This window comes from Microtetraspora fusca, from assembly GCF_001570365.1.
Taxonomy (GTDB): domain Bacteria; phylum Actinomycetota; class Actinomycetes; order Streptosporangiales; family Streptosporangiaceae; genus Microtetraspora; species Microtetraspora fusca.
The window spans coordinates 55,897-111,097 of the sequence record NZ_BBYK01000054.1; the positions used below are offsets into that span (position 1 = coordinate 55,897).

The 55,201-nt window shown below is 72.2% G+C and carries 54 protein-coding genes (2 of these 54 running past the window's edge); 27 read left to right on the forward strand and 27 right to left on the reverse strand.

Features of this window, described 5'->3' with window-relative positions; translation table 11 throughout:
- The 4 genes from AWQ68_RS23670 to AWQ68_RS23685 all read left to right on the forward strand — a co-directional run.
- On the forward strand, positions 1-348 hold the 3' portion of the coding sequence (locus tag AWQ68_RS23670) for a cytochrome c maturation protein CcmE (protein WP_066943757.1). The gene continues 51 nt to the left of window position 1, outside the view; only the last 348 of its 399 coding nucleotides appear in the window; its start codon lies beyond the left edge, outside the window; its stop codon occupies positions 346-348.
- Entirely contained in the window at positions 345-2,309 is a 1,965-nt protein-coding gene (locus tag AWQ68_RS23675; RefSeq protein ID WP_066943759.1) for a heme lyase CcmF/NrfE family subunit, read from the forward strand. Before AWQ68_RS23670 ends, AWQ68_RS23675 begins: the two co-directional genes overlap by 4 nt.
- Before the next feature lie 143 nt (positions 2,310-2,452).
- Positions 2,453-2,992, forward strand: coding sequence for a TlpA family protein disulfide reductase (locus AWQ68_RS23680; RefSeq protein WP_084464329.1), 540 nt, complete (start codon positions 2,453-2,455; stop codon positions 2,990-2,992).
- Between the two features lie 143 nt (positions 2,993-3,135).
- Positions 3,136-4,092 carry a cytochrome c-type biogenesis protein CcmH gene (locus AWQ68_RS23685; RefSeq protein WP_066943761.1) on the forward strand — a complete coding sequence of 319 codons (957 nt, stop codon included), beginning with the start codon at positions 3,136-3,138 and terminating at the stop codon, positions 4,090-4,092.
- A gap of 258 nt (positions 4,093-4,350) precedes the next feature.
- Here AWQ68_RS23685 and qcrB read toward each other — a convergent pair whose 3' ends face one another.
- From qcrB to AWQ68_RS23745, 12 genes are all read right to left on the reverse strand, one after another.
- A complete protein-coding gene (gene qcrB / locus AWQ68_RS23690) occupies positions 4,351-5,796 on the reverse strand; it encodes a cytochrome bc1 complex cytochrome b subunit (RefSeq protein WP_066943763.1) in 1,446 nt (481 codons plus the stop codon).
- The gene (locus AWQ68_RS23695; protein ID WP_066943764.1) at positions 5,793-6,650 is read right to left on the reverse strand and encodes a ubiquinol-cytochrome c reductase iron-sulfur subunit; all 858 of its coding nucleotides are present in this window, start codon (positions 6,648-6,650) and stop codon (positions 5,793-5,795) included. Before AWQ68_RS23695 ends, qcrB begins: the two co-directional genes overlap by 4 nt.
- Positions 6,647-7,411: a cytochrome bc1 complex diheme cytochrome c subunit gene (qcrC, locus tag AWQ68_RS23700; protein ID WP_084464331.1), complete on the reverse strand. Its 765-nt coding sequence runs from the start codon at positions 7,409-7,411 to the stop codon at positions 6,647-6,649. The genes AWQ68_RS23695 and qcrC overlap by 4 nt, the downstream gene beginning before the upstream one ends.
- Positions 7,412-7,413: 2 nt before the next feature.
- Positions 7,414-7,812, reverse strand: a complete 399-nt coding sequence (locus AWQ68_RS23705) for a c-type cytochrome (RefSeq protein WP_066943766.1) — start codon at positions 7,810-7,812, stop codon at positions 7,414-7,416.
- Positions 7,809-8,732 carry a cytochrome c oxidase assembly protein gene (locus tag AWQ68_RS23710; protein WP_066943768.1) on the reverse strand — a complete coding sequence of 308 codons (924 nt, stop codon included), beginning with the start codon at positions 8,730-8,732 and terminating at the stop codon, positions 7,809-7,811. Before AWQ68_RS23710 ends, AWQ68_RS23705 begins: the two co-directional genes overlap by 4 nt.
- A complete protein-coding gene (locus tag AWQ68_RS43650; protein WP_169808978.1) occupies positions 8,729-9,136 on the reverse strand; it encodes a hypothetical protein in 408 nt (135 codons plus the stop codon). Before AWQ68_RS43650 ends, AWQ68_RS23710 begins: the two co-directional genes overlap by 4 nt.
- Positions 9,137-9,155: 19 nt before the next feature.
- Positions 9,156-9,788, reverse strand: coding sequence for a cytochrome c oxidase subunit 3 (locus tag AWQ68_RS23720; RefSeq protein ID WP_084464333.1), 633 nt, complete (start codon positions 9,786-9,788; stop codon positions 9,156-9,158).
- A complete protein-coding gene (gene ctaD, locus AWQ68_RS23725; RefSeq protein ID WP_066943771.1) occupies positions 9,785-11,779 on the reverse strand; it encodes a cytochrome c oxidase subunit I in 1,995 nt (664 codons plus the stop codon). The genes AWQ68_RS23720 and ctaD overlap by 4 nt, the downstream gene beginning before the upstream one ends.
- Before the next feature lie 8 nt (positions 11,780-11,787).
- Positions 11,788-12,801 carry a cytochrome c oxidase subunit II gene (gene coxB / locus AWQ68_RS23730; protein ID WP_066943948.1) on the reverse strand — a complete coding sequence of 338 codons (1,014 nt, stop codon included), beginning with the start codon at positions 12,799-12,801 and terminating at the stop codon, positions 11,788-11,790.
- A gap of 319 nt (positions 12,802-13,120) precedes the next feature.
- Positions 13,121-13,981, reverse strand: a complete 861-nt coding sequence (locus tag AWQ68_RS23735) for an ABC transporter permease (RefSeq protein ID WP_066943773.1) — start codon at positions 13,979-13,981, stop codon at positions 13,121-13,123.
- The gene (locus AWQ68_RS23740; RefSeq protein ID WP_066943950.1) at positions 13,941-14,795 is read right to left on the reverse strand and encodes an ABC transporter ATP-binding protein; all 855 of its coding nucleotides are present in this window, start codon (positions 14,793-14,795) and stop codon (positions 13,941-13,943) included. The genes AWQ68_RS23735 and AWQ68_RS23740 overlap by 41 nt, the downstream gene beginning before the upstream one ends.
- A gap of 101 nt (positions 14,796-14,896) precedes the next feature.
- Positions 14,897-15,361, reverse strand: coding sequence for a MarR family winged helix-turn-helix transcriptional regulator (locus AWQ68_RS23745; RefSeq protein WP_066943775.1), 465 nt, complete (start codon positions 15,359-15,361; stop codon positions 14,897-14,899).
- Between the two features lie 321 nt (positions 15,362-15,682).
- Between AWQ68_RS23745 and aceE the strand changes: the two genes are divergently transcribed.
- On the forward strand, positions 15,683-18,217 hold the full coding sequence (gene aceE, locus AWQ68_RS23750) for a pyruvate dehydrogenase (acetyl-transferring), homodimeric type (protein ID WP_066943952.1): 2,535 nt from the start codon (positions 15,683-15,685) through the stop codon (positions 18,215-18,217).
- 37 nt (positions 18,218-18,254) lie between these two features.
- On the opposite strand, the gene AWQ68_RS23755 is transcribed toward aceE, so the two are convergent.
- Positions 18,255-18,941, reverse strand: a complete 687-nt coding sequence (locus tag AWQ68_RS23755; protein ID WP_066943777.1) for a TetR family transcriptional regulator — start codon at positions 18,939-18,941, stop codon at positions 18,255-18,257.
- Positions 18,942-19,033: 92 nt separating this feature from the next.
- On the opposite strand from AWQ68_RS23755, the gene AWQ68_RS23760 reads away from it, so the two are divergent.
- The 3 genes from AWQ68_RS23760 to AWQ68_RS23770 are packed head-to-tail and all read left to right on the forward strand — an operon-like array spanning position 19,034 to position 22,589.
- Positions 19,034-20,602, forward strand: coding sequence for an acyl-CoA carboxylase subunit beta (locus AWQ68_RS23760; RefSeq protein ID WP_066943779.1), 1,569 nt, complete (start codon positions 19,034-19,036; stop codon positions 20,600-20,602).
- Positions 20,599-20,811: an acyl-CoA carboxylase epsilon subunit gene (locus tag AWQ68_RS23765; RefSeq protein ID WP_066943781.1), complete on the forward strand. Its 213-nt coding sequence runs from the start codon at positions 20,599-20,601 to the stop codon at positions 20,809-20,811. Before AWQ68_RS23760 ends, AWQ68_RS23765 begins: the two co-directional genes overlap by 4 nt.
- A gap of 14 nt (positions 20,812-20,825) precedes the next feature.
- Positions 20,826-22,589, forward strand: coding sequence for an acetyl/propionyl/methylcrotonyl-CoA carboxylase subunit alpha (locus AWQ68_RS23770; RefSeq protein ID WP_066943954.1), 1,764 nt, complete (start codon positions 20,826-20,828; stop codon positions 22,587-22,589).
- 126 nt (positions 22,590-22,715) lie between these two features.
- On the opposite strand, the gene AWQ68_RS23775 is transcribed toward AWQ68_RS23770, so the two are convergent.
- Positions 22,716-23,093, reverse strand: coding sequence for a hypothetical protein (locus tag AWQ68_RS23775; RefSeq protein ID WP_066943783.1), 378 nt, complete (start codon positions 23,091-23,093; stop codon positions 22,716-22,718).
- Positions 23,094-23,488: 395 nt separating this feature from the next.
- Here AWQ68_RS23775 and AWQ68_RS23780 point away from each other — a divergent pair, with 395 nt between their 5' ends.
- The 5 genes from AWQ68_RS23780 to AWQ68_RS23795 all read left to right on the forward strand — a co-directional run bounded on the left by AWQ68_RS23780 (position 23,489) and on the right by AWQ68_RS23795 (position 27,399).
- Entirely contained in the window at positions 23,489-23,833 is a 345-nt protein-coding gene (locus AWQ68_RS23780) for an ArsR/SmtB family transcription factor (RefSeq protein WP_066943785.1), read from the forward strand.
- 237 nt (positions 23,834-24,070) lie between these two features.
- Complete coding sequence (locus AWQ68_RS41225; protein WP_084464334.1) at positions 24,071-24,238, forward strand: DUF3073 domain-containing protein; 168 nt, start codon at positions 24,071-24,073, stop codon at positions 24,236-24,238.
- Positions 24,239-24,296: 58 nt separating this feature from the next.
- Entirely contained in the window at positions 24,297-24,812 is a 516-nt protein-coding gene (locus AWQ68_RS23785) for a hypothetical protein (RefSeq protein ID WP_066943787.1), read from the forward strand.
- A 95-nt stretch (positions 24,813-24,907) separates the two neighbouring features.
- Positions 24,908-26,539 carry an MFS transporter gene (locus tag AWQ68_RS23790; RefSeq protein WP_066943789.1) on the forward strand — a complete coding sequence of 544 codons (1,632 nt, stop codon included), beginning with the start codon at positions 24,908-24,910 and terminating at the stop codon, positions 26,537-26,539.
- A 239-nt stretch (positions 26,540-26,778) separates the two neighbouring features.
- Positions 26,779-27,399, forward strand: coding sequence for a TetR/AcrR family transcriptional regulator (locus AWQ68_RS23795; protein WP_066943791.1), 621 nt, complete (start codon positions 26,779-26,781; stop codon positions 27,397-27,399).
- Between the two features lie 180 nt (positions 27,400-27,579).
- On the opposite strand, the gene AWQ68_RS23800 is transcribed toward AWQ68_RS23795, so the two are convergent.
- The gene (locus tag AWQ68_RS23800) at positions 27,580-28,473 is read right to left on the reverse strand and encodes a GlxA family transcriptional regulator (protein ID WP_066943793.1); all 894 of its coding nucleotides are present in this window, start codon (positions 28,471-28,473) and stop codon (positions 27,580-27,582) included.
- 11 nt (positions 28,474-28,484) lie between these two features.
- Positions 28,485-29,069 carry a cysteine hydrolase family protein gene (locus tag AWQ68_RS23805; RefSeq protein ID WP_066943795.1) on the reverse strand — a complete coding sequence of 195 codons (585 nt, stop codon included), beginning with the start codon at positions 29,067-29,069 and terminating at the stop codon, positions 28,485-28,487.
- A gap of 384 nt (positions 29,070-29,453) precedes the next feature.
- On the opposite strand from AWQ68_RS23805, the gene AWQ68_RS23810 reads away from it, so the two are divergent.
- The gene (locus AWQ68_RS23810) at positions 29,454-30,650 is read left to right on the forward strand and encodes a hypothetical protein (RefSeq protein WP_245656060.1); all 1,197 of its coding nucleotides are present in this window, start codon (positions 29,454-29,456) and stop codon (positions 30,648-30,650) included.
- Between the two features lie 37 nt (positions 30,651-30,687).
- Here the strand turns inward: AWQ68_RS23810 and AWQ68_RS23815 are convergent, their stop codons facing one another.
- A complete protein-coding gene (locus AWQ68_RS23815) occupies positions 30,688-31,269 on the reverse strand; it encodes an Rv1733c family protein (protein WP_444543174.1) in 582 nt (193 codons plus the stop codon).
- Positions 31,270-31,568: 299 nt separating this feature from the next.
- Here AWQ68_RS23815 and AWQ68_RS23820 point away from each other — a divergent pair, with 299 nt between their 5' ends.
- Positions 31,569-32,021: an Hsp20/alpha crystallin family protein gene (locus tag AWQ68_RS23820; protein WP_066943801.1), complete on the forward strand. Its 453-nt coding sequence runs from the start codon at positions 31,569-31,571 to the stop codon at positions 32,019-32,021.
- A gap of 182 nt (positions 32,022-32,203) precedes the next feature.
- On the opposite strand, the gene AWQ68_RS23825 is transcribed toward AWQ68_RS23820, so the two are convergent.
- From AWQ68_RS23825 to AWQ68_RS23835, 3 genes are all read right to left on the reverse strand, one after another.
- Positions 32,204-32,905 carry a CBS domain-containing protein gene (locus tag AWQ68_RS23825; protein WP_066943803.1) on the reverse strand — a complete coding sequence of 234 codons (702 nt, stop codon included), beginning with the start codon at positions 32,903-32,905 and terminating at the stop codon, positions 32,204-32,206.
- Positions 32,906-33,104: 199 nt separating this feature from the next.
- Positions 33,105-34,115 (reverse strand): zinc-dependent alcohol dehydrogenase family protein, encoded by a 1,011-nt coding sequence (locus AWQ68_RS23830; RefSeq protein ID WP_245656067.1) that lies wholly within the window; start codon positions 34,113-34,115, stop codon positions 33,105-33,107.
- Positions 34,116-34,230: 115 nt separating this feature from the next.
- On the reverse strand, positions 34,231-34,578 hold the full coding sequence (locus AWQ68_RS23835) for a spore germination protein GerW family protein (RefSeq protein WP_066943805.1): 348 nt from the start codon (positions 34,576-34,578) through the stop codon (positions 34,231-34,233).
- A gap of 133 nt (positions 34,579-34,711) precedes the next feature.
- Between AWQ68_RS23835 and AWQ68_RS23840 the strand changes: the two genes are divergently transcribed.
- The gene (locus tag AWQ68_RS23840) at positions 34,712-35,566 is read left to right on the forward strand and encodes a universal stress protein (protein ID WP_066943807.1); all 855 of its coding nucleotides are present in this window, start codon (positions 34,712-34,714) and stop codon (positions 35,564-35,566) included.
- A gap of 148 nt (positions 35,567-35,714) precedes the next feature.
- On the opposite strand, the gene AWQ68_RS23845 is transcribed toward AWQ68_RS23840, so the two are convergent.
- A complete protein-coding gene (locus AWQ68_RS23845; RefSeq protein WP_066943809.1) occupies positions 35,715-35,981 on the reverse strand; it encodes a DUF1876 domain-containing protein in 267 nt (88 codons plus the stop codon).
- A gap of 104 nt (positions 35,982-36,085) precedes the next feature.
- Complete coding sequence (locus AWQ68_RS23850; protein WP_066943811.1) at positions 36,086-36,754, reverse strand: helix-turn-helix domain-containing protein; 669 nt, start codon at positions 36,752-36,754, stop codon at positions 36,086-36,088.
- A gap of 223 nt (positions 36,755-36,977) precedes the next feature.
- Between AWQ68_RS23850 and AWQ68_RS23855 the strand changes: the two genes are divergently transcribed.
- Positions 36,978-37,640, forward strand: a complete 663-nt coding sequence (locus AWQ68_RS23855) for a CBS domain-containing protein (RefSeq protein ID WP_066943812.1) — start codon at positions 36,978-36,980, stop codon at positions 37,638-37,640.
- Positions 37,641-37,749: 109 nt separating this feature from the next.
- On the opposite strand, the gene AWQ68_RS23860 is transcribed toward AWQ68_RS23855, so the two are convergent.
- On the reverse strand, positions 37,750-38,391 hold the full coding sequence (locus AWQ68_RS23860) for a response regulator (protein ID WP_066943814.1): 642 nt from the start codon (positions 38,389-38,391) through the stop codon (positions 37,750-37,752).
- 171 nt (positions 38,392-38,562) lie between these two features.
- Here AWQ68_RS23860 and AWQ68_RS23865 point away from each other — a divergent pair, with 171 nt between their 5' ends.
- The 5 genes from AWQ68_RS23865 to AWQ68_RS45785 all read left to right on the forward strand — a co-directional run bounded on the left by AWQ68_RS23865 (position 38,563) and on the right by AWQ68_RS45785 (position 44,138).
- Positions 38,563-39,453 carry a universal stress protein gene (locus AWQ68_RS23865; protein WP_066943816.1) on the forward strand — a complete coding sequence of 297 codons (891 nt, stop codon included), beginning with the start codon at positions 38,563-38,565 and terminating at the stop codon, positions 39,451-39,453.
- On the forward strand, positions 39,450-39,950 hold the full coding sequence (locus AWQ68_RS23870) for a CBS domain-containing protein (RefSeq protein ID WP_066943818.1): 501 nt from the start codon (positions 39,450-39,452) through the stop codon (positions 39,948-39,950). The genes AWQ68_RS23865 and AWQ68_RS23870 overlap by 4 nt, the downstream gene beginning before the upstream one ends.
- A 107-nt stretch (positions 39,951-40,057) precedes the next feature.
- Positions 40,058-40,543 (forward strand): flavodoxin domain-containing protein, encoded by a 486-nt coding sequence (locus tag AWQ68_RS23875; protein ID WP_066943958.1) that lies wholly within the window; start codon positions 40,058-40,060, stop codon positions 40,541-40,543.
- A 34-nt stretch (positions 40,544-40,577) separates the two neighbouring features.
- The gene (gene ligD / locus AWQ68_RS23880; protein ID WP_066943820.1) at positions 40,578-41,552 is read left to right on the forward strand and encodes a non-homologous end-joining DNA ligase; all 975 of its coding nucleotides are present in this window, start codon (positions 40,578-40,580) and stop codon (positions 41,550-41,552) included.
- 219 nt (positions 41,553-41,771) lie between these two features.
- Positions 41,772-44,138, forward strand: coding sequence for an ATP-binding protein (locus tag AWQ68_RS45785; protein ID WP_281217722.1), 2,367 nt, complete (start codon positions 41,772-41,774; stop codon positions 44,136-44,138).
- Between the two features lie 125 nt (positions 44,139-44,263).
- On the opposite strand, the gene AWQ68_RS23890 is transcribed toward AWQ68_RS45785, so the two are convergent.
- Entirely contained in the window at positions 44,264-44,809 is a 546-nt protein-coding gene (locus AWQ68_RS23890; RefSeq protein ID WP_157545639.1) for a hypothetical protein, read from the reverse strand.
- A gap of 534 nt (positions 44,810-45,343) precedes the next feature.
- Between AWQ68_RS23890 and thrS the strand changes: the two genes are divergently transcribed.
- Positions 45,344-47,320, forward strand: coding sequence for a threonine--tRNA ligase (gene thrS / locus AWQ68_RS23895; RefSeq protein WP_066943826.1), 1,977 nt, complete (start codon positions 45,344-45,346; stop codon positions 47,318-47,320).
- 105 nt (positions 47,321-47,425) lie between these two features.
- Here thrS and AWQ68_RS23900 read toward each other — a convergent pair whose 3' ends face one another.
- The gene (locus tag AWQ68_RS23900; RefSeq protein ID WP_066943828.1) at positions 47,426-47,959 is read right to left on the reverse strand and encodes an Asp23/Gls24 family envelope stress response protein; all 534 of its coding nucleotides are present in this window, start codon (positions 47,957-47,959) and stop codon (positions 47,426-47,428) included.
- A 143-nt stretch (positions 47,960-48,102) separates the two neighbouring features.
- Here AWQ68_RS23900 and AWQ68_RS23905 point away from each other — a divergent pair, with 143 nt between their 5' ends.
- Positions 48,103-48,651 carry an HIT family protein gene (locus tag AWQ68_RS23905; RefSeq protein WP_218007000.1) on the forward strand — a complete coding sequence of 183 codons (549 nt, stop codon included), beginning with the start codon at positions 48,103-48,105 and terminating at the stop codon, positions 48,649-48,651.
- Positions 48,652-48,733: 82 nt separating this feature from the next.
- On the opposite strand, the gene AWQ68_RS23910 is transcribed toward AWQ68_RS23905, so the two are convergent.
- Positions 48,734-50,359 (reverse strand): family 10 glycosylhydrolase, encoded by a 1,626-nt coding sequence (locus AWQ68_RS23910; RefSeq protein ID WP_245656061.1) that lies wholly within the window; start codon positions 50,357-50,359, stop codon positions 48,734-48,736.
- A 130-nt stretch (positions 50,360-50,489) separates the two neighbouring features.
- Complete coding sequence (locus AWQ68_RS23915) at positions 50,490-52,622, reverse strand: elongation factor G-like protein EF-G2 (RefSeq protein WP_066943832.1); 2,133 nt, start codon at positions 52,620-52,622, stop codon at positions 50,490-50,492.
- 243 nt (positions 52,623-52,865) lie between these two features.
- Between AWQ68_RS23915 and pgsA the strand changes: the two genes are divergently transcribed.
- The 3 genes in view from pgsA to AWQ68_RS23930 are tightly spaced (each overlapping or abutting the next) and all read left to right on the forward strand, a layout consistent with a single transcriptional unit that may run on beyond the window.
- On the forward strand, positions 52,866-53,474 hold the full coding sequence (gene pgsA / locus AWQ68_RS23920) for a phosphatidylinositol phosphate synthase (RefSeq protein ID WP_066943834.1): 609 nt from the start codon (positions 52,866-52,868) through the stop codon (positions 53,472-53,474).
- Entirely contained in the window at positions 53,471-54,415 is a 945-nt protein-coding gene (locus AWQ68_RS23925) for a phosphatidylinositol mannoside acyltransferase (RefSeq protein WP_066943836.1), read from the forward strand. The genes pgsA and AWQ68_RS23925 overlap by 4 nt, the downstream gene beginning before the upstream one ends.
- A protein-coding gene (locus AWQ68_RS23930; RefSeq protein WP_066943838.1) for a glycosyltransferase family 4 protein crosses the window boundary here: on the forward strand, positions 54,412-55,201 show its 5' portion. It continues 344 nt past the right edge of the window; only the first 790 of its 1,134 coding nucleotides appear in the window; it begins with the start codon at positions 54,412-54,414; its stop codon lies off the right edge, out of view. Before AWQ68_RS23925 ends, AWQ68_RS23930 begins: the two co-directional genes overlap by 4 nt.

Below are 55,201 nucleotides of genomic sequence, written 5' to 3' on the forward strand. Positions count from 1 at the left end.
GGGATCGCGCTCACGTGCCTGGCGGTCTCCGGGCTCGGGGACGGGCTCGTCTACTACCGGACGCCCAGCGAGATCGCGCAGAGCCACGCCGCCCTGGCCCGGCGCACCCGGGTCGGGGGAGTCGTCGTGCCGGGCTCGGTCCACCGCGAGGGGAGCGTGCTGCTCTTCCTGCTCTCCGACGGCACGGCCGTCCTGCGGGTCGCCTATCAGGGCGAGCGGCCACCGGTCTTCCGTGAGGGCCAGGGAGCGGTGGTCGAGGGCATCACCGGCCCGGACGGCCTCTTCCGCTCTGACCGCCTCATGGTGAAGCACTCCAACGAGTACCGAGCCGAGGCCGCCACCCCGTGAACTGCCTGCTCGGAACCCTCGCGCTCGCCCTGGGCGCGGCGGCGTCCGCGGTGGCCGCCCTCGCCTGGCCCCGCCCGGCGAGGCGCCGTACGGCCGTCGCGGCCACGGCGGCGGCGCTCGGCTGCGCGGCGGCCGCGTTCGCCGTGCTGGAGAACGCGCTGCTCACCCGCGACTTCGGGGTCGCCTTCGTGGCCGGGCACGGGGGCCGGGACGTCTCGCCGTACTACACGGTCACCAGCCTGTGGTCCGGGCTCGAAGGCTCGATGGTGCTGTGGCTGCTCGCGCTCGCCGGCTTCGCCTGGGCGGCCGGCCGCCAGCGGGGGGAGGACCCGCGGCGGCCGGTCGCGATGACGGTGATCACGCTGGTGTGCGGGTGCTTCTTCGCGCTCACCCTGCTGGCCGCGAACCCGTTCGAGCCGGCCGCCGCCGTACCCACTGACGGGCCCGGCCCGAACCCGCTGCTGCGCGGCCACCCGCTCATGGGGATCCACCCGCCGCTGCTCTACCTCGGGTACACCGGCCTCGTCGTGCCGTTCGCGTACGGCGTCGCCGGCCTGCTCACCGGGGACGGCGGGCGCGACGGAGTGCGGACCATACGGCGGTGGACCCTGCTCGCCTGGATCCCCCTGACCGCGGGCATCGTGCTCGGCGCCTGGTGGTCGTACGGCGTGCTCGGCTGGGGTGGTTACTGGGAGTGGGACCCGGTGGAGAACGCCTCGATCGTCCCGTGGTTCGTGACCACGGCGCTGCTGCACTCGCTGATGGTGCAGGAACGGCGCGGCGCGCTGCGGCGCTGGAACGTCTCGCTCGCGGTCGCCGCGTTCCTCCTCGTGCTGACCGGCACCTTCCTCACCCGCAGCGGGGCGGTGAGCAGCGTCCACTCCTTCACCGCCTCGGCCGTCGGCCCGGCGCTGCTCGGCCTGCTCACCGCGGCGCTGGTCGCCACCGGCGGGCTGCTCGCCCGGCACGCCGACCGGTCCGGCGCCGGGCCGGGGCTCAGGCCGGGTTTCTCCCGCGACCTGCTGTTCCTCGTCAACAACGTGCTGCTGACGACCCTCGCCTTCACGGTGCTCCTCGGCACGCTGGCCCCGCTCGTCGTGGAGGCCGTGCGGGGGACGCCGGTCACCGTCGGCCCGCCGTACTTCGACCGGATGGCGATCCCGCCCGCGCTGGCGCTGCTCGCGGCCATGGCCGCGGCCCCGCTGGTGCCCTGGGCGCGGGCGGACCGGCGCATCCTCGCCCGGCGGCTGCGCGTCCCCGTCGCGCTCGGCGCGCTGACCGTCACCCTGCTCGGCCTGACCGGCCGCCACCGGCCCCTGCCGCTGCTCGCCTTCGGCCTCGGGGCGTTCGCCCTGGCGGCGGTCGCGACCCGCGCGGCGGAGACGATCAAAAGCCGGGGCGGGACGACGCTCGCGCGCGGCGCGGTCCGCCGCCGTCTCGGCGGCCTGCTCGTCCACGCCGGGATCGCGCTGGCCGCCGTGGCCGTGACCGGCTCGTCCGCGTACGCGCAGGAGGGCCGGGCGCGGCTCGCGACGGGGCAGGTCCTCGACGTCGGCGGCTACCGGGTGCGCATGGAGGGCACCGAGGAGGTGCGGACCGGGGACAGCCTGACCGGTACGGCCCGGGTGAGCCTGTCGCATGACGGGTGGCCGCTGGGCGTGTTCCGGCCGTCGCTGGTGCTCTATCCGGCGAGCGGCGCCCCTCCCGTGGCGAACCCCGCCATCCGCACCGGCCCGTTCGACGACGTGTACCTCACGGTGACGGAGATCGACCCCGCCACGCGGTCGGCGGAGATCGGCGTCGCGGTGAACCCGCTGATGGTCCTCCTCTGGACGGCGGGCGGCCTGATCGTGGCGGGCGGCGTGGCCGCCGTACCGCAGGGCCGGAGGCGGCGGGCGGCCATTCCGCGTCCGCCGGACGGGGCGGCGACGACGGCGCGGGAGGAGGCCGGAACGCGATGAGCCGCACGCCGAGGGGCACGCGTACGGAGGATCGGGCCGGGGACGCGCGGGCGAAGGCCCGCACATCGCGAGCGGGGGCTCCGGCAGAGAACGCGCCGGCCGGATCCCGCGTTCGGGAGGGGGACGCGCCGAGGGGATCCCGCGTGGTGGGGGCCCTGCCCCGCGTGCGGCGGCTGCGCCCGGCCCTCGCCGTGGTACTGGCGACGATCCTCGCGGCCGTCCTCGCGTACGGCCTGGCCAGGAAGGGGAGCACGGACCCGGCCGTGATCCGGCGGACGCCGGACCTCGCGGGAAGCACCCTGGACGGGCGGGACTTCCGGCTCGCCGGGCTGCGCGGGCACGTCGTGCTGGTCAACGTCTGGGCCTCCTGGTGCGGCCCCTGCCGGGAGGAACTGCCGCTGCTGCTGGACACCGTGCGGCGATACGCCCCCCGGGGGCTGCGCGCGGTGGGCGTGGACACGCGCGACGGGCGGCCGGCGGCGCGGGCCTTCCTCGAGGAGTCCGGCGACGGCGGGTTCCCGCACCTGTTCGATCCGGACGGGCGGCTGGCGGTCGAGCTCGGCGCGTTCGGGGTGCCGGAGACCTTCCTGCTCGACCGGAACGGCGTGATCGTCCGCCGCCGCGTCGGCCCCCTCACCGAGGAGTGGATCGAGGCGAACGTCCTGCCGGAGCTGGCCGCGTGATCGCCGTCCGCCGCCGTGACCGCCCCGCCTCCGGACGCCGGCCAGCGTGCCCCACCCTGGGCCGTCCCGCACGCGGCCGTCGTCATCCTGGCCGCTCCGTTCTCGGCCGCCTCGCTCTCAGCCGTCCCAGGTTCGGGCGTCCCTTGACCGGCCGGAGCCTGGCCGCCCGTGTGGCGACCGGCGGCCTGGCCGTCCTGCTCGCGCTCGCGGCGCTGGCGGTGTGGCGGTCGGCGCAGCGGGAGCCGGCGGACCGCGCCACCGAGGTGGCCGAGATCGCCTCGGGGCTGCGCTGTCCCGACTGTGAGGGGCTGTCCGCCGCCGAGTCGTCCTCGACCATGGCCCGGGCCGTGCGCGAGGAGATCGGACGGCAGCTCGCCCAGGGGCACGATCCCGACCAGATCCGGCAGTTCTTCGCGAGCCGGTACGGCCCGGCGTTCCTGCTTTCGCCCCCGGTGTCGGGCGCGTCGGCGATCCTGTGGGCGCTGCCCGTGGTCGTGTTCGCCGTCGGCTGCGCGGCCGTCCTCGCGCTTCTCCTGCGCGGACGACGCCGCACCTGTTCCTTGCGCCGGGACCGGGAACGCGGTTCGCCCGCTCCTCGCCCGCGTCGCGCCGGGATCGCGCTGCCGGCCGCCGCCGTGGCCGCGGGCGTCCTCGCGCTGCTGCTGGCCCGGCCGGACGCGCGGGCGGCGCCACCGCCCGCACCGCGCGCGGACGGCCCCGCCGACCTCGTCTCCCTCGGCCGGACCCTCGACTCCATGGGTGACGCCGAGGGCGCCGTACGGGCCTACCGCGAGGCCGCCGCGCTGCTCCCGGAGGACCCGCGGATCCCGCGCCTCCTCGGGCTCGCCCTGCTGAAGGCGGGCCGTCCCGCCGAGGCCGTCGCGCTGCTGCGGCCCCTGCTCGCGCGCTCCCCGGACGACGACGAGCTGCTGCTCGTCCTCGGGGCCGCCGAACTCACCGCCGATCCGCCCGCCGGGCGGCGCACGCTCCGGCGCTTCCTCCGGCTCGCCCCGCCGGGCCACCCCGCCGTCGCGCGGGTGCGCCGGCTGCTCGCCGTACGGCACGACGGAACAGGAGCCGCTGGAGCCGCCACACCGTGACGGCCACGGCGAGGAGCAGCGCGGCGCGGGCCGCGCGGCGGGCGACGCCGCGTCCCGTGCGCCGGCTCCGGTGCGGCGCGTCCTGGATCGGGACCCCGGCATAGGACGTGGCGGCGCTGTGGCACGCCTCCTCCCGCTCCGCGTACGCCATGTTGGCGAGCAGTCGGACCTCGGGGAAGGAGCCGTGCGCCGGGCGCACGTACTCCCAGCGCCAGTAGCCGTCCGGCTGGCGCCAGACCTCGATGCGGTCGTCCCACCTCACGCGCCGGCCCCCTCCTCCCCGGACGCGGCGGGCCGTTCCGCCCCCGCCGCACGCCGCTCGCCGCCCTCCACATCGGGCGGCCGACGGCGGATCACGGCGGCGATCCGCCGCCACCGCAGGTCGAGCAGCGTCGCCTCCGGGTCCTCGCGCAGCGCCCGCGCCAGCACGTACGCCACGGCCCCGATCGCCACGGGGACGACCAGTACGACGATCCGCATCGTACGGACGATCCCGAAGACGGGGATCTGGAAATAGCGCGCCACCACGTCGTCCGAGGAGGCGAGCAGCAGCAGGCCGTAGAACGACGCGCCCCACGCCCAGGCGGCCACCCTGGCCGGGCTGTCCCGCGGCCGGTCGAGCACCTGGTGGCGGCCCCGGCCACGGGTGAGCCGCCGGTCCAGCCACGGCCACAGGTACAGCACGAGGAAGGTCAGCGCGGGCATGACCACGCCGGGCACGAACGGCGCCGGGACCAGATAGCCGAAGATCCGGAACTCGTACGGGGGATACAGCCGAAGCGCCCCCTCGACCCAGGCGAGGAACCAGTCCGGCTGCGCCGGGGAGGTGGCCCCGCTCGGCCGGAACGGGCCCCACACCCACACCGGGTTGATCTGGACCAGGCCGCCGAGCCCGAACGTGACGGCGAACACGGCGCACATCAGGGCCAGCGACCGGAAGCCGTACGTCGGCCACATCTTGGAGCCCACCACGTTGTCCTGGGTGCGGCCGGGGCCGGGGAAGTGCGTGTGCTTCTGCCGGATCAGGATCGCGAGGTGCGCGCCGATCAGGGCGGCGATCGCGCCGGGCAGCAGGAGCACGTGCAGGATGTAGAGCCGGGGGATGATCGACGTCCCGGGGAACCCGCCGCCGAAGAGCAGGAAGGCCGCCCACGGCCCGACCACCGGCACCGACAGCAGCGTCGCGGCGGCGATCCTGAGCCCGGTGCCGGACAGGAGGTCGTCGGGCACGGAATAGCCGGCGAAGCCGGTGGCGATCCCGAGGAGGAACATCGTCAGCCCGATCACCCAGTTGATCTCGCGCGGCTTGCGGAACGCGCCGGTGAGGAAGATCCGGGACAGGTGCGCGACGATCGCGGAGAGGAAGACGAGCGCCGACCAGTGGTGGGTCTGCCGCATGAGGAGGCCCGCCCGCACGTCCCAGCTCAGCGTCACGGCCGACGCGTACGCCGCGGACGCCCGCACCCCGCGCATCGGGCCGTACGCGCCGGTGTAGACGGTCTCGGCCGGGCTCGGTTCGAAGAACAACGTGAGGAAGACGCCCGTCGCGACCAGCGACACGAAGGAGTAGAGGGCGATCTCGCCCAGCATGAACGTCCAGTGGTCGGGGAAGACCTTGGCCAGCGTCTTCCTGGTCACGGACGCGATCCGCACTCTGCCGTCCAGCCACAACAGCACGCGGCGGACGGCCCATCTGGTGATCATGCCGACCTCCAGTAGCCCGGTCCGACCGGAGTGGGGAAGTCGCCCCGCGCGACCAGCACCCCCTCGGCGTTCACGCCGATCGGAAGCTGGGGGAGCGACCGCGCGGCGGGCCCGGCGACCGGCGAGGCGCCCTTCAGGACGTCGAACACCGACTGGTGGCACGGGCACACGAGCTGCTCGGCGGTCTGCACGTACAGCGCGACCGGGCAGCCCGCGTGCGTGCAGATCTTGGAGTAGGCGACGACGCCGTCCACCGTCCACGCCTTCCGCCCGCGCGGCAGCGCGAGCCGCGCCGGGTTGACGCGTAGCAGCACGGTCATGGCGTGGTCGTCCTTGAGGCGTCCCTCGGGGAACGCCGTCACGATCCCGCCGAGTGCGATGTCGGAGGGCCGCAGCGGCGCGCCGTCCGCGTTCACGAGCCGGACGCCGTCACGCCACGCGGTACGGCGGAGCGCCCGCCAGGGCGTGGGCCCGTGGAACAGCAGCGACCGGATCGGGAACACGAGCGCCACGCCGAGCGTGCCGAGGGCGAGCATGAGCATCCGGCGCGGCAGGGCCGCCCGGACGACCGGCTCCTGGTCCGCGTCCAACTCGGCGGTGAAGGCGCGCCGGGCCTCGGGAGGCGAGATCATCGCCTCCCGTTCCTCCACGTACGGCCCCTGCGGGAGCAGGCGTGCGGCCCACACGGCGAACCCGGCGGCCAGGCCGGCGAAGGCGAGGCACAGGGCGAGCCCGAGGAGCTGCGTCTGGTTCCCGAGGACGTAGACCGCGGCGAAGGAGACCGCGGCGAGCACGGTGAGCGCGAACGCCGCCGCGACGAGCCGCTCCGCGGTCCGGCGTCCCCGCCCGTTCATCGCGCCCGCTTTCCGAGCGCCCGGATGACGAGCAGCAGCACGCCCAGGCCGAGCACCCACGCCACGACGCCCTCGGTGACCGGGCCGACCCCGCCGAGCGGCCAGCCGCCCGCGCCGGACGTGCGCGGCAGCGTGCGGATGTACGCGATGACCGAGTTGAGCGCGCCGTCGCTGAGCGTCCCCCGGCCGAACTTCGGCATCGCCCCCGGCCCGAGTCGTACGGCCTCGGCGATCTGGACGGGCGCCGTCCCCGTCAGGGACGGGGCGTACCGCCCGGCGGGCAGCGCGCCGCCCTCGCCGGTGGAGGAGTGGCAGGCGGCGCAGTCGCGCAGGTAGATCGTCAGACCCTGCTGTACGTTCCCCTTGCCCACGGCCGGGATGGCGGGGCCGGGCCCGAACGAGGCGACGTAGGAGACCAGGGCGTCGATGTCCCGCCGGCCGAAGGCGGGAGGGCCGTGTCTCGGCAGCGCCCGCGGGTTCGGCAGCGGCATCCGGCCGGTGGAGAGCCAGAAGTCCGCGCTCGCCGCTCCCACGCCTTTCAGGCTCGGGCCGTACTGGGAGCCCTCGCCCCGCTGGCCGTGGCAGCTCGCGCAACTGATCCCGTACAGCTGCCGCCCCCGGACCATCGGCGACGGCGACGGCGCGGGAGCTGAAACCGCGGCCGGACGCGGACCCGCCGCGGGCGCGGCGAAGGAGAGCAGGGGCGCGGCGAGCAGTGGCACGGTGAGCAGGGGCGCGATGATCTGTCGCTGGGTCGGCACGGTCAGTCCAGGGTGAAGAGGTAGGCGGCGATGTCGCGCGCGTCCTGCTCGGTCACGCCGAGGTTCGGCATGGCCGTCCCCGGCTCGATCGCGGGCGGGTTGCGGATCCAGCGCTGCAGGTTCGGCCCGCTGTTCGGCAGCTCCCCGGCGATGTAGCCGCGCCGTCCGAAGGACGTGAGCGGCGGGCCCACGAGCGCGTCCCCCTCGACGCCGGGCACGGTGTGGCAGGAGGTGCAGCCGTACCGGCTGAGGAGGAGCCGCCCCTTCGCCGGGCTGCCGTCGGGCACCTCCGGCGGCGGCTCGCCGCCCGCGCCGCAGCCTCCGGCGCACGCCGCCAGCACCGCGAGCGCGACCGCGGCGATCACGCGGCGGCCGGGGACGGCGCCGCCCCGCCGCCTCATCGGCCGGCCTCCTCCGACGAGGACGCGGGCAGCGTCATGGCGTCGTTCCCCCTTTCCGCGGTCCCCATCCAGGCGAGGAAGAAGACCACGATCGCGGCGAAGTAGACGACGTCCGCCGGCACCCACATCACCAGGCCGGCGAGCTGCTGGTCGGCCAGCGGGTTCGCGCCGGACGCGGCCGCGGCCGCCGCCTGGGACGGGTACAGCGGAGCGGGCGCCAGCGTGAGGACGGCGCCGAGCGCCGCCGCCGGCAGCGCGGTGACGAACAGGTAGAGCGTCGCGACCGGCGGGCAGAGGCGGTGCCGGGTGGGGGTGACTGTGTGCCACCACAGGAGCCAGGCGGCGGCGAGGAAGCAGGCGTGCTCGGCCACGTGCACCGGCTCGACGTCGAGCGCGAGGTCGTAGGCGGCCGGAAGGTGCCAGATCCACAGCACCGCCGAATGGACCGCCCAGGCCGTGACCGGGAAGTAGAGCGGCCGCAGCACTGTGCGGCTCCGGTGCCGGAGGGCGGCGAGCCGGGCACGCCATCGCGGCGGCAGGACGAGCGGGAGCACCAGCCCGGGGGCTCCGGCCGCGAGGAGCGGCGCGGCCACGACCATGAGCAGCATGTGCTGCGCCATGTGCGCGGAGAACCGTTCGTCGGCCAGGTGGTCGAGCGGCGGCAGCAGCGCGGTGGCGAGCGCGAGCAGGCCGGCCGCGAAGGCGGCGACCCGCCACCGCCCGAGGCGCTTGGCGCCCGCCGCCGACAGCCGCATGACGTTTCGAGAGGGCCGCCCCGCCGGGACGGCAAGGGGCCGCCGTCCCGCGAAGACCCGCAGGCCGGCGAGGTAGCCGCCGGCCGCGACGACGATCCACGCGGTCACGGCGATCGCGTCCCAGCCCCAGGAGCCGGTGTCGTCGCCGTGCGCGAGCGCCGTCATGTCACGCACGGCTGGAACGTCGCCACCGCGCCTCCGCCGAAGAGGATTATCACCGCGGCCAGGCCGTCGAGCCAGAGGCCGATCTGGGCGGTGAAGCGGATCCGGTCGGTCTTCCACTCCGCCCATCCGCCCAGTTCCCGGGAGGACGTCCACCAGGCCGTGGCCAGCGCCGCCAGCGCGATCGCCGCGGGCAGCACCGTGGCGGTGATGACCACGGCGTGCAGCGACATCCCGGCGACGGCCGTGTGGCCGCTGTGGCAGACCAGCTCGACCAGCCCCCAGGCGGTGATCAGGTGGAGCGCCCAGGCGACGACGCCGCCGAGCACGCCGAACCACAGCAGCAGCCCGCGGAACCAGGACTTCCACGGCTGGGCCTCCTTGGCCGGGTGGGAGGTGCCGCTCATCGAGGTCACGCCCCCCCGCTCACAGCTTCGGACTGAGATAGATCGTGAACAGGATGAAGACCCACACGGCGTCCACGAAGTGCCAGTAGAACGCCACCAGCCGCACCCGTTCGTGGCGCTTGGCGCTGAACTTGCCGCGCAGCGCCGCCACGATCGTGAACAGGATCATCACCAGCCCCACGGCCACATGCGTCCCGTGGAAGCCGGTGATGCCGTAGAAGAGCGAGCCGTACACGTTCTCGCTCCAGGAGAACTTCTTGAACTTCTCCATGTACTCGCTGCCCTGCAGGCCGAGGAAGGTCGCGCCGAGCAGCAGGGTCAGCGCCAGGCCGCCCTTGAGCTGCCCGGTGCGGCCGTGCCGTACGGCCCAGTCGGCCCACAGCATGGGCCCGCTGCTGCTCACCAGCAGCGCGGTCATCACGAGGGGCTTGGTCAGCTCGGGGTTCTCGATGCCGCCGGGCGGCCACGGCCCCCGGGTGGAGAACCGGATGTAGAAGTACGAGGCGAGCACGCAGGCGAAGAGCATGCCCTCCGTGGTGACGAACATGACCATGCCCCACCAGGCCGGGGTCCGGCCGCTGGGCGGGACCCTGCGGTGCGGAGCGGCCCTCCGCTTGCTCGCGGCGGCCCTCTGGCCTCGCGTGACGCTCATGCGGACGCCTCCTCCCGCTCGCCTCCGGCCGAACCGCCGCCCTCGCCCTCGCCTCGCCGTTCGCCTCCGCCGGAGCTCCCGGGACGGTCCCTCGGCCACAGCCACCACATGAGGGAGAACCCGAAGACGGCCGCCCCCGCGATCGCCGCGAGGTATCCGCCGAGGAGCAGCGACGTGAACGCGATGAGGAGCCCGAACGCGGCCACGAACGGGACCGGCGTGTCCTCCGGCATCTCGACCCCGAGTTGCGGCTCGGCGTCGAGCTCGGTGGTGCGCAGCACGTCGTGGCCGTCGGCCTGCACGTGCAGCGGGGACCGGCTCTCCTCGTGGAACGAGTCCAGCGTCCGCTGGTCCCACAGCGGGTGCAGGCTGTACACGGTCGGGATGACGGCGAAGTCGTGCGTCGGCGGCGGAGAGGCGGTGGCCCACTCGAGCGTCTCGCCGCCCCAGGGGTCCGGCGGCGCCGGCGCCCCCCGCCGCAGGCTGTACAGCAGAGTGCTCAAGGTGACGAGCAGGCCCACGGCCAGCAGGTAGGCGCCGGCGGTGCTGAGCAGGTTCCACGCGTCCCACCCCAGCCCCGGGGAGAAGGTGTAGACGCGGCGCGGCATCCCGAGCAGCCCGGCGATGTGCATGGGAAAGAAGGTGAGGTTGAACCCGGCGAAGACCAGCCAGAACGACCAGAGCCCGGCCCGCACGCTCGTCGTCCGGCCGGTGAACTTCGGCCACCAGTAGAAGACGCCGCCGATGATGGGGAAGACCGCGCCGCCGAACAGCACGTAATGGAAGTGCGCGACGACGAAGTAGGAGTCGGTGCTCTGCTGGTCGAACGGCACGATGGCGAACATCACACCGGTGACCCCGCCCAGCACGAACACCAGGATGAAGCCCAGCGCCCACAGCATCGGGACGGCGAGCACGACCCGCCCGAGGAGCATCGTCCCCAGCCACGAGAAGATCTGGATCCCGGCCGGGATCGTGATGACGATGCTCGCCGCCGAGAAGAAGGTCATGGCGAGCTGCGGCAGCCCCACCGCGAACATGTGGTGGACCCACACGCCGAAGCTGATGATGCCGGTCGCCACCGTGGCCAGCACGATCACCGGGTACGCGGCGATGGGCCGCCGGGAGAACGTCGGCACGATCGCCGAGACGATGCCGAGCGCGGGCAGCACGATGATGTACACGTCCGGGTGGCCGAACAGCCAGAACAGGTGCTGCCACAGCAGCGCGTCCCCGCCGCCGGTGGGCACGAAGAACTTGGTGCCGAAGCGCCGGTCCAGGAACAGCATCGCGTTGGCGAGGTTCAGCGGCGGCAGCGCGAAGACCACCATGAACGAGGTCACCACCAGCGCCCACACGAACACCGGCACGCGGCTGAGCGTCATGCCCGGGGCGCGCAGCTTGAGCGCGGTCGCGATGAAGTTGATCCCCGACCCAGTGGTGGAGATGCCGAGGAACAGCAGCCCCAGGGAGTACACGTCCAGGTTGAGGTCGGGCGTGTAGCGGGCGCCGCTCAGCGGGACGTACGCGAACCAGCCGGCGTTCGGCGCGACCCCGAACAGCAGGCTGGAGAACATGAACAGGCCGGCCGCCGCGAACACCCAGTAGCCGAACGCGTTGAACCGCGGGAAGGCCATGTCGCGGGTGCCCAGCATGAGCGGCAGCAGGAAGTTGCCGAACCCGAACAGCATCGGCGTGGCGAAGAAGAAGATCATCGCCGTGCCGTGCAGGGAGAAGAGCTGGTCGTACACGCCCGGCGAGACCACCTTGCCCTCCGGGAGGGTGAGCTGGGTGCGCATTACCAGCGCCTCGATGCCGGCCAGGGTGAAGAACACCGCGGCGGTCACCATGTAGCGCCGGCCGATCCGCTTGTGGTCCACCGTGGTGATCCAGCCGCGCAGGCCGTGGCCCTCGGGCCAGTGGCGGGCCACCCGCTCGCCGGCCGCCTCCTCCGCCGCCCGGTACGCCCCCGCCGCGTCCGCGATGCTCATGGGCCCTCCTAACGCAGCGTTCCGAGGTAGGCGATGAGCGAGCGCAGGTCCTCGGGGGCCAGCGGCTGGGGCGGCATGGCGTTGCCCGGCTTGATCGACTGCGAGTCGGAGATCCAGCCGCCCAGGTAGCCGGGCGTGTTCGGGATCGCGCCCGCGGCCAGGAAGCGCCTGCCGCCCACGTGCGTCAGGTCCGGGCCGACCTTCCCGTCCGCCCGCGTGCCGCGCACGGTGTGGCACGCCGCGCAGGACGACGCCTCCAGCACCCGCAGGCCGCGCGCCGGCGCGCCGCCCGCGGGGACGGCCGCCGGGCGCGCCTGCCCGGCCAGCCAGGACGCGAACTCGGCAGCGGGCTGGGCGATCACGTGGAAGGCCATGTGGCCGTGCTGGAGCCCGCAGTACTCGGCGCACTGGCCCCGGTAGACGCCGTCGTGCTCGGCGCGCAGCCACATCTCGTTCACCCGCCCGGCGATGAGGTCGGTCTTCACCGCGAGCTGGGGCACCCAGAAGCTGTGGTTCACGTCGGCCGTGCTCAGCCGGAGGCGGACGGTGCTCCCCGTCGGGACGTGGATCTCGTTGGCGGTCACGAAGCCGGAGGCGGGGTAGCGCACCTCCCACCACCACTGGTGGCCGACGACCTCGATCACCAGCGCGTGGGGATCGCGCGGAACGGCCAGGTCACGCAGGTCGCGCAGGCCGACCGCGTACACGAACGCGAGCACGATCGCGGGCAGCACCACCCCCATCGTCACGACGAACGCGCGGCCGGACCCGGTCCGCGCGTGCACCCCGGCCCGCGTGCGCCGGGCCATCACCCAGGCGAGCAGCACCGCGACCAGCACGGCCACGACCACCGAGATGCCGAAGAGCAGCCACCACAGCCCCGCGACACGCCTCGCCCCCACGCCCGCCGGGGACAGCGTGGACGGCGCGGCGCCGCCGCACGAGGAGAGCAGCAGGAGCAGCGCCGGCGCGCCCGCCGCCCGGCACACGTGCCCGAGCCGCCGCCGGACGGAGGACGTCATCGGGGACGCCGCCCGTGCCGTCCGCCGTCCCATCACCCGCACGCTCCGTTCCCGCGCCGCCCGTTCCCCGCGCCGCGCGGGACGAGGTCATGCCTCTGCTCACCGGCCGTACGCCGTCGGAGTGCGAACGGAGGGGGCGGACGGCGATCGGCCTGCCCGTGCCCGGCCGACCGGCCGATATGGCTCCGATACCAGGCGCTTCACCAGCACAAACACCGCCCGGCGGAACGTGGGGAGAGACAGCGGGCGTGGTGACGGAGTCTTTGCCCGATCTTCGCCGCGGCGGTCTTCCCGCCGACCCGGGAAGCGCGCCGGGACGTCAGCGGGCGAGCCGGCCGAGCAGGCAGGACGCGGCGGTGATGCCGGCCGCCGCGGCGGCGAGCAGGACCAGGAAGTCCAGCAGCAGGTGGGAGGGCGTGCCCAGCAGCAGGCCGCGCAGGGCGTCGACCTGGTAGCTGAGCGGGTTGACCGCGCTGACCGCGCGCAGCCAGTCCGGCATGACGTCGACCGGGTAGAGCGCGTTGGACCCGAAGAAGAGCGGCATCGTGATCGCCTGGCCGACGCCCATCAACCGGTCGCGGGTCAGCACGATCCCGGCGATGCTCATCGACAGGCAGGAGAAGAACGCCGAGGCCAGGAGCACGGCCGCGGCAACGCCGAGCAGGCGCAGCGGGTTCCAGGTCAGGGCGACGCCGAGCAGGGTGGCGAGCACGAGGACGACCGCCGCCTGCATCAAGGACTTGACCCCGGACGCGAACGCCTTGCCGGCCACCAGTGCGGCCCGCGGGGTCGGCGTCACTAGGAGCTTGGTCAGCACGCCCGAGTCGCGCTCCCAGATGATCATGATGCCGTAGAAGATCGCGATGAACATCGCCGACTGGGCGATGATCCCGGGCGCGAGATAGTCCAGGTACGGCACTCCTCCGGTCGGGATCGCCCGGATGCGGGTGAAGGTCTCGCCGAAGATCAGCAGCCACAGGGCGGGCTGGACGGCGCGCGTGTACAGCTCGGTCCGGTCGTGGCGCAGCTTCTGCAGCTCCACGAGGCACATAGCGCCGACCCTGGCGGGCAGCACCCACCATCCGGGACGGGCGCGGGGCGTGGTGAGCAGCGGGGCGAGCCCCAGGGCCGCGGCGGGTTCAGCCGAGACGGGAGGCCGTCCGGCGGGTGCGGCGGACATCACGGAAATCTCCCCCTTCTTCGCTCGCGCCGAGGTCGCCGCCGACGACGTCGCGGAAGACGTCCTCCAGCGTCGGCGCGGAGTCGTCCCCGCGGCGGTCGCGCAGCGCGGCCTTGAGCCGTTCCGGCGTGTCGAGCGCCTGGACGCGCCCGGCGTGCATGAGCGCGACGCGGTCGCAGTACTGGTCGGCTTCGTCCATGTAGTGCGTGGTGACCAGCACCGTCATCCCCGTGGCGGCCCGGATCGCGGTGATGTGCTCCCACACGCCGGTGCGCGCGATGGGATCGAGCCCGATCGTCGGCTCGTCGAGCATCAGCAAGCGCGGCGCGGTCACCAGGGCCTGGGCGAGTTCGAGCCGGCGGATCATGCCGCCGGAGTAGGTCCCCGCCATCCGGTCGGCGGCGTCGGCGAGGCCGACCGCCTCCAGCGCGAGCGCGACGCGCTCCGCCCGCTCGCGGCGGCGCACGTCGAACAGCCGGGCGAACAGGGCGACGTTCTCCCGTCCGGTGAGGCTCGCGTCCGCGGAGAGCTGTTGCGGGACGTACCCGATCATGCGCCGGACCGCCATCCGCTCCTTCGCCGCGTCGTGACCGAAGACCTGCACCGTCCCCGCCGGGACCGGCAGCAGCGTGGTGAGGCAGCGGATCGCGGTGGTCTTGCCCGCGCCGTTCGGGCCGAGCAGGCCGAAGACCTCGCCGGAGACGACCGTCAGGTCGACCCCGTCCACGGCCTTCGTCCGGCCGAAGGAGTAGCGCAGCCCGCGGCAGGAGACGGCGTCGGGGGCTACCCCACCGGTCGCCGTAGTTCCGGTCACGGGAGCGGGTGTCACGGTTCCGGTCGTCACCGGCTCGGGTGTCACGGTTCCGGTCGTCACGGGAGCGGGTGTCACGGGCTCGGGTGTCACGGCGTCGGGTGTCACGGTCCCTCCACTTCCTCGTGCAGGCTCTCGGCGAGCCGCCGCAGCGCCGGAAGCGCGGCGGCGAGCGCGGCCCGGTCGCCCTCGCCGAGCCGTACGACGTGCTCCTGGAGGAGCGCGGCGCGCCGGTCCCGCCAGGCCCGCAGCCGTGTCTCGGCCTCGGGCGTGGCCGACAGCCGGGCGGAGCGGCGGTCGGCCGGGTCGGTCTCGCGGAGCAGCAGGCCGGCCGCGATGAGCTGGTTGACCAGCGTGGACACCGAGTTCGCGGCGAGACAGAGCTCCCTGGCCGCCGCCGACACCCCGATTCCGGGGTTGTCCGTCGCCAGACGCAGCAGTTCCACCTGCGCGCCGCGCAGCGGCGGCGCGGCCAGCCCGGAGCGCAGCCGTCGCCGGACCAGCCGCTGAATGCCCGACAGGACGTCGGCGAGCGACACTGAAAGGAGCGAGCGGTCCGATTCGCTCATATAAGGGACGTTAGCTCTGCTTACGAGGTATTTCTAGGCATCTAGCCCCACGGAACGGCAAAGACCTGGGAGAACACGGGGACGGCTCCGCCGCTCCGGGGATATGTCAGTGAGCACGGCGCACGAGGAGCCGGGGTGTCGGCTGTCCGGGCACGGCCGCTCGGGTCGCCGCACTCCGGCGCCGCGGCCGGTCGTCTCGGCCCCGGGACGCGATCGGCCGGGCATGGTTCTTCGCCCTCTGGGAGAACAGTGCAGCAGGGACTATCATCTGATGGAATCATCGGATGATTGGCATTTCCCCAGGAAGTAAAGGCGGTGGCCATGGCACTGTGGGACCAGATCCCCGACGCCGACCCGGAGGAGACGGCCGAATGGCGCGAGTCCCTGGAGGCGCTCGTACGGGAGGCGGGCCCCGACCGGGCCCGCTATCTGATGGGGCGGCTGCTCGACACGATCGGAGCGCCGACGGTCCCCTACCTGAACACCGTTCCCACCGCTGAGGAGCCCCCGTATCCGGGCGACCTGGCGATCGAGGAGCGGATCGCGGCCTACGACCGCTGGAACGCCGCCGCCATGGTGACGAGGGGCAGCAAGCTCGGCCTCGGCGGCCACATCTCCACCTACGCCTCGGCGGCATGGCTGTACGAGGTGGGCTTCAACCACTTCTTCCACGGCACCGAGGACCAGGTCTACTTCCAGGGCCACGCCTCGCCGGGCATCTACGCCCGCGCGTTCCTGGAGGGGCGGCTGACCGAGGCCCAGCTCGACCGGTTCCGCCGGGAGGCCGGCGGGGGAGGGCTCCCGTCCTATCCGCATCCCCGGGCGATGCCGGACTTCTGGCAGTTCCCCACCGTCTCCATGGGGCTCGGCCCGCTGAACGCGATCTACCAGGCCAGGTTCAACCGCTACCTCGCCGCCAGGGGGATCAAAGACACCTCGCGCGGCCACGTGTGGGCCTTCCTCGGTGACGGCGAGATGGACGAGCCCGAGGCGACCGCCGCGCTCACCCTGGCCGCCAGGGAGAAGCTCGACAACCTCACCTTCGTGATCAACTGCAACCTGCAGCGGCTCGACGGGCCGGTACGCGGCAACACCCGCGTCGTACGCGAGCTGGAGAACGTCTTCCGCGGCGCGGGCTGGAACGTCGTCAAGGCGCTCTGGGGCACGGAATGGGACGGCCTGCTCGGCCGCGACGTCGGCGGGCTGCTCGCCGCCCGCCTGGGCGAGGTGCCCGACGGGCAGTTCCAGACCTACGCCGCCTCCAGCGGCGCCTACATCCGCGAGCACCTGTTCCGCGGGCTGGAGGACCTGGCCGCGCCGTACGGCGACGAGGAGCTCGAACGCATCGTCGGCGGCTCGCGGGCCGGACACGAGCCGCGCAAGATCCACGCCGCCTACCGCGCGGCCCTGGACCACCACGACGGGCCCACGGTCATCCTGGTGCAGACCGTCAAGGGGTGGACGCTCGGCTCGGGCTTCGAGTCGCGCAACGCCAACCACCAGATGAAGAAGCTCACGCAGGACGAGTTCCGCGCCATGCGCGACCGCCTCGACCTGCCCGTTCCCGACTCGGCGCTGGACGGGGAGCTGCCGCCGTACCTGCGGCCCGGCCCGGAGGAGCTCCGCTACCTCGCCGAGCGGCGGAACGCGCTGGGCGGCCCTGTGCCCCGGCGCTCCAGCGTGTACACCCCGGTGCCGCCCGCGCCGGACCGGCCGTTCGAGGCGCTGGCCAAGGGCGGTGCCACCGTCGCCACCACGATGGCCTTCGTCCGCCTGGTCAAGGACCTGATGAAGGTGCCCGGCACCGGCGCGCGCTGGGTGCCCATCGTCCCGGACGAGGCCCGCACGTTCGGCATGGAGTCGCTCTTCCCCACCGCGGGGATCTACTCCCCGCTCGGACAGAGGTACGACGCGGTCGACCGGGAGCTGCTCCTGTCGTACAAGGAGTCGGCCTCCGGGCAGATCCTTAACGAGGGCATCACCGAGGCGGGCTGCATGGCCAGCTTCACCGCCGCCTCCACCAGCTACGCCACCCACGGCGAGCCGATGATCCCGTTCTACATCTTCTACTCGATGTTCGGCTGGCAGCGTACGGCCGACCAGATGTGGGCGCTCGCCGACCAGATGGGGCGCGGATTCCTGATCGGCGCGACCGCGGGCCGCACCACCATGACGGGGGAGGGTCTGCAGCACGCCGACGGCCACTCGCAGCTCCTCGCCTCGGCCAACCCCGCGTGCCTCAGCTACGACCCCGCGTTCGCGTACGAGGTCGGGGTGATCGTCCGGGACGGTCTGCGCCGGATGTACGGCGAGGCGGCGGAGGACGTCTTCTACTACCTCACCGTCTACAACGAGCCGTCGCCCCAGCCGGCGATGCCCGAGGGCGTCGAGGAGGGCATCGTGCGCGGCATCTACCGCTACTCCTCCGGAGGCGGTCAGGCGCAGATCCTCGCCAGCGGCACCGCGATGCACTGGGCCCTGGAGGCGCAGCGGCTGCTCGCCGACGACTGGGGCGTGGGCGCCGACGTCTGGTCGGTCACCTCGTGGAGCGAGCTGCGCCGCGAGGCGATGGCCGCGGAGCACGAGCGCGTGCCGTACGTCACCGCGGCCCTGGGCGGGGCGGACGGGCCGGTCGTCGCGGTGAGCGACTGGATGCGGGCGGTCCCCGACCAGATCAGGCCGTGGGTCGAGCAGGAGTGGGTGTCGCTGGGCACCGACGGCTTCGGCCTGTCCGACACCAGGGAGGCGGCCCGCCGCCACTTCGGCGTGGACGCGCGGGCGATCACGGTGGCGGTGCTGCGGGCGCTCAAGCCCGAGCTCGCCGAGCAGGCCGCCCAGCAGTACGCGTCCGCCTGAACGGAGGCTCTCCCGGCTCGCGGCAGTAGCCGCCCGGCTACTGCCTCGAGCCGAGGTGCGCCCGGATGGCGTCCATGACGTCGTCCGGGGAGGCCGAGCGTGGGAAGGCCGCCACGACCACCTGGTCCTCGCCCTCGCGCGGCCCCTCCATGTTCTCCAGGTGCCGGAACGTCCTGATGACGTACTGCAGGGCGTGGTCGAGCGGTTCGAAGGGGTCGTAGGAGCCGCCCGCCCGCAGCCAGCCGCGCAGCACCTGGTTGTGGGCCGCCACGACGGACGAGGCCATCAGCTCGGCGCGCAGCGGGGCGTCGGGCGTCCCGGCCAGCCAGTCGCCCACGTACTCACGGAACAGCCGCTGGTAGCGTGCGACGCTGGCGATCTCGCGGTGCCGCAGCGCGGGTACCCGGCCGACCAGGCGGTAACGCCGTAGCGACACCTCCGCGTCCTCGACGTAGTGCGCGAGGACGATGCGGACGGCGTCGCAGATCGCCACGATCGCGGTGCCGGCCGTGGAGGCCCTCAGCCGGGCCTCGACCTTCGCCAGCAGCGCGTCGTGGTCAGGGAAGATCACCTCTTCCTTCGACCGGTAGTACCGGAAGAAGGTGCTGCGGCTCACGCCGGCACGGGCCGCGATGTCGTCCACGGTGGTCTCGTCGTAGCCGCGCTCGTTGAAGAGCCCGATCGCCGCGTCGGTGAGGCGCTGGCTGGTGGGCGATCGTGGCATCGGCCCATTCTCCCTAAATAGCGAACCTTGTCGAATGCTGTGAGACTCAGTATCGTACGCTTGGAACTCAGTCTCAAGAGGTGTGGTGATCAATGGATCTGCACAGTACGGCGGGCAAGCTCGCCCATCTCGAAGACCGGCGCGACGAGGCCGTACGGGTCGGATCCACCGGTCGCGCGGCCGAGAAGCGGCGTGCCGAGGGCAAGATCAGCGCCAGGGAGCGGATCGAGCGGCTGCTCGACGAGGGCTCCTTCGTCGAGTTGGACGCGCTCGCCAAGCACCGCAGCACCGCCTTCGGGCTGGAGCGCAACCGCGTCCCCGGCGACGGCGTCATCACCGGATACGGCACGATCGACGGCCGGAACGTCTGCGTCTTCGCGCAGGACTTCACCTTCCTCGGCGGTAGCCTCGGAGAGGTGTACGGCGAGAAGATCTGCAAGGTCATGGACCTCGCCGTGAAGACCGGATCACCGATCATCGGCATCAACGAGGGCGCGGGGGCGCGCATCCAGGAGGGCGTCGTCTCCCTCGGCCTGTACGGAGAGATCTTCCGGCGCAACGTCCACGCCTCCGGCGTGATCCCCCAGATCTCCCTGATCATGGGCGCCTGCGCGGGCGGCCACGTGTACTCGCCCGCGCTGACCGACTTCACCGTCATGGTCGACCAGACCTCGCACATGTTCGTCACCGGCCCCGAGGTCATCAAGACCGTCACCGGCGAGGACGTCACCTTCGAGGAGCTCGGCGGCGGCCTCACCCACAACACCAAGAGCGGCAACGCCCACTACCTCGCCCACGACGAGGACGACGCGCTCGAATACGTGAAGGCGCTGTTGTCCTACCTCCCCCAGAACAACCTCGACGACCCCCCGGTCTTCGACGAGGAGGCCGATCTCGAGGTCAACGACGTCGACCTCGCGCTCGACACGCTGGTGCCCGACTCGGCGAACCAGCCGTACGACATGCGGACCGTCATCGAGTCCCTCCTCGACGACGGCGACTTCCTCGAGGTGCAGGCGCTGTTCGCGCCCAACATCATCATCGGCTTCGGGCGGGTGGAGGGCCGGCCGGTCGGCGTGGTCGCCAACCAGCCCATGCAGTTCGCCGGCACCCTCGACATCAACGCCTCGGAGAAGGCCGCGCGCTTCGTGCGGACCTGCGACGCGTTCAACATCCCCGTGCTCACGCTCGTCGACGTCCCCGGCTTCCTGCCCGGCACCGACCAGGAGTGGAACGGCATCATCCGCCGCGGCGCCAAGCTCCTCTACGCGTACGCCGAGGCCACCGTCCCGCTGATCACCGTGATCACCCGCAAGGCGTACGGCGGCGCCTACGACGTGATGGGGTCCAAGCACCTCGGCGCCGACCTCAACCTCGCCTGGCCGACCGCGCAGATCGCCGTGATGGGCGCCCAGGGCGCGGTCAACATCCTCTACCGCAAGGAACTCGCCGGGGCCGACGATCCCGAGGCGCTGCGTGCCAAACTGGTCACGGAGTACGAGGACACCCTGGCCAACCCCTACCAGGCGGCCGAGCGTGGCTACGTCGACGCGGTGATCGCCCCTCGCGAGACCCGGAGGGAGATCGTCCGCTCGCTGCGGCTGCTGCGCGGCAAGCGGGAGGGGCTGCCGCCCAAGAAGCACGGGAACATCCCGCTGTGAGCGAGCTGCGCGTGATCAAGGGCGAGCCCTCCGCGGAGGAGCTCGCCGCGCTGGTCATGGCGGTCGCCGCGCGTACGGCGACCGCCCCGGCCCCCGTGCCCGCGCCGCCACGTCGCTGGGCCGCCCGTCACCACATGATGCGCCGACCCCTCGTCGCCGGTCCCGGAGCCTGGCGCGACTCGAGCTGGAAGCTTGGAGGACTTCAGTGAGCAACTCTCCCGTCCTGCGCAAGGTGCTCGTCGCCAACCGCGGCGAGATCGCCGTGCGCGTCGTCCGCGCCTGCAAGGACGCCGGAATCGGCAGCGTGGCGATCTACGCCGACCAGGACCGCGACGCCCTGTTCGTGCGGATGGCGGACGAGGCGTACGCGCTCGGCGGGGCCAGCCCGGCGGAGACCTACCTCGACATCGAGAAGATCCTCGACGTGGCCCGCCGCACCGGCGCCGACGGCGTCCACCCCGGGTACGGCTTCCTCGCCGAGAACTCCGCCTTCGCCCAGGCCGTCATCGACGCCGGCCTCGTCTGGATCGGCCCCCCGCCCTCCGCGATCGACGCCCTCGGCGACAAGGTGCAGGCCCGGCACATCGCGCAGAAGGTGGGCGCGCCGCTGGTCGCCGGCACCAGCGACCCCGTGTCCGGCGCCGACGAGGTCGTCGCGTTCGCCCGCGAACACGGCCTGCCCATCGCCATCAAGGCCGCGTACGGCGGCGGCGGGCGCGGGCTGAAGGTCGCCCGCAACCTGGAGGAGATCCCCGAGCTCTACGAGTCGGCCGTCCGCGAGGCGGTCACCGCGTTCGGGCGCGGAGAGTGCTTCGTCGAGCGGTACCTGGACCGTCCCCGCCACGTGGAGACCCAGTGCCTGGCCGACCGGCACGGCAACGTCGTCGTGGTCAGCACCCGCGACTGCTCGCTGCAGCGCCGCCACCAGAAGCTCGTCGAGGAGGCCCCGGCCCCCTTCCTCTCGCGCAAGCAGATCGCCACGCTGTACGAGTCGTCCAAGGCGATCCTCCGCGAGGCGGGCTACGTCGGCGCCGGGACCTGCGAGTTCCTCGTCGGCCAGGACGGCACGATCTCGTTCCTCGAGGTCAACACGCGGCTCCAGGTCGAGCACCCGGTCAGCGAAGAGGTCACCGGCATCGACCTGGTCCGGGAGATGTTCCGGATCGCCTGCGGCGAGGAGATCGGCTACAAGGACCCCAAGGTCCGCGGGCACTCGATCGAGTTCCGGATCAACGCCGAGGACGCGGGCCGCGGCTTCCTGCCCGCGCCCGGCACGATCACCCGTTGGCACGCCCCCTCCGGCCCCGGTGTGCGGCTCGACGCCGGGTACGACCAGGGCGAGACGGTCCCCGGCTCCTTCGACTCGCTGGTCGCGAAGCTCATCGTCACCGGGCGCGACCGCACCCAGGCGCTGGAGCGCTCGCGCCGCGCGCTGGCCGAGTTCGTCGTCGAGGGCATGCCGACCGTGCTGCCCTTCCACCGCGTGGTGGTCGACGATCCCGCGTTCATCGGCGACAGCAAGCGGTTCGACGTCCACACCCGCTGGATCGAGACCGAGTTCGACAACACGATCGCCCCGTACGCCGGTGAGACGGCGACCGCCGAGCCCGGCGCCGTCGAGCGCATCACGGTCGAGGTCGGCGGCAAGCGCCTGGAGGTCGTCCTGCCCGCCGGGCTGGGAGCGACCGGGGCGGTTTCGTCGGCCAAGCCGAACGGCGGACGGCAGAAGCGCGCCGGCGGCTCCCGCAAGGCCGGCGGCGGCGCGGCGAGCGGCGACGCGCTCACCTCGCCCATGCAGGGCACGATCGTCAAGGTCGCGGTCGAGGACGGCGCCGTCGTCGCCGAGGGCGACGTGATCGTGGTGCTCGAGGCGATGAAGATGGAACAGCCGCTCACCGCGCACAAGGCGGGCACCGTGACCGGGCTCTCCGCCCAGGTCGGGGCGGGTGTCACCGCCGGGTCCACGATCTGCGAGATCAAGGACTGACGTCGGAGCCGGGTCGCGCCCCCCGGCGTGCCGGACGGCCGGTCGCCGTCCGGCCCGCCGGGGGAGTGACCGCCGGGCGGTGCCCCGATGCCGTTCTTGTGCGGTCGGCGTGTCACCTGCCGCGGGTCAGGTCGTGCCGTTCTCCGGCGGACGGGCGACCTCCGATGGCGTCGCCGCAGGTCGTGGGTGGCCGGTCGAGCCGCGCGCGTGAACGCGCCGGACGACGCGGGCCAGCAACCACGTCTGGAGGGCGACGAGCAGGAGTCCCAGGAGGGTGCCCGTCAGCATCGCCTCCCCGAAGCCCGCCGACCCGCCGCAGTCCAGCACGCCGCCCCGTCCGTACGCGGAGCAGACGAGCACGCGTGTCGTCACCGTGCCGAGCACCCAGTCGACGACCGCGAGCGGCAGCAGGCAGACGAAACCGATGAGCGCGACGACACGCGCGACCTCCTCTGGAGTGGTCCCTTCGCGGACCGGGACCGGTTCCGTCCGCCGCCCCGTCATCGCCGCCGTCCCTCGCCCGCCGTGGCCGGCGTCTGAGAGGGGCGGATCCCCGGCCGACCTGCCATGCGCCCTCCTGGTGCCGCTCACGGCCCAGCCAAGCACGCGGATGTGAGAGGGGGAACGAGGAACCGTGCAGACTCAGCGCTGTTCGGGTGGGGGTCCGGCGCTGCCCCTGCGGCGGCTCTCCGGCTTCGCGCGGTCGCCGCGATGGACGACCGAGCGCGTGATGGACTTGAAGAAGTTTTCAATTGGCTATCATGGCGTGTGACGAATTCTCGTTGTCAGCCGGTTCCGCATCAGGGAACGGAGACGTGCATGTGTGACGTCGACGGGCCGCGCGCACCTCGACGAGCAGCCCCTCCAGCGGGGGCGGACGGCCGCAGGGGGAGGTGCTGATGCCCGTTCCCCTCTACCAGGCGAAGGCGGATTTCTTCCGCACGCTCGGCCATCCCGTACGGGTCCGGGTCCTGGAACTTCTCCAGCACGGCCCCCTCCCGGTACGCGATCTGCTCGCCGGGATCGACGTGGAGGCGTCCAACCTGTCGCAGCAGCTCGCCGTGCTGCGACGAGCGGGTATCGTGACCTCGACGCGCGAGGGATCCACGGTCGTGTACGCGCTGAGCAGCAACGATGTGGCCGATCTGCTGCGAGCGGCGAGGCGCATCCTGACCGACATGATCGCCGGACAGGGCGAGCTGCTGGCGGAGTTGCGGGAGGCGGAGCACACGCGGCCCGGGTGATCGGGCCTGGCACGTCGTACGGAAGGCGCGGCGTACCCGCCGAGGTGTCTCGGACGGCTCCAGGGCCGGCCGGTGCGCCGCGTCGCGACCTCCAGGGGACCCGCCCGGTCCCGCGGGCGCGAGCCGTACACCATGGACAAACCTATGCCCAACACCTAGACGGTGTGGGAAATTGCATAATTCTTCAAATGATAGAGAATAGGGCGAAGCACGGCCTGTGTGACGGGAGGACGATCAATGGGGCGGGGTCGGGCCAAGGCGAAGCAGACGAAGGTGGCTCGCCAGCTCAAATACGCCAACCACAACATGGATCTCGAGAGGTTGCGCCAGGACCTCGGCGTGGCCGACGAGCCCGTGCGTGATGACGAGACCGATGCTCCCAACGACGGTGCGGGTCAGGCGTAGGCGTGGAGAAGGACCGGTCCCTCCCTAGGGGCCGGTCCTTCCGCTTCCCGGTGCCTTCATGACGTCCTCCCCGGCTCGGGCCTCCGCTCCCGGCGTGCCGGGCAAGGTCCGGTCCAGGCTTCGGATGCTGGCCCTGCTCGAAGCGGCCAACATCCCCTTTCAGGCGTGGGTCTGGTTCGGCGTGGCCGGCCTGCCGGTCACGGTGGCGAACGCCGTGGGATTCGCCCTGGCCGCGGCACTCCTCGTCCAGGGTTCGCTGTACTGGATCGCCAAGCTCCGCCAGTTGCGGAGGCCGGGCCCTCTTCCTGCCGTTCGCGCCTTTCTGGTCGCGCGAGTGGCCGACGTTCCCCTCCTGATGGCCGGAGTGGCGTTCACCGCGTTCGCCGCGGCCGCCGACCCCGGACGCCCTTCCTGGCCCGGCGCGGCGTTCGCTCTCGTCGCGGTGCTCGAATACGTCAACTACTTCCACGTGCAGCTCATGCACGACACCGCGGCCGATCTCCGTCGGCTGGCGGCCGCCGGGCTGCGCCCGTCGCACTTGGCACGGGATCTCGCCCGCGCCCGGCGGAGGTGAGTCCGCGTTGGTCGAGGACGGCGTCGCCGTAGCGCATGTCCTCCGTGAGCGGGATGGCGGACAGATGGCGACATGGTGTTGCTATTGTTGGCGACATGATGTCGCCAAGTTCCCGTAAGGGCTGGCTGCCCCTCGTCGTGCTCGCGCTCGGGACGTCGATGATCGTCGTGGACGGGACGATCGTGAACGTCGCGGTTCCGGCGATCATCGCGGATCTGGGTCTGACCGCGACCGACGTGGAGTGGGTCAACTCCATCTACTCGCTGATGTTCGCGGCGCTGCTCATCCCGCTCGGGCGTATGGGCGACCTGCGCGGGAGGCGCCGCCTCTTCGCGTCCGGGGTCGCGGTGTTCCTGGCGGCCAGCCTCCTCGCGGCGGCCGCGGGCAGCGGCCCGGCCCTGATCGGTGCCCGGGTGATCCAGGGAGTGGGCGCGGCGATGGTCATCCCGATGACCCTCGCCATCATCAACTCCACGTACACCGGCAGACAGCGGGTGATCGGCTTCGCCGTCTGGGGATCGGTCATCGGCGGCATGGCGGGCGTCGGTCCGCTGCTCGGCGGCTGGCTCGTCACCGAGTACGGCTGGCGCTCCGCGTTCTGGGTCAACCTGCCCATCGGGGCGCTGATCCTCCTCGGCACTTTGCGTGTGCCCGACTCGCGGGACGAGCACGCCTCGGGGCACGACCCGCTGGGCATCGTGCTCGCCGTGATCGGCACCACCTCGGTCGTCTTCGCGCTGATCGAAGGCCAGAAGTACGGCTGGCTCACCCCGCTGCGGCCCGCCGACCTCCTCGGGCTGCGCTTCGAGAGCGTGACCCCCGTCCCCTTCGCGTTCGCGATCGGGATCGCGGCGCTGGTGGCACTGGTGCTGGTCGAACGGTCCCGGCAGCGGGCGGGGCGTCCGGTGCTGGTGGACCTGACCCTTTTCGCACTGCCCAGCTTCCGCTACGGCGCGATGGCGGCCATGGTCATCGCGCTGGGCGAGTTCGGGCTGATCCTCGTGCTGCCGCTGTTCCTGCAGTCGGCGCTCGGCTACAGCGCGTTCCAGACGGGCCTGGTGATCGCCACGCTGGCCCTCGGAACGTTCCTGGCCGGCGGCATGGTCCCCACCCTGGTCAGGAAGGCCAGTTCTCGCGCGGTGGTGCAGATCGGCATCGGCCTGGAGGTCGTCGGCGCGCTCGGCATAGCGCTCTCGCTCGACGCCGACATGAACGCGTGGCGTCCCGTCCCCTGGCTGGTGGTCTACGGGCTGGGGATCGGGTTCGCCTCGGCGCAGCTCACCAGCGTGCTGATGGCCGATGTGCCGCCCAGCCAGTCGGGCCAGGCCTCGGGCATGCAGAGCACCGTACGCCAGGTGGGCGCCGCCCTCGGGGTCGCGGTGCTCGGCGCGGTGCTGGTCACGGGGCTCGGCTCGTCGGTCGAACGCCATCTGGACGGCGTCCCCTCGCAGGTGCGGACCGCCGTCGCGAGCGCCGTACAGGAGAGCGGCGGTGTGGCGATCAGGACGCTGCGCGATCCGGCGATCCACGCGGCGGCGGTGGCGGCCTCCGCCGAGACGACCCGCCGGGTCACTCTGATCGCGGCGCTGATCCTGCTCGCGGGGGTGGGGGCCACGCTCCTGCTCCCACGGGCCGCCGCGCCGGCTCACGGCGTGGGCGCGGAAGCGGCGAACGAGGACGCCGGGAGCACGGGCGGAGAGCACACGGACGCTCCCGCGCGAGGATGACACTCGGAGGCCGTCGATCGGGACGAACCGCGACCTCGGCCGGGGACTGGAGGCGGGCTCCGGCCCTGCTCTCGGAGCAGTCAGGAGATACCCGCCGCGGTATCCGGACCCGCCGACGTCCCCTCTGACGGACGACATCCCGGTATGGCTGGACAAGGGAGGACATCGCGGGCGAGGAGGGACGCGGACGCGCGGCTCGCCGAAGGACCGGATACTGGAGGCCGGTCCAGGAGGTGGAGATGCCAAAGATCAGCGCGGCGACCGTCGCCGACCATCGGGCGAACCAGCACGCCGCCCTGCTCGACGCGGCCCGTGCGATCCTCGCGGAGCAGGGGGTGCAGGCGCTCACACCGGCGGCCGTCGGATCCCGGGTCGGCCTCGCCCGTTCCAGCGTCTACCGCTATTTCGCCTCGACGGCGGACATTCTCGCCCAGCTCGTCGAGGACGCGTTCCCTCGGTGGCTGGTCCGCCTGCGGGACGCGCTGCGGGACACGAGTGACGGCGCGACCCTCGACGACAGGATCCGCGCGTACGGCACGGCGGCGCTGGAGTTCGTCGTCAGCCCTGATTACGCGCTCGTCCCGATCCTTCAGGAGATCGGGCTGCCGGGCGAGTGCCGCGAGCGGGTCGACGAGCTGCACGAATCCCTGGTGGAGCCGCTCAGCGAGGCGTTGGAGGAGGGCGGGTACGACCACGCGAGCCTGCGCGCCCACCTGGCGTGGGGAGTGATCCGCGCCGGCGCTCGCCGCCTCGCGGACGAGAGACGGAGTCGCGGCGGAGAGTACGGGCATCCGGGGGAGGAGCGTCGGGGCGAGATCGTCAGGATCACCCTGGACACACTCTGCCGAGCTCTTCGCTGATCGGAGCGACTCCTTTCACGGCAGCGTCGGAATCCCCGGCCACAACCGGTTCCAGGCCGGGGCGAGCACCCGCCACGCGTCCACTCCCGGCGTCACGCCGAGCACCCACCCCAGGCCACTCCCAGCGCCGCGCCGAGCACGAGCGTCATCACGGCCGCTCCGGCCGAACCTCCGCCGGGCCTACATCCGGGCGCGTAGGCGACGCAGCATCCGCGGGTCGCCGAAGCCGGCTTCGCGGGCGGCGGTCTCAGCCGTCGCGCCTTGCCCGAGGAGGTGTTCGGCCCGTTCCAGCCGCAGCGCGGTCTGGTAGGCCAGAGGCGTGAGGCCGGTCGCATGCCGGAAGAGCCGGGTGACGGTCCGTTCGCTGCATCCGACCGCGTCGGCCAGCATCGAGAGCGTGAGCCGCTGGGTGAAACGCGCGTCGATCAGGTCCTGAATGTGGTGCACGGTCTCGTCGTTGTGACCGCGGTGCCGGAGCATCGCGCTGATCTGGGGCGAGGCTCCCTGACGGCGGCCGTACACCACCATGGCGCGGGCCACCTGGCTGGCGGCGTACGGGCCGCGCCTGGTGCCCAGCAGGTGGAGCGCCACGTCGATGCCGCTGGCCACGCCCGCCGAGGTCACCACCCGCTCGTCCTCGACGTAGAGCACGTCGCGCACAACCTCGGCCGTCGGATAGAGGCGGGCGAGCTCGTCCTGGGTGGCGTGGTGGGTGGTGCAGCGGCGGCCATCGAGCAAGCCGACCCGGCCGAGCGCGTCGGCGCCCGCGCAGATGCCCGCCACGGTGCCGCCGGCCGCGTGATGCTCGCGTAGCCGGCGCAAGGTGTCAGCGCCGGCCATGCGTGTCGGGCCGCGCCAGCCCGGCACGATGACGAGATCGTCCGGTTCCAGGTGGGGCCACACGCGCTCGGCGTGCAGGGGCAGTCCCTGCACGGTGGCGACGTGCGTGTCTTCGGACACGTACGACAGGGTGTGCTCGTAGCCGAGGTCGGCCGCGGTGGAGAAGACCTGGGCCGGTCCGGCCACGTCGAGCAGGTGCACTCGCGGAATGAGCAGGAAGACAACCCGGGGCATGGCCGCCGAGCCTATGCCCCGGCCAGTTCATCGACAGTGCGGATGGTGGCGAACCGTCCCGCGAGCGCGTACTCGGTGCGTGCGACGACATCGGCGACGCCCAGCGTCCGCGGGTCGCTCACCAGCCGCGAGAACGGCAGATCCTGCGGCGCGTCGCGGTGCGGGATGGGGGTGGTCGCGGTGGCGTCGGTGGCGAAGACGACGTCGAAGCCGAGGTCGGAGGCGATCCGGGTGGTGGTTTCGCAGCACTGCTCGGTACGGATGCCGCACATGGTCAAGCGCCGGATGCCGCGACTGGTAAGGATCTGGTGGAGGTTCGTTGTGGTGAAGGCATTGTGCGCGGTCTTGGTGATGAGCGGCTCGCCCAGGTGAGGCTCGAGCCCGTCCATCAGGCGGACGTGCCCCCGCGCCGGATCGAACACGGTGCCGGACCCTGGCCGTGAGCCGAGCACCCACACCACCAGGTCGCCCTGTGCGCGGGCCGCGGCGACCAGACGGTTGACCTGACCGACGATGTCCGGCTGCGACACGAACTCCCAGTCCGGTAGCTGCCGGAAGGACTCCTGGACGTCGATGACGACGAGTGCGTTGTTCACCCGTCAAGGGTGGAGCGATGAGGGGTGAGGGCTGAAGGTGTGAACCGGTCAGCCTGCGGAACGATCTGGTCAGCGGCCTTACGAGATGACACACCCCTTCTCGAGCACGTTCTGACGCGGTGAAGAAAGCGTTCATGTGAGTTCTCTTGATCGTTCCCCTCGCGATGCAAGGCGAAGAGGGAGCGTATTCTCTTTCGTCACATTGTGAACTTCCGTTTCGCCAACAAGGTGGCGACATTCTGGAATGATCGCGGGACATACCTCGTGTTCTTCGAGACTGATGGACAGTGACTGATGCCCCCCATGGATCAAATCGCCGCCTTCACGTCGGATCATCCAGTCGGTACCGCTGTTATCTGTGTATTCGCCCTGATCATCCTGATTTTGGGGTATTTCGCGCTCCGGGCCGCTTATCGGGCGATCATCGACCTATATCGGCGTTTCGCCGCGCCGCGCCCCCCGGAGGACATCCTCACGATCGTCGCCGCGACCATCGCCACGGGCGTTTCCGCCCAGGGCATGTGGCGCTTCTCGGGTGACGTCCTGGGCTTCGACGGCCCCCTTCGCCTTCTGCTCTTCGCCTTCATCGAAGTCGCCGTGATCACCAGCGCCGTACGGGCCCGCCGGAACATGCGGGAGAACTATTCGGCCGGCATCGACGGCATCGCCGTGTGGGTGTTCACCTCCCTTTCGGCGGTGCTGTCCAGCATGGACGCCCGCAGCCTCCCCGAAGCCATGTTCCGGCTGGCCGCCCCGCTCGTCGCGGCCTGGCTCTGGGAGCGCGGCATGGCGATCGAGCGGCACCGCATCACCGGACGGGCCCGCATCAACTGGCGGATCACCCCTGAGCGCGTCATGGTCCGCATCGGGCTCGCCGAGGCGGGCGACCGCACGGCCAGCGAGGTGGACGCGCACCGCCGGCTCACCCGCGTGGCGCTTGCCGCCAAGCGGGCCCGCGCGCTGCGCGCCGCCGGGGCGTCCGACCGGAAGATGCGCGCCGCGCTCAGGAAGCTCGACCGCGCGATGGACCAGGCGGTGGAGTACACGGGGCTGGCCGTGGACGCCGAGCGGCAGGAGGCGCTGCTGTCCCAGATCGGGGCGCTCTACAACACGTCCGCCCTGATCGACCTGAGCCCGCCCGTCCCGTGGGCGTCCGAAGAAGAGGAGGAGAAGCAGGCCGTACGTCCCATGCACGCCGCGCTCCTCGCCGCCGGCGCGCCGGGAGCGGCCGCGGCGCTCCTCGACGACGAGGACGACGACGAGGAGGGACGTGAGGCGGCCGAGCCGGCGCCCCCGGTCGACACGGCCCAGCGCGCCGCGCTGATGCGCGCGGCCCGCCAGTACTGGGACAGGGAGATCGAACGCCGGTTCGTGCCCCGCGCCGCCGACATCGCGCACGAGATCGGCATCCCGCTGGCGACCGCCCGTGAATACCGCGCGCTGTGGAAGCTGGAGCCCAAGGCCCACGCGCTGCTGGAGGCCGCGTACAACGAGCACGGGATCATCGACACCGGGACGTTCCCGGCGATCACCGCGCCGGAGAGCGTCGTGACGGTGAACGGTTCCGCGGCGAGCCGTTGAGCCGCGTGGGCGGTGACGCCGACGCGGGCGTAGGCGATCAGTAGCGGCGGGCCCAGCGCGGCTCGACGCTCGTCCAGGCCTCCTCCCAGCGCCTCCGGTTGAGGCGCCGCATGGTGCGACGGAGGAGGCCGACGAGCATCGCCGGCACCGCGGCGAGCCCGGAGAGCGCCGCGAGGGCGACGATCGCGGTCGCCATGATGATCTCCACGGCACCGGCGGGCTCCCGGGACGGCTCGTTGTGCGCGTCGACCCAGATGTTCACCGTCGTGCCGACGGTGGCGGTGCCCCTGACCGGGATCACCGCTTGGTGGACCCTGCCGTCGGGCGTCTGCCAGCGGGCGCCGGCCCGGAGCTCGGCCGTGCCGCCCAGCCGCGACGCCTGGCTGGAGGAGGGCTGCTCGTACAGCGTCGCCGTCACCCGATGCTTGCCCGCGTTCTCCGACTGCGCGGTCACGTACGCCGTGCGGGTGGCGAAGTAGGTCCCCACAGGAATGATCGCGGTGAAGAGGACGAGCAGCGTGATGAGGATCATCGATTCCACATGATCGGCCGTGCGGCGCAGGGGATTGTGATCCAGGCCCAGGAACCGGGCGAGCCTTGCTGATATCGGCGTATTCATCCCATACCTCCACACGTACCCGACCGTAGGGAACCGGCCGAGGCCGGGCACAGTGCTGATCGGCCCGGCTCTGGAGGGACCTTCGTCCGTACCCGCGCGGCGCGGTGTCGCGGCGCGTACGGACGCGTCCGGTGCGGCGTCGAGGTGTCTCCGGGATGTCCGAGTAGGGGCGGATCGGTGGTGAGGGGACAACCGGTCGCGGCCGATGGTCCCTGCGGTCCGGGACCTGAGGCCCTGACACGGCACACACTCCCGGTGATGTCATGGAAGGGAAGGCTCGCATGCGAAGGGAGTCGGAGATGGGTGCCATCGCACGCAGGGAGTCCGGATGGCCCTTCCCGGATCTGCTGGAACTGCTGGAATCGCCGCTGATGGGGATGCGCTCGTCCGCCGAGCTGATCCGAATCGAGGACTACGTGGAAGGCGACCGGTACATCGTACGGGCCGAGCTTCCGGGCATTGACCCATCGCAGAATGTCGACATCACCCTCACCAACGGGGTGCTCGAAATACGCGCGGAGAAGAGTGAGGAGACGAGGGAGCGCCGCCGCTCCGAGTTCCACTACGGGTCGCTCTACCGCTCCATCACGCTTCCGCCGGATGTTCAGGAGGACGACGTCCAGGCCACGTACAAGGACGGTGTCCTCGAGGTGAGCGTCGGCCTGGAGAAGGAGAAGAAGCCCGAGAGGCGGAGGATCCCGATCCAGCGGACGCCGGGCGAGGAAGGCCCGCAGACCGGAGAGGCGACCTGACTCCGAGACAATCGGGGCGGGGGCCGGTGGGCTCCCGCCCTTTCACTGTCACGGGAGCGACGCCGTCCACGCGCCTCGGGCGTCCGGTCCGTCTGGCCGTGATCTGCTCGTGGCTGCGCCGAGCGCCCTGGCCTGCTGGGACGGCGCGTCGGCCTCGCGGGTGGACGCGCCGGGGAGTGCAGTCAGCGGCGGCTCCACCGTGAGGTGTCGTCCTCTTCCCACTCCAGCTTGTCGACGACGTCGATCACGCCGTGGACCCGGCGGGCCATGGCGACCACGATGGCGGCGTCGCTGCGCCGGGTCGTCCACCCGGTCAGCGTGACGACCCCCTGACGCACGTCCGCCTCGATCCGCGAGTTCTCCGCCCACAGCGAGTGCCCGACGACGTCCTCGTATATCTCCTTGGCGAGGTCGGCGTCGCTGCGTACGAACACCCGGAGCATGTCCTGGCGGCTGATGATGCCGATGAGGACGCCGTTCGCGTCCACGACGGGCAGCCTCTTCACCCCGTGCTGGTCCATCAGCCGGATCGCCGCGACGACGGAGGCGCCGGGCGGGACGGTCACCGCCGGGGACGTCATCAGCTCCGCGGCGGTCTCGCCGTGGGCGGTGTCCCTGATGCTGTGGTTCTTCTCGGTGAGGCGGTGCCGCAGGCGGGCGCGCAGCGGCGGATGGTAGCCCTCTCCGTAGTACTGCTCCTTGAACTGCTCCTTGCGCAGCAGATCGGCCTCGGAGATGACCCCGATCACGTGGCCCTCGTCATCCACCACCGGTACGGCGCTCACACTGTGCGCGATGAGCACTTCCGCGACGTCCTTGAAAGAGGTGCCTCCGTCGACGGACACCACATGCGGGGCCATGACGTCCCTCACTTTGACGCGCATCACGTGCCTCCAAACACGGTCGGGAAAACGGTGGGAATGCCCGACCACCATCCAAGTGGCGCGGGGCGGCGGCGGGCAGAGGTCGGAAGTCCCGAAACGGAGGGCACTTCGGACGTAGAGCGCAGCTCATGCCCGCCCCGGCCTCCCACCGCGGCAGGCCTCGGAGCGTACGGTCGGCGGCACGCGGGTTCCTCCTCCTCTACGGCAGGAGCACGGCCGCGCCCTCGACGCGGTCGGCGGCGAGATCGGCCAGGGCCTGGTCGGCGGCCTCGAAGGGGTAGGGCGTGGTCGCGACCCGGGGAGGGTGCAGCGCGGCGAGTTCGAGGAACGCCCGCCCGTCCGCGCGGGTGTTCGCCGTGACGCTGCGCAGGGTCCGCTCCTGGAACAGGTGGCGTTCGTAGTTGAGCACCGGGATGTCGGTCAGGTGGATCCCCGCCACGGCGAGCGTCCCGCCGCGGTCCAGGGCCGCGAGGGCGGGCGGCACGAGGTCGCCCACCGGCGCGAACAGGATGGCCGCGTCCAGCGGCTCGGGCGGCGGGTCCCATGCCCCGCCCGCCGACCGCGCGCCCAGCTCCAGGGCCAGCTCCCGCGCCTGCTCCGATCGCGTCATCACGTGCACGGCGGAGCCCTGGGCGATGGCGACCTGCGCCGTCAGGTGGGCCGAGGCGCCGAAGCCGTAGATCCCGAGACGGCCCCCGGGCGGCAGGTCGGCGCGGAGCAGGGCCCGATAGCCGATGATCCCCGCGCACAGCAGCGGCGCGAGCGTCTCGGCGGCGCCGTCGTCCGGCAGGGGGTACGCGAAGCCCGCCGGCACGGTGACGTACTCGGCGTAGCCGCCGTCGGCGTCCCAGCCGGTGTAGGTGGACGCCGGGCAGAGGTTCTCCGCTCCGCGCAGGCAGTAGCGGCAGCGTCCGCACGTCGAGCGCAGCCAGGCCACGCCCACCCTGGCGCCGAGCAGCGGGGCCTCCGCTCCGGGGCCGTGCGCGGCCACCCTGCCGACGACCTCGTGGCCGGGGACGGTCCTCGGCCGCCGCGGAGGCAGGTCGCCCTCCGCCAGATGGAGGTCCGTACGGCAGACCGCGCACGCCTCGACACGTACGAGCAGCTCGCCGGGGCCGGGGGTGGGGATCGGGAGCCGCGTCCGTTCGAGGGGACGCGTGGCGATCGGGCCCGGACGGGCGACCACCCAGGCGTCCATCCCGGCGTCCATGATGGTCAATCCTCTCGTCCTCCAGGTGCGTGGCGGTGTTCGGTACGCCGTTCCGGCGCAGTCGGGGGAGTCCTGACAGTGGGGTAGGCCCTCATGGCCGGCCGGGGAGCCGCGGTCAGCGTCTCCTCGCCCGGAGGCGCGCGATCGTCCGGATGGTCAACAGCGCGACCACCAGGACGAACTGGCCTCCTATGATCACCTTGTTGACGTCCACCACGGGTTGCCAGCGCACGGTGCCGTCTTTGATCACGAACACTCCGGCCGGGCTCGCGCCGAGGCCGAATCCGGCGCCCAGGCCCTCCGCGGGGTTGTCGCCCTCCTGCTTGCCGCTGCCGCCCCCTCCGCCTCCCGCGACCCGGGCGACCGGGATGACCGTTATGCCGTCCTGAACGATCGGTTCGCCGAACACGCGTTTGACCGTGGCTTTGTCCTGTGCTTGCTCGATCATCTGGATGATGTCCATCACGACCCCCTTTGCGGCGAATGTCCCTCTATCCATTCCCGCGTACGGCGACCGCGAAAGGCGGAAAACCGCACCTCCGGACGTGGCCGGGTACACAGGGACCTGTGAGGGTTCGCGATGAAGGAGAGAAAAGATGATCATCGTTGGTGTCGACGGTTCCGCGGCGGGGCTGGAGGCCGCCGCCTGGGCGGCTCGTGAGGCGGCGCTGCGCGGCGCCCCTTTGCGCGTGGTCCACGCGATGCCGAAGTGGGCCTCCGAGATGCCTCCCCATGGTCCGTACACGGACGTGGCGAGGTGGATGCGCGAAGGGGCCGACTCCGTCGTCGCCGAGGCGTTGGACCGGATCGGCGAGCAGGAAGGCGACGTCGCCGTCGAGTCCGCCCTCTTGCCCGGGGACGCCCGGACCGCGTTGATCAAGGCCGCGAAGGAGGCGGAGCTGCTCGTGGTCGGCAACCACGGGCTCGGCGGCTTCCGCGGGCTTCTGCTGGGCTCCGTGGCGCTTGGTGTGGCCGGGAGGGCGCCGTCCCCTGTCGTCGTGGTCCGCACGCTCCCGGCGGAGGGCCGCCGCAGGATCGTGGTGGGCGTGGACGGGTCGCCGTCGAACGCCGACGCCGTCGAGTTCGCGTTCGCCGAGGCCGCCCTTCAGGACGTGGAACTGCACGCCGTCCACGCATGGCGGGGGCTGGTCGCCGGCGGCGGCTTCGAGGCCGCCGCGTCCGCGCAGGAGGAGGACGGCCTGCGCGCCATGCTGTCCGAGGCGCTGGCGGGCCCGGCGCGCCGCCATCCCGAGGTGAAGGTCACCGAGCACGTCGTCAACGGGCACCCGGTCGAGGTGCTGAAGGAGGCGTCGACCGGGGCGGGGCTCCTCGTCGTCGGGTCCCGGGGGCGCGGCGACCTGGCCGGGCTGGTGCTCGGCTCCGTCAGCAACGCTCTCCTCCAGCACGCCGACTGCCCGGTGGCCGTGACCCCGCCGCCCCGGGAGCCGTGACCTCGCACGGCGCGATCCAGGCATGTACGGGCCTCCGCCCAGGGGAGTGATTCACCGCGCCCGGGAGCCGTGAGACGCGAACGGAGGCGGGGCCGGTTGTTCACCGGACCCGCCCCCGTTCCAGATTCCGCGGGCGACCCGAGAAGGCTCAGCGGGACCGGGACGCCGCGGCGAACTGGGCCACGTCCTCGGCGCCGTCCTCGATCAGTTTGGCCGCCAGGTCGGACAGGGCGCGCCCTGCCGCCAGCTCGTCCCCGATCTCCGGCACCGGCCGGTCATGCGGGTTACGCCGGGCGTGTGCCACGCTCTCGTGCCGGGTGCCGTCACCCGCGTGCAGCACGGCCCTGGCCGTGGTCACCTGGTCGGTCTCGTCCTCGTCGATGAAGATCTCGACGTTCCATTCCTTGCGCTCCATAGCGAACACACCTCCCGATTTCAGCGTCCCCTTGGTCCATGGCGAACGGAAGGGACTTTTGTCCTGGCATGTCGCTATTTGTGACTTTTGTGGAGAATTTACTGTCAAAAGCCGCGGATCCGGCGGCCGCTGATGGTGTGCGGCACGATCCTGATGTACGCCTCGCGCACGCCTCCGGCCCAGGGCTCCACCCCGGTGCCGGCCGCCTCCTCCAACTCGTCCGCCGAGACGTGGTGCGCGGGCCCCTGGACGAGGACGCTCCACCCCTCGCGGTTGACCTCGTCGATGTGGTCGACCTCGAAGCCGATCGTCAGCTCGACGCCCTCCAAACCGGTGCGCACCGCCTCCTCCATCGGCCCGCCGTACTGGGTGCGGAAGACGATCGCGCCCTTGTGGACCTTGAAATTCACGGGGAGGACCGTCGGCCCGGAGTGCCCGCTGAAGGCGACCCTGCCCACGCCGCCCGGCTCGATCAGGCGCATGCACTCCTCGGGGTCGAGCGCGTGCAGCACCGGGTGCGCCGCGGCCGGTCCCTGGCCGGGAGGCCGGTCCATGCCGGCGCCGAGCAGATCGTCGGTGGTGGTCTCCAGCGCCGCGGCGAGCCGCAGCAGCGCCTCCTCCGTGATCGAGGCGGCGGACTCCTCGACGTACTCCACGAAACCGGGCGCCATGCCCGCGCGCTCGGCCAGATCCTCACGGCTGAGTCCCAGGCGCTTGCGGTGATGGGCGATGCGGCGGCCAAGGTCACCGGGCGAGACCGTTCGGCGGGACATCGGCTCCCCTCTCTTCATCGGGGGTCATGACACCTTCAGAAGCGACGGTACGCCGTGCCCGCCGCCGTCGTCGCGATACCCCTGCCAAGACCGCTTATACCGCTCTAAGCGGGGCATTCTGGGACCTAAGCCCTGCGTGCGGAGGACGTACGCCGCTGCCCGGGGGCTCCGCCCCGGGCAGACCCTGGTCGGGAGCGAGGGAGCGGCAGCGAGGGAGGACGCCATGTCCGTCACCGTCAAAGACGTCATGGGACGTGTGGCCATCGCGGTCCAGGAGGACGCGGGCTTCGCGGACATCGCCGCCGCGATGGAGAGGTTCAGGGTGGGCGCGGTGGCGGTGATCGACGCCGAGCGCCGGCCCGTCGGCGTCGTCTCGGAGGACGACCTGCTGCTCCACGAGACCGGCGCGCCCGGAGGTCCCGGCGCGCTCCTGGACCCGGGCAGGCGGCGGCGCGAGCAACGCAAGGCGATCGGCGTCACCGCCGCCGAGATCATGACCACGCCGCCGGTGACCGTGACCCCGGGAACCCCCGTACGGGTCGCCGCGCGGCTGATGCACGAGAAGCGGATCAAGCAGCTTCCCGTGGTCGACCCGGTCAGCGGGCGCATCGCCGGGACCGTCCACCAGTCCGACCTGCTCCGGGTCTTCAACCGGCCGGTGGAGGACATCCGCGCCGACATCGCCGAGGTGCTCGGGCGCGAGGCCGACCCGGAGTGCCTGGACGTCCTCATCGAGTGCGGCATGGTCACCATCCGGGGCCGGGTGCGCAGGCGCTCGCAGATCTGCCACCTCGTCGAGGCGGTACGTGCGGTCGAGGGCGTGATCGGCGTGACGACCGAGATCACCTTCGCCAAGAACGACCTCGTGGTGCCGCCGCTGCACTGATGCCAGAGCCCGAGGCCACGGGGCCCGGTGTTCCGCCGAGGCGCGGCGACGCCGGGCGTCCTCAAGCACCGGTCACTCGCCGCGGTCGACCTTGAGGCCAGGGCCCCGGTCACTCCCCGCGGTTGACCTTGAGCCGCGCGGCCAGGGCCGCCGCCTGCGTGCGCCGCTGCATGTTGAGCTTGCTCAGCAGGTTGGACACGTAGTTCTTGACGGTCTTCTCGGCCAGGTAGAGCCGCTCGCCGATCTGCCGGTTGGTCAGCCCCTCGCCGATCAGCTCCAGGATGTGCCGCTCCTGCTCCGACAGGGCGGCGAGCGGATCGCGCTTGTCGGCCTGCTCGCGCAGGCGCTGCAGCATGGTCGCCGTCGTCTGCGGGTCGAGCAGCGACTGCCCGGAGGCCACCGTCCGTACCGCGCCGACCAGGTCGGAGCCGTGGATCTGCTTGAGCACGTATCCGGCGGCCCCGGCCATCACGGCGTCGAACAGCGCCTCGTCGTCGGCGAAGGACGTCAACATGAGGCAGGCCAGCTCGGGCATCCGCGAGCGCACCTCCCGGCAGACGTCGACGCCGTTGCCGTCGGGCAGCCGTACGTCGAGGACGGCGACGTCCGGCTTGAGCGCCGGGATGCGGGCGATCGCGGACTCGGCCGTGCCCGCCTCGCCGATGACCTCGATGTCGTCCTCGGCCTCGAGCAGGGCCGCCACACCGCGCCGCACGACCTCGTGATCGTCCAGGAGGAATACACGAATCATGTGATGCACGCTAGCGTCCGATTCGCCTGGATGGGTAGGCGGCCGGGACGAGGCCGGTCGCTCCGCCACGCGGGAGGCGGAGGTCCCGGAATCATGGGACGTTCGGCCGCTGGGCGGCCGAGAGCCGGATGATGGAATGGAACTTCACCGGCCCCGAGAAGGAGACGCGCCATGACCGCACCCATCGTCGTCGGAGTGGACGGTTCCCCGCAGTCGACCGCGGCGGTGGACTGGGCCGCCGACGACGCGTCCCGCCGGGATGCGCCGCTGAAGATCGTGCACGTCCGCGAGCCGTGGGCGCACCGGTACCCCTTCCACGGCGTCGAGGGGTACGACCAGTCGCTCTCCGAACACTGCGAGGGTGTGATCAACGCGGCCGCGCAGCGGGCGCGGGAACGGGTCCCCGGGCTCTCCGTCACCGCGGAGCTGGCCTCCGGCACGGTCGTGGAGAAGCTGAAGGCCGAGTCCCGGAAGGCCGCCGCCATGGTGGTCGGCAGCCGGGGCATGGGCGGCTTCGCCGGGCTCGTGCTCGGCTCCGTCGGATTGGGCCTGGCAGGTCACGCCGCCTGCCCCGTCGTGATCGTGCGCGGACCGGGCAAGGACGTGCGCGGGCCGGACGAGGAGGCGGGGCGGGAGATCGTCGTCGGCTTCGACGGCTCCGAGAACTCCGAGGTCGCCATGCGGTACGCGTTCGAGGAGGCCGCGCTGCGCGGGGTCCCGGTGCGGGTGGTCCACGCCTGGCAGGTGCCCGCGTTCACCCCGTTCGCGATCGGCTACACGCGGGCGCTGGACGAGGTCTTCGAGCAGAGCGCGGACACCGCCCGCCGGCGGGTCGCGCCGTGGCACGACAAGTACCCCGACGTGCGGGTGGAGCAGTCCTTCGTCTGCGGGCACCCGATCGCGGTCCTGTCGGAGTTCTCGCGCCAGGCCGACCTTCTCGTGGTCGGATCCCGTGGCCTCGGCGCGTTCGGCTCCGCCGTGCTGGGATCGGTCGGCCACGGCGTCCTGCACCGGGCTCACTGCGCCGTCGCCGTCGTGGGCCGGGGAGAGGAGGAGCGATGAGCGTGGAGGACCTGACCGCGGAGCAGATCATGACCCGTGTGCTCGTCACGGTCACCGCGGAGGAGTCGCCGCTGATGGCGTGGGAGTTGATGCGCCGCGCCGACGTCCACCACCTGCCCGTCGTGGACGACACCTGCCACGTCCTCGGCATCCTGACCAGGGAGGACGTCGCCGCCACCTGGAGCGGCGGCGGCCCGGACGAGCACTCGCGCCGCCAGGTGCGCACCCTCCTCGGCCGGCGTCGCCTGCCGAAGGTGGGGCCGGATCACACGCTGTCGCGGATCACCTGCGTCATGCTCGACGTGGGCTGCGACGCCGTACCCGTCGTCTCCGCGGCGGGCAGGCTGCTCGGCCTGATCACGGTCAGCGACGTGCTGAAGGCGGTGGCGGGCCGCGCCTGCCGCGACGAGGAGCGGGGCGAGCAGGGCCGGACACGGGAGAGCGGCGAGGTGCGGACCGGGCTGTTCCACCTCAACCCCGTCCTCCCGCCCGACTGAGCGGTACCGCCGGCGCCGCCGGGGGACCAACGGCGCGCCCCGCACCGACCTTCGGCCCTGACCGCCCTCCGTGCCCGTCCGGAGACTGATCACCGGAGGTGATCTTGATGGCACGGGTACTGGTCGCGTACGGCTCCACGAGGGGGGCCACGGCCGAGATCGCGGAATGGATCGGCCAGGCGCTGCGCGAGGAGGGCCACCACGCCGACGTCGTCGCGGCGGCGGACGCCCGCGAGGTGCGGGGACACGACGTGGTGATCCTCGGGGGCGCGCTCTACGCCCGGCGGTGGCACAAGGACGCCCGGAGGTTCGCCCTCCGCCACGCGGCGACCCTGCGGGCTCTGTCGGTGTGGCTGTTCAGCAGCGGCCCGCTGGACGACTCGGCCGTGGAGGAGGACATCCCGCCGACGCCGAACGTCGCCCGCTGGTGCGTCCGGCTGGAGGCCCTCGGCCACGCCACGTTCGGAGGGCGGCTGGCGTCCGACGCCACCGGCTTCGCCGCGTCCGCGATGGCCAGGACCATGGCCGGGGACTTCCGCGACCGCGGGCAGATCACGGCGTGGGCGAAGGCGGTCGCCCGCGAGCTGGGGTGACGAACCGGCCGCCCGCCGGGGTAGGAGCCCCCGCATGGGGCACCTTCCGGCGTACGCGCCGATGACGGCCCGGCTGGGGGAGCTGCCGCCGGAGTCGCAGGACGCGTTGTTCGGCTTCGAGATGAAGTGGGACGGCGTGCGCGCCCTCGGCTATGTCGAGGACGGGCGGCTGCGGCTGATCTCGCGCAACGGGCTGGACGTCACGGTCGCCTATCCCGAGCTGGGGCCCCTCGCCGGCGCCGTCGTGGACGAGTCCGTGCTGGACGGGGAGATCGTCGCGTTCGGACCCCGGGGGCTGCCCAGCTTCGCCGCCCTCCAGCCGCGGATGCACCAGCGCGACCCCGCCAAGATCAGACTGCTGGCGCGGGCAACTCCGGTGACGTACCTGATCTTCGACATCCTGCACGTCGGGGGTGGATCGACGATCCGCCGGCCGTACGTCGAGCGGCGCGCACTGCTCGACCGCACGGTGGTGGCGGGGGAGCGCTGGGACGTGCCGCCGTACTCCCCCGGAGGCGGCGCGACCGCCTTCGAGACCAGCCGCGAGCTGCTCCTGGAGGGCGTGGTCGCCAAGCGGCTGACCTCGACGTACCAGCCGGGGCGGCGCAGCGCGGACTGGATCAAGATCAAGCACTTCCGTACCCAGGAGGTGGTGATCGGCGGGTGGAAGCCGGGCGAGGGCAGACGCGCCAAGGGCATCGGCTCACTGCTGCTCGGCGTCCACGACCCGGAGGGACGGCTGGTCTACGCCGGACACGTGGGGACCGGCTTCACCGAGGCGATGCTCGCCGATCTGGGGGCGCTGCTGGCGCCGCTCGCCCGCGAGACCAGCCCGTTCGCGGACGAGGTGCCGCGCGAGCACGCCCGCCACGCCCGCTGGACCGCCCCCGCCCTCGTCGGCGAGGTGCGGTACGCCGAGTGGACCGCCGACGGCCGGCTCCGCCACCCGAGCTGGCGCGGCCTGCGGCCGGACCGCCGCGCCGAGGACGTGGTCCGCGAGCCGGGCTGATCGGCGGCTCCGCCCGTACGGCGACGTCCGAAGCGGCGATCGGCGCGGCGGCGTGGGGCCGAGGATTTGGACGGCGCGACCGGCACGGCGGTCCAGGTGGGTGGGAACGCGCCGGGTCACCGGCCCGCGCGGCCCGTTACAGCCGAGACATAACCTGGATTCTGTCGAGTCCGGTTTCCGTGCCCGGCGGTCCGCGAACTGAGGCGTTTGATGGCGGCGATGACAACCCAGACATCGAAGCGTGCACACAACAGGCTGCCCACCGAGGTGACGAGCTTCGTCGGCCGCCGCCACGAGGTGGCCGAGGCCAAGCGGATGCTGTCCCAATCCCGCATCGTGACGTTCACCGGCCCCGGCGGGGTCGGCAAGACCCGGCTCGCGCTCCGGATCGCCGCCGACGTGCGCCGGGCCTTCCCCGACGGCGTCTGGCTGGTCGAGCTGGCCGCGCTGGACGACCCCGGCATGCTGTGCCGGACCGTGGCCGAGGCGCTGGAGATCCGCAACCAGTCGTCCCGCCCGTGCTTCGACGTGCTCGCCGACCACCTCAGGGACAGGCAGGCGCTGCTGGTCCTGGACAACTGCGAGCACCTGCTGCCGGAATGCGCCGTGCTCGTGGAGACGCTCGCGCGGGCCACCTCCGACCTGCGGGTCCTCGTCACCAGCCAGCAGGCCCTGGGCGTCGCCGGGGAGCAGACGCTGGCCGTGCCCGCGATGTCGCTGCCCGACATGGACGGCGTCGTCCTGCCGCTGGAGACGCTCACCCAGCTCGACGCCGTACGCCTGTTCGCCGAGCGGGCCTCCGCCGTGGTGCCCGGATTCACCGTCACCGAGGCCAACCACGAGACGGTGGAGCGGATCTGCCGCAGGCTGGACGGCATACCGCTCGCGCTCGAACTGGCCGCGGTGCGGCTGCGGGCGCTCTCCCTCGACCAGTTGCTCGACCGGCTGGACGACCGGTTCCGGCTGCTCACCGCGGGATCGCGCGCCGTGCTCCCGCGCCACCGCACGCTGCGCGCGCTGATCGACTGGAGCTACAGCCTCTGCACCGAGCAGGAGCGGCTGCTGTGGGCGCGGGTGTCGGTCTTCGCCGGAAGCCTCGACCTGGAGGCGGCCGAGGAGGTCTGCTCCGGCGACGGGATCGCCAGGGAGGACGTCCTCAACCTGGTGATCGGCCTGGTCGACAAGTCCATCCTGATCCCCGACGAGCAAAGCCCGGCCATGCGGTACCGGATCCTGGACACCATCCGCCAGTACGGCAGGGAGCGCCTGGAGGAGATCGGCCAGGAGGAGGCGCTGCGGCGACGGCATCGGGACTACTACCGGGACCTGGCGGCGGAGGCGGACCGGCTGCTCTTCGGCCCCGACCAGGTCGCCTGGTTCACCCGCCTGCAGCACGAGCACGCCAACCTGCGCACGGCCCTGGAGCACTGCTTCGGACAGGGGGAGACCCGCGCCGGCCTGGAGATGGCGACCGACCTCATCTACCACTGGACGACCGGCTACTACCTCGGAGAGGGCCGCGGCTGGCTGGAGAAGGGCCTGGCGGCGGAGAGCGAACCGAACCTGACCCGGGCCAGGGCCCTGTGGTGCGCGTCGTGGCTGGCGATCATCCAGACCGAGATCGCCGCCGCCGAGGACATGCTGGCGGAGGCGCGGGCCATCGGCGAGCGGCTGGAGCTGTCGCAGGTCCTCGCGTACGTCGCCCTCTTCTCCGGCATGACCGCGATGTGCCGGGACATGCCGGCCGAGGCGATCGCGCTGTACGAGGAGGGGGTGCGCCGCGCCCACGAGATCGGCGACCCGGTGGCCGAGGCGCTCGCCCGCAACCGGCTCACCCTCGTCCGCTCGGTCGTCGGCGACTCGGACGCGGCGATCGCCGAGGGGGAGCGGTGCGTCGCCCTGTGCGACGCGTACGGCGAGCAGTGGCACCGGGCGTACGCGCTGATGGCGCTCGGGGTCGAGTACTGGCGGCGGGGCGACGCCGCCCGCGCCGCCGAGCTGGCCAAGGAGAGCCTGCGGTTCAACCGCTCCCTGGACGACATGCTGGGCGCGGGACTCAACATCGAGGTGCTCTCCTGGATCGCCGCGGGCCAGGAGCAGTACGAGCGGGCCGGACGGCTATGCGGCGTGCTGGGGACGATCTGGGAGTCCCTCGGCACGACCCTGTCGAGCTACGGATACCTGATGCCGTACCAGGAGGAGAGCGAGGACCGGACCCGCCGCGGGCTCGGGGAGACCGGATACCGCGCCGCGGTGCGGCGGGGCACCAGGCTCGCGTACGAGGAGGGGGTCGCCTACGCCCTGGAGGAGGCCCCGGAGGAGGAGCGGGTGGAACGGCCCGCCGACATTTCGCCGCTGACCCCGAGGGAGACGGAGATCGCCCAGCTCGTCGCGCAGGGCATGAGCAACAAGGAGATAGCCGCGACGCTGGTGATCGCGCAGCGCACCGCCGAGGGGCACATCGAGCACATCCTGAGCAAGCTCGGGTTCAACTCGCGCGCCCAGATCGCGGTCTGGGTCCGCGAGCGCGACCACGCCGCCGGGGAGCGCGCCGACAAGGGCGAGCGCGGCACCGGCGGCCCCTGACCGGACGCGGCACGAGGTGTCGCGCGGCCGGCGCGGGCCTCGGCGGGCAGGCCAGGCGCGTGCCCAATGCCCATGACCACGACGGGCGGGCCCGTCGCAACGGCCTGTGGTGCGCGGCGGCGCGGTCAGCGCCGTGTGGTGTCGTGAGCGTGGCGGGGACGTCCCACGGACGGGAACTCGGCCCAGACGGCGACGCCCGTGGCCGTGTGGACCCGGCCCCAGCAGCAGGCGAGCCGTTCGAGCGCCTGCCGATCGACCACGTCGGCCCGTCCCCGAGCCGGGGAGGCGACGCGTCCCCCACGGCGGCCCGCGCCGAGGGGCTCGGCCTCGGGGCACGTCCCCGAGGAGGGCCGGGCATCAGCGTCCTCGGCCTCGACCTCCGCGCGGAGCGTGTCGTCGACGAGGTAGAGGCTGAGCCGCATCGGCCCGCCCGCGAGCCGCAGGGCTTCGCCGACCAACTCCGTCACCAGCGGGTCGGCCACGCCGCGCCGGTCGCGCAGCCCCCAGAGGCCGAGCTGGTCGCGGACCAGCCGCCGGGCCCGGCGTACGCAGGACGCGTGCCCCTCGAGCACCCAGGACGCGCTGTCCGGCTCGCCCTCCCCAGGTGACGGGGCGTGCCGACCGCCGTCTCCGAAGGCGAGCCCCAGAGCATGCGCGAAAGCCTGTGCCAACGTTCGCCGGCCGTGCCCGAAACGACGATCGGCGCCGTGACGGCCTTCCTGGTCGACAGTGTCCGCCGGCGCGGACGGTGACGCGTGCTCGCCCATGACTCATTCCCCCCGGGTCCTCGTCCGCGTGGGACCTCCCCGGGACACCTTCTTCCCGGACCCCCGCTCAAGGAATGGGGATAAATCCCCGTATAAGTACCTATCTCGCACTAAAGCGCCTCATAGGGCGGGTCACGTGTGACGGTACGGACGAAGAGGGACAGGCGGGAACGGGTGACCGGCCGGATCGGGCGGCGACATCGGCGACCTTCCCGATGAGATCCGTACGCGGCGGCCGAGGGCCGAGTCGCCCGAGGCGCCTGGGCGCGGAAAGCGAACTGTGATCGATGAGATGGGGGATAAGCGCGCGAATTCGCCTCGACGGCACCGGTAGCATCGGAAGGTAACCATCGGAAGGTGAGGTGCCGCGAGCGCGTCGCACTCCTGCGCGGCTCCGCCGGTCGTCTCATCCATCGGGAATCGAGCAAGGAGCTACCCGTGTCTGCCGCCCTCGAAATACGCATCACCCTCGCCGGAGCCGAGCGCGTGGTGGCGGCGGGCACGACGGCCGGGCAGGCGCTCGACGCCGACGGCCGGTCGGTCATCGCCGCCCGGGTCAACGGAGAGCTGCGCGACCTGGCCGCCGAGGTGGCCGACGGCGACGTGATCGAGCCGGTCGCCATCGACAGCGCCGACGGCCGCGCCATCCTGCGCCACTCCACCGCGCACGTGATGGCCCAGGCCGTGCAGGAGATCTTCCCGGAGGCGAAGCTCGGCATCGGCCCGCCGGTGGAGAACGGCTTCTACTACGACTTCGACGTCCAGGAGCCCTTCACCCCGGACGACCTCAAGCGCGTCGAGAAGCGGATGCGCGAGATCGTCAAGCAGGGCCAGACCTTCCGACGGCGCCCGGTCGGCGACGAGGAGGCCCGCGAGGAGCTCGCCGGCGAGCCGTACAAGCTGGAGCTGATCGGTCTCAAGGGCGGCGCGGCCGACGCGGCCGACGGCGCGGACGTCGAGGTCGGCGGCGGCCAGCTCACCATCTACGACAACCTCGACCCCAAGTCGGGCGAGCTGTGCTGGAAGGACCTGTGCCGGGGCCCGCACCTGCCGTCCACCCGGGTCATCCCGGCGTTCAAGCTGATGCGCAGCGGCGGCGCGTACTGGCGCGGCAGCGAGAAGAACCCGCAGCTCCAGCGCATCTACGGCACCGCCTGGGAGTCGCGGGACAAGCAGGACGAGTACCTCCGCATGCTTGAGGAGGCCGAGAAGCGCGACCACCGCAAGCTGGGCGCCGAGCTCGACCTGTTCTCCTTCCCCGACGAGCTGGGCTCGGGCCTGCCGGTCTTCCACCCCAAGGGCGGTGTGATCCGGCGGGTCATGGAGGAGTACTCGCGCCGCAAGCACGAGGAGGCGGGGTACTCCTTCGTCAACACCCCGCACATCACCAAGGAGAACCTCTACAAGATCTCCGGTCACCTCGACTGGTACGCGGACGGCATGTTCCCGCCCATGGAGCTTGAGGGCGCGCGGTACTACCTCAAGCCGATGAACTGCCCGATGCACAACCTCATCTTCCGGGCCCGCGGCCGTTCCTACCGTGAGCTGCCGCTGCGCCTGTTCGAGTTCGGCACCGTCTACCGGTACGAGAAGTCCGGCGTGGTCCACGGCCTGACCCGGGTGCGCGGGCTCACCCAGGACGACGCGCACATCTACTGCACCCAGGAGCAGATGCGCGACGAGCTGAAGTCGCTGCTGCGGTTCGTGCTCGACCTGCTCCGCGACTACGGCCTCGACGACTTCTACCTGGAGCTGTCCACCAAGGACCCGGAGAAGTACGTCGGCTCCGACGAGGTGTGGGAGGAGGCCACCCAGACGCTGCGCGAGGTGGCCGAGTCCGAGAAGCTCGAACTCGTCCTCGACCCGGGCGGCGCGGCCTTCTACGGCCCCAAGATCTCGGTGCAGGCCCGGGACGCCATCGGCCGCTCCTGGCAGATGTCGACCATCCAGCTCGACTTCAACCTGCCCGAGCTCTTCGAGCTGGAGTACCAGGCGGCCGACGGCAGCCGGAAGCGGCCGGTCAAGATCCACCGCGCGCTGTTCGGCTCGATCGAGCGGTTCTTCGGCGTGCTGGTCGAGCACTACGCGGGCGCCTTCCCTCCGTGGCTGGCCCCGGTCCAGGTCGTCGGCATCCCGATCGCCGACGCGCACGCACCGTACCTGCAGGATGTCGCCAAGCGGCTGCGGGAGCGGGGTGTCCGGGTCGAGGTCGACACGGCCGACGACCGGATGCAGAAGAAGATCCGCAACGCGCAGAAGGCCAAGGTGCCGTTCATGCTGCTCGCGGGTGACGACGACATCGCCAGCGGCGCGGTCTCCTTCCGCTACCGCAACGGCGAGCAGAAGAACGGGGTGCCGATCGACGAGGCGATCGCCGAGATCGTCGACGCGATCGACCGCCGGATCCAGGTCTGATCACAGCCGGGCGCCGTTCCCCTCACGGGAGCGCCGCCCGGCCGTCGCGAGCCCCCGCCGCCCGGAAGGAGCGGCGGGGGCTTTCGCGTCCGGACGGCGGAGGGGTCAGGTCGCCTCGTCGTCCTCGGCGGCGCGGCCGTTCCGGCCCTCGCCCGGCAGGCGCACGTCGTCCACGGTCACGTTGACCTCGACGACCCGCATCCCCAGCATCCGGCTCACCGACCTGGCCACGTTGACCTTGACCTCGGCGGCCACGTCCATCACCACGTGCCCGTACACGATGACGATGGTCACGTCCACCGCCACCTGCTGGTTCTCGATCTGCGCGCGCACGCCCTGGGTCGCCCGCTTGGAGCCGACGCCGATGCGGTCCCGGACCGCCTCGAAGGCGCGCTCGAAGTCGCCGCCCAGGTCGGCCACACCGGGGATCTCCAGCGCGGCGAGCGCCGCGACCTTCTCGACCACCTCGTCGGCGACCTTGATGCGGCCCTTGACGACGGACGCTCCCAGCAGGCCGGACACGCCGTCGCCCGCCGTGCCATCGGAGGTCTCCCGTGCGGCGCCCGGATCGGCCGGACCGCCGACGGGCTCCTCGGCCCGCTCCTCGACCGGTTCCTCGATGGTGGCGACATCGGACATCTGAACACTCCTCGGAGAATGGAAGATCCGTGGGCTCGCTCAGCACGTGATTCTGCCGGAACCTGATGTGATTTATCCGGTATCTACGGATCTCGCCGGAGCCGTACGCGAGGCCCGCCATGGGCCGCAATATGCTGGCCCGCATGACGAACGAGCCGGAGCTGCAGCCGGGAGCGGGAGTGCCTGACGCGTTTGGGAGGCTCTGGACTCCGCACCGCATGGCCTACATCAAGGGGGAGAACAAGCCCAGCGGGTCGGGGCCCGGGGACGGCTGCCCGTTCTGCGAGATCCCCGCGATGAGCGACGAGGACGGCCTCATCGTGGCCAGGGGCTCCGCCGTTTTCGCCGTGCTCAACCTCTATCCGTACAACTCGGGCCACCTGATGGTGTGCCCGTACCGGCACGTCGCCGACTACGCCGACCTGGACGAGGCGGAGACCGCCGAGCTGGCCGACTTCACCAAGCGGTCGCTGCAGGCGCTGCGCAAGGCGAGCGGCGCCCAGGGGTTCAACGTGGGCATGAACCTGGGCCAGGTGGCGGGCGCCGGCATCGCCGCCCACCTGCACCAGCACGTGGTGCCGAGGTGGGGCGGCGACACGAACTTCATGCCGGTGGTGGGGCAGACCAAGGTGCTGCCGCAGCTCCTGCGCGACACCCGGGAGCTGCTCGCCGACGCCTGGCCCTCCGCCTGAAACCCGAAGGTCTCCCGGCCTGGAAAGGTCGCGACCGGGGAGGGCGGCGTGAGAGACGTCGCCCGGACGGACGCCGCCCGGATCAGGGGAGCTTGACCGTGACCCGCGCGGCGTCGCTCTCGTTGTTCAGCCGGTCGAGGGCGGTGACGAAGTAGTCGCCGCCCTCCTTCGCCGCGTACGCCGGGCTGCCTTCGGCCGGGACGAGTGCCACCAGGTGCCGCGCGTCCACGGTCGCGCAGTCGGCGTTCTTGCCGTCGGCCCGGTAGACGGCGTACGCCCGCGCGCCGTCCGCCGGGCTCCAGGTCAACGTCCCGGCGGAGCTCTTCAGGTTCGCCGGCGTGGCCGGGGCGCCGGCCGGCAGGCCCTTGATCAGCGGAAGCAACGCGGGGCGCGTGTAGTGGTTCTTCTCGAGCCGGTCCAGCACGCCCAGCGGGTTGGCGGCCAGGCCCTTGGCGCTGAAGTAGACGTCGCCCTTCACCTCGGGGTAACGCCGGTTCACCGTCAGGTGGGAGGGCATCTCCGCCGGTTTCGTCCAGGCGGGGGTATCCCTGGTGCCGACGCGGTAGAGCGCCTGGCCGATGTAGAGATCGACGTCGGTGCCGCGCACCGCCTCGGCCCACCAGGGCACCAGCGCGTCGTAGTCCGCCGCGGCGAACCCGCGCGGCCAGTAGAGCTGCGGGATGAGGTAGTCCACCGACCCCGCCTTGATCCACGCCTTCGCGTCCGCGTAGATCGCGTCGTAGGCCGACATGCCCTTGGTGGCCGATCCCTTCGGGTCGTCCGACTCGTTGCGCCAGATGCCGAACGGGCTGATCCCGAACTTCACGTACGCCTTCGTCTTGTGCACGGCCGAGGACACCTGCGCGACGAGCTTGTTGACGTTCTCGCGGCGCCAGTCGGCCAGCTTGACGCCCTTGCCGTACTTGGCGTGCGCCGCGGCGTCGGCGAACCGGGTGCCGTTGCCCGGATACGGATAGAAGTAGTCGTCGAAGTGGACCCCGTCCACGTCGTAGCGGCGCACCACGTCGGTGACGACCCTGGTCACCCAGGCGCGCACCTGCGGCAGCCCGGGGTTGTAGTAGAGCTTCCCCTCGTGGCTGACCGTCCAGTCGGGGTGGAGCCGCGCCGGGTGCCCGGCCGGGAGCGCCGCGGCGTTCGCCGCCCCGTCCGCCGCGCGGTACGGGTTGAACCAGGCGTGGAACTCCAGGCCGCGCTTGTGCGCCTCGGAGATCAGGAACGGCAGCGGGTCCCAGCCCGGGTCCTTGCCGGCGGTGCCGGTGAGGTACTTCGACCAGGGTTCGAGCGAGGAGCGGTAGATCGCGTCCGACTCCGGCCGGACCTGGACGAACACCGCGTTGAGCCGACGCTGGACGGCCTCGTCGAGGATCTTGACGTACTCGGCCTGCTGCCGGGCGGGGGAGAGGCCGGGCTTGGAGGGCCAGTCCGTGTTGTGCACGGTCGCGATCCACACCCCGCGAAGCTGCCGCTTGGGATGGGAGCCGCTCGCCGTGCAGGTCTCCGCCGCCGTGGCGGCCCGCACCGTCGTGGTCTTCTTCGGGGCGGGCTGGGGGCCGAACGCGTAGGCGGCTCCGGCGCTCGCCCCCGCGATGACCAGGCTCGCCAGAAGCGGGACGCGTATCGACCGCGGCCGATCCGGCGCGCCTTCCTCACTGCTCGCCCGCATGCGGCGGCCCTCCCGATTCGCCATGGGTCCTCAGTTTGTCATCGACCGGCCGATGGTTTGGCCGGAAGAGCAAACCCGATGGCGAAAACGCGGGGATCGTCCCGTACCGGCGGCCGGGCGCCGGTGGTCCGGCGCCCGGCCCGCGGGTACGGGATCAGTGCTCGGCCGCGGCCGCGACCTTCTCCGCGAGGTGGGCCGGGAGCGGCTCGTAGCGCAGGAACTCCCGGTGGAACGTCCCCGTCCCGTGGGACATCGAGCGCAGGTCCACCGCGTACCGGGTGATCTCCAACTCGGGGACCTCGGCCTTGACGAGGGTGCGTCCCCCGCCCGCCGGCTCGCTGCCGAGCACGCGGCCGCGACGCGAGGACAGGTCCGACATCACGGCGCCGACGAACTCGTCGGACACCAGGACGGAGACCTCGTCCACGGGTTCGAGCAGCAGTGCGGACACCTTGGCCGCCGCCTCCTTCAACGCGAGCTGCCCCGCGACCTGGAAGGCCATGTCCGAGGAGTCGACGGAGTGGGCCTTCCCGTCGTAGAGCGTGACGCGGATGTCCACCACCGGATATCCGGCCAGCACGCCGCGTTCCATCTGCGCCCGCACGCCCTTCTCCACGGACGGGATGAACTGGCGGGGCACCACGCCGCCGACGATCTTGTCGACGAACTCCAGGCCGCCTCCCGAGGGCAGCGGCTCGACCTCGATGTGGCAGATCGCGTACTGTCCGTGGCCGCCGGTCTGCTTGACGTTGCGGCCCATGCCCTGGGCCCGGCCGCCGAAGGTCTCGCGGAGCGGCACCCGGAGCGGGATCCGCTCCACCTCCACGCCGTACCGCCGGGACATCCGGTCGAGCAGGACGTCGGCGTGCGCCTCTCCCATGCACCACAGCACGAGCTGGCGGGTCTCGGCGTTGTTCTCCAGCCGGAGCGTCGGATCCTCGGCCACCAGGCGGGCCAGCGCCTGGCTGAGCTTGTCCTCGTCCGCCTTGGACCGGGCCTGGATCGCGACCGGCAGCAGCGGCTCGGGCATGTCCCAGGCCTTCATCAGCAGCGGCCGGTCCTTGTCCGACAGGGTGTCGCCGGTCTCGGCCCGGGACAGTTTGGCGATCGCGCAGATGTCCCCGGCGACGCACTTGGACACCGGGCGCTGCGTCTTGCCCAGCGGCGAGCCGAGCCCGCCGATGCGCTCGTCCACGTCGTGGTCCTCGTGCCCGCGGTCGGCGAGCCCGTGTCCCGACACGTGGACGAGCATGTCCGGGCGCAACGTTCCGGAGAACACCCGGACCAGGCTGATCCGCCCGACGTACGGGTCGCTCGTGGTCTTGACGACCTCGGCAACGAGCGGGCCGTCGGGATCGCAGGTGATGTTCGTCACGGCCTTGCCGTCGATCGTGGTGATCTCGGGCAGCGGGTGCTCCAACGGTGACGGGAAGCCCTGCGTGACGACCTCGAGGATCTCGATCATCCCCGTTCCCGGGGCGGCCGCCAGCACCGGATAGAAGCTGCCCCGCGCGACGGCCTTCTCCAGGTCGTCGATAAGGATCTTGGTGTCGATGGACTCGCCCGAGAGGTAGCGGTCCATCAGGGACTCGTCCTCGCTTTCCTGGATGATCCCCTCGATCAGGTCGCCGCGGTACTGCCCGATCAGGGCGAGCTGCTCCGCGTCGGGCTCCCGGTCGGCGCGGGCGCCGCCGGAGTAGTCGAGGAACCGCTGGGACAGCAGGCCGAGCAGCCCCCTGCCGTCGACCGGCAGGTACAGCGGGGCCACGCCGTCGCCGAACGCGTCCTGGCAGCTCGCGAGCACCTCGTCGAAGTTCGCGCGGTGGTGGTCGATCTTGGTGATGACCACGGCGCGCGGCATGCCGACCAGGCCGCACTCCTCCCAGATCATCCGGGTGAGCCCGTCCACGCCGTCCACGGCGGAGACGACGAAGAGCGCCGCGTCCGCCGCCCGGAGCCCGGCGCGAAGGTCGCCGACGAAGTCCGCGTATCCCGGCGTGTCGAGAAGATTGATCTTGATGCCGTTGTGTACGAGCGGGGCGAGAGAGAGGTTGACCGAGCGCTGCTGGCGCACCTCCACCTCGTCGAAGTCGCTGACCGTCGTGCCGTCCTCCACCCGTCCGGGGCGGGGGACGGTGCCCGTCGCCGCCAGCAGCGCCTCGATCAGCGTGGTCTTGCCGGCTCCGGAATGGCCGACCAGCACGACATTGCGCACCATGTCCGGCCGATCGGCCGAGGGTGCCCTGCCCGCGGCCCCTGCGGGGCCGCCGTTCGCCTTTTCCGCCACTTCGCCTCCCGGATCTGCGAGCGGCCGGGGCGCCGGCCGCTCTGCCGTCGCTGCGCGCGCCACCCGGACGCCGGCGGAGCCCCTCGCCCCGGGTCGTCCTGGCCGGGCGGCCCGTCCTCCCCGCCGGGAATCCCAGGCGCGTGTTCTTCACCTTTTACCCATGTGGCGCAGATCACAAGACCTATCTCCGGAATGGGCTTGGTCGCCTCACCAGGCGTTCCATGGCCTACGATCGGGAGCGCGATGCTGAACATCCTGCGCCCCGTCGTCACCCGAGTGCTGACCCCCCTGGGGCGGGTGCTCGCCCGCCACGGGATCTCCCCCGACGTCGTCACCGCGGTCGGCACGCTGGGCGTGGTGGCCGCGGCGCTGACCCTCTTCCCCATGGGCCACCTCTTCTGGGGTGCGCTCGCGATCACGATCTTCGTCCTCGCCGACCTGCTCGACGGCGTGCTCGCCAGAATGAGCGGCGGCACGGGCAGCAAGTGGGGGGCCTTCCTCGACTCGACCCTCGACCGGCTCGGCGACGCCGCGATCTTCTCCGGGCTCATCCTCCACTTCATCCTTGAGGACGAGCCGGAGATCGTCCTCGCGGGCGTGGCGCTCTTCTGTCTCGTCGCGGGAGCATTGGTGTCATACGCCAAGGCTCGGGCGGAGGGGCTCGGGATGACGGCGAACGTCGGGATCGCCGAGCGCGGCGAACGGCTCGTCGTCATCCTCGTCGCGACCGGGCTCTCGGGCCTGGGCGTGCCGTACATCCTGGCGGCCGGGCTGTGGCTGCTCGCGGCGGCGAGCGCGGTCACGGTCGTCCAGCGGATGGTCCACGTCTACCGACAGGCGGTGGTCAGGTGAATCGCCCCGACGGGCGGCTTCCCGTTGCCGATCGGATCGTCGCGGCGAGCTACTCCGCGGGATGGGTGGTGGTCCGGCGCCTCCCCGAGCGCCTGGCCCGATGGATCTTCCAGAGCATCGCCGACGTGATGTGGCGCCGGCGGGGCAAGGCCGTACGCCGGCTGGAGTCCAACCTGGCCCGCGTCGTCGGCGCCGACGCCGGCTCCGCGGCGGTGCGCGAGCTCAGCCGGGCCGGGCTGCGTTCGTACTTCCGCTACTGGGTCGAGGCGTTCCGCCTCCCCTCCATGAATCGCGAGCGGATCCTCCGTGGCACCCGCGCCGGCGGCGAGCAGGCGATCTTCGACAACCTCGCCAGGAACCGCGGCGTGGTGCTCGCCCTGCCGCACATGGGCAACTGGGACGTCGCCGGAGCCTGGCTGGTGCACAAGGGGCACCCGTTCACCACCGTGGCCGAGCGGCTCAAGCCCGAGTCGCTGTTCGAGCGCTTCCTCGCCTACCGGCAGAGCCTCGGCATGGAGGTGCTGCCGCTCACCGGCAAGGACGGCGGCAGCGGCATGGCGTTCGGCACGCTCGCCCAGCGGCTGCGGGCGGGCCGCGCGGTCTGCCTGCCCGCCGACCGCGACCTGACCGCGTCCGGTGTCGAGGTCGACTTCTTCGGCGCGCGCACCCGGATGGTCGCCGGGCCCGCGCTGCTCGCGATCCAGACCGGGGCGGCCCTGTTGCCCGCCACCCTGTGGTTCGAGGAGTCCGGCTGGGGGTTGCGGGTCCACGAGGAGATCCCGATCCCCGAGGAGGGCACGCGCCGGGACAAGGTCGCCGTCATGACCCAGCAGATGGCGTCCGTGTTCGAGAAGGGCATCGCCGAGCACCCGGAGGACTGGCACATGCTCCAGCGGCTGTGGCTCGACGACCTGGAGCCGCGACCCGCGGGCGCGTCATGAGGATCGGCATCGTCTGTCCGTACACCTGGGAGGTGCCGGGCGGCGTCCAGGCCCACGTGCGCGACCTCGCCGAGGCGCTCATCGCCGACGGCCACTTCGTCTCGGTCATGGCCCCGGCGGGCGACGACGCCCCGCTGGAGCCGTACGTCGTCTCGGCGGGCCGCGCGGTGCCGGTGCCGTACAACGGGTCGGTGGCGCGGCTGGCGTTCGGCTTCCTGTCGGCCGGGCGGGTCCGCAAGTGGATCCGCGAGGGCCGGTTCGACGTGCTGCACGTCCACGAGCCCGCCGTGCCGTCCCTCGGCCTGCTCGCCTGCTGGGTGGCGCGCGGCCCGATCGTGGGGACGTTCCACGCCTCCTACGAGCGCTCCCGCGCCATGTCGGTGGCGGCGCCGATGCTGCAGAGCGCGCTGGAGAAGATCACCGCGCGCATCGCGGTCTCCGACGCGGCGCGCAAGACCCTGGTCGAGCACCTCGGCGGCGACGCCGTGCTGATCCCCAACGGCGTCACCGTCAGCCGGTACGCCGAGGCCGAGCCGCTGCCCGGCTGGGGGCCGGACGGCGGCGTCATCGGCTTCCTCGGGCGGATGGACGAGCCGCGCAAGGGGCTGCCCGTCCTGCTGTCGGCCTTCGAGATCCTCGCCGAGGAGCGGCCGGACGTGCGGCTGCTGATCGCCGGCCCCGGCGACGCGGCCGACGTGCTCGGCCGCCTGCCCGAGCGGCTCCACGACCGGGTCGGGCTGCTCGGCATGGTCAGCGAGGGCGACAAGGCGCGCGCCTACCACTCCG

Bases quoted from the DNA above. Each gene is read 5' to 3' on its own strand.
- AWQ68_RS23820 (WP_066943801.1), top strand. From the start codon at position 31,569: ATGGGTGCCATCGCACGCAGGGAGTCCGGATGGCCCTTCCCGGATCTG.
- AWQ68_RS23860 (WP_066943814.1), bottom strand. From the start codon at position 38,391: ATGATTCGTGTATTCCTCCTGGACGATCACGAGGTCGTGCGGCGCGGT.
- ligD (WP_066943820.1), top strand. From the start codon at position 40,578: ATGGGGCACCTTCCGGCGTACGCGCCGATGACGGCCCGGCTGGGGGAG.
- AWQ68_RS23850 (WP_066943811.1), bottom strand. From the start codon at position 36,754: ATGTCCCGCCGAACGGTCTCGCCCGGTGACCTTGGCCGCCGCATCGCC.
- AWQ68_RS23745 (WP_066943775.1), bottom strand. From the start codon at position 15,361: ATGAGCGAATCGGACCGCTCGCTCCTTTCAGTGTCGCTCGCCGACGTC.
- AWQ68_RS23775 (WP_066943783.1), bottom strand. From the start codon at position 23,093: ATGACGGGGCGGCGGACGGAACCGGTCCCGGTCCGCGAAGGGACCACT.
- AWQ68_RS23840 (WP_066943807.1), top strand. From the start codon at position 34,712: ATGATCATCGTTGGTGTCGACGGTTCCGCGGCGGGGCTGGAGGCCGCC.
- AWQ68_RS23825 (WP_066943803.1), bottom strand. From the start codon at position 32,905: ATGCGCGTCAAAGTGAGGGACGTCATGGCCCCGCATGTGGTGTCCGTC.
- AWQ68_RS23845 (WP_066943809.1), bottom strand. From the start codon at position 35,981: ATGGAGCGCAAGGAATGGAACGTCGAGATCTTCATCGACGAGGACGAG.
- AWQ68_RS23900 (WP_066943828.1), bottom strand. From the start codon at position 47,959: ATGTCCGATGTCGCCACCATCGAGGAACCGGTCGAGGAGCGGGCCGAG.
- AWQ68_RS23785 (WP_066943787.1), top strand. From the start codon at position 24,297: ATGACGTCCTCCCCGGCTCGGGCCTCCGCTCCCGGCGTGCCGGGCAAG.
- AWQ68_RS23905 (WP_218007000.1), top strand. From the start codon at position 48,103: ATGACGAACGAGCCGGAGCTGCAGCCGGGAGCGGGAGTGCCTGACGCG.
- AWQ68_RS23795 (WP_066943791.1), top strand. From the start codon at position 26,779: ATGCCAAAGATCAGCGCGGCGACCGTCGCCGACCATCGGGCGAACCAG.
- AWQ68_RS23815 (WP_444543174.1), bottom strand. From the start codon at position 31,269: ATGAATACGCCGATATCAGCAAGGCTCGCCCGGTTCCTGGGCCTGGAT.
- AWQ68_RS23790 (WP_066943789.1), top strand. From the start codon at position 24,908: ATGATGTCGCCAAGTTCCCGTAAGGGCTGGCTGCCCCTCGTCGTGCTC.
- AWQ68_RS23835 (WP_066943805.1), bottom strand. From the start codon at position 34,578: ATGGACATCATCCAGATGATCGAGCAAGCACAGGACAAAGCCACGGTC.
- AWQ68_RS23760 (WP_066943779.1), top strand. From the start codon at position 19,034: ATGGATCTGCACAGTACGGCGGGCAAGCTCGCCCATCTCGAAGACCGG.
- AWQ68_RS45785 (WP_281217722.1), top strand. From the start codon at position 41,772: ATGACAACCCAGACATCGAAGCGTGCACACAACAGGCTGCCCACCGAG.
- AWQ68_RS23710 (WP_066943768.1), bottom strand. From the start codon at position 8,732: ATGACGGCGCTCGCGCACGGCGACGACACCGGCTCCTGGGGCTGGGAC.
- AWQ68_RS23755 (WP_066943777.1), bottom strand. From the start codon at position 18,941: ATGCCACGATCGCCCACCAGCCAGCGCCTCACCGACGCGGCGATCGGG.
- AWQ68_RS23705 (WP_066943766.1), bottom strand. From the start codon at position 7,812: ATGAGGCGGCGGGGCGGCGCCGTCCCCGGCCGCCGCGTGATCGCCGCG.
- qcrB (WP_066943763.1), bottom strand. From the start codon at position 5,796: ATGATCACCAGATGGGCCGTCCGCCGCGTGCTGTTGTGGCTGGACGGC.
- AWQ68_RS23855 (WP_066943812.1), top strand. From the start codon at position 36,978: ATGTCCGTCACCGTCAAAGACGTCATGGGACGTGTGGCCATCGCGGTC.
- AWQ68_RS23870 (WP_066943818.1), top strand. From the start codon at position 39,450: ATGAGCGTGGAGGACCTGACCGCGGAGCAGATCATGACCCGTGTGCTC.
- pgsA (WP_066943834.1), top strand. From the start codon at position 52,866: ATGCTGAACATCCTGCGCCCCGTCGTCACCCGAGTGCTGACCCCCCTG.
- coxB (WP_066943948.1), bottom strand. From the start codon at position 12,801: ATGACGTCCTCCGTCCGGCGGCGGCTCGGGCACGTGTGCCGGGCGGCG.
- AWQ68_RS43650 (WP_169808978.1), bottom strand. From the start codon at position 9,136: ATGAGCGGCACCTCCCACCCGGCCAAGGAGGCCCAGCCGTGGAAGTCC.
- AWQ68_RS23695 (WP_066943764.1), bottom strand. From the start codon at position 6,650: ATGAACGGGCGGGGACGCCGGACCGCGGAGCGGCTCGTCGCGGCGGCG.
- aceE (WP_066943952.1), top strand. From the start codon at position 15,683: ATGGCACTGTGGGACCAGATCCCCGACGCCGACCCGGAGGAGACGGCC.
- AWQ68_RS23720 (WP_084464333.1), bottom strand. From the start codon at position 9,788: ATGAGCGTCACGCGAGGCCAGAGGGCCGCCGCGAGCAAGCGGAGGGCC.
- AWQ68_RS23875 (WP_066943958.1), top strand. From the start codon at position 40,058: ATGGCACGGGTACTGGTCGCGTACGGCTCCACGAGGGGGGCCACGGCC.
- AWQ68_RS23780 (WP_066943785.1), top strand. From the start codon at position 23,489: ATGCCCGTTCCCCTCTACCAGGCGAAGGCGGATTTCTTCCGCACGCTC.
- AWQ68_RS23800 (WP_066943793.1), bottom strand. From the start codon at position 28,473: ATGCCCCGGGTTGTCTTCCTGCTCATTCCGCGAGTGCACCTGCTCGAC.
- AWQ68_RS23865 (WP_066943816.1), top strand. From the start codon at position 38,563: ATGACCGCACCCATCGTCGTCGGAGTGGACGGTTCCCCGCAGTCGACC.
- AWQ68_RS41225 (WP_084464334.1), top strand. From the start codon at position 24,071: ATGGGGCGGGGTCGGGCCAAGGCGAAGCAGACGAAGGTGGCTCGCCAG.
- AWQ68_RS23830 (WP_245656067.1), bottom strand. From the start codon at position 34,115: ATGGACGCCGGGATGGACGCCTGGGTGGTCGCCCGTCCGGGCCCGATC.
- ctaD (WP_066943771.1), bottom strand. From the start codon at position 11,779: ATGAGCATCGCGGACGCGGCGGGGGCGTACCGGGCGGCGGAGGAGGCG.
- AWQ68_RS23910 (WP_245656061.1), bottom strand. From the start codon at position 50,359: ATGGCGAATCGGGAGGGCCGCCGCATGCGGGCGAGCAGTGAGGAAGGC.
- AWQ68_RS23735 (WP_066943773.1), bottom strand. From the start codon at position 13,981: ATGTCCGCCGCACCCGCCGGACGGCCTCCCGTCTCGGCTGAACCCGCC.